The sequence below is a fragment of the Mesorhizobium sp. M0276 genome, assembly GCF_040321755.1.
In the GTDB taxonomy this organism is placed as follows: domain Bacteria; phylum Pseudomonadota; class Alphaproteobacteria; order Rhizobiales; family Rhizobiaceae; genus Mesorhizobium.
The window spans coordinates 1-56853 of sequence record NZ_JAMYSC010000032.1; the positions used below are offsets into that span (position 1 = coordinate 1).

Consider the following 56853-nt stretch of genomic DNA (forward strand, 5'->3'; position numbering starts at 1 on the left):
ATCCCGCTCAGCCACAAACGACTCAAGGCACGATGGGCCGATCAAAACCTGCTTAGCCTCTTTACTCATATGCGATAGCCCTGCCCTCAAGGGGGGAGATTTGCTGACGGCTTTGCTTTCGCCAATCCCCAACCGAGGCGGAAGAGCGAGACGTCGAAGCTGCCGATCTCCCCCCTTGCGGGGGAGATGTCCGGCAGGACAGAGGGGGGTGTTCAAGTGCCGACATGTCCCTCAAAACCTCGGAATGTCCGGGAACGGCAGCTTGCCGCCGGAAATGTGCATGCGGCCGAGTTCGGCGCAGCGGCGGAGCTGCGGGAAGACCTTGCCGGGGTTGAGCAGATGGTTGGGATCGAAGGCGCATTTGACACGCATCTGCTGGTCGAGGTCGACCTGGGTGAACATTTCCGGCATCAGGTCGCGTTTTTCCACCCCTACCCCGTGTTCGCCGGTCAAGACGCCGCCGACCTTGACGCAGAGCCGCAATATGTCGGCACCGAAGCTTTCCGCCTTGTCGAGTTCGCCCGGCACATTGGCATCGTAGAGGATCAGCGGATGCAGATTGCCGTCGCCGGCATGAAACACATTGGCGACGCCGAGACCGTATCTCTCCGACAGTTCGCGCATGCCGGCGAGCACGCGCGGCAGTTCCTTGCGCGGGATGGTGCCGTCCATGCAGTAATAATCGGGCGAGATGCGGCCGACCGCCGGGAAAGCCGCCTTGCGGCCGGCCCAGAAGCTCAGCCGCTCCTGCTCGGATTGCGAGATGCGGCAGGTGGTCGAGCCGTTCTTGTAGGCGATGGCCTCGACAAGGCCTATGAGATGATCGACCTCGACGCCCGGTCCGTCGAGCTCGACGATCAGCAGCGCCTCGACATCGAGGGGGTAGCCGGCGTGGACGAAATCCTCGGCCGCGTGAATCGCCGGTCGGTCCATCATCTCCATGCCGCCTGGAATGATGCCGGCGCCGATGATGTCGGCGACGCACTGGCCGCCCTGCTCGCTGGTCGGGAAACCAATCAGCAAAGCGCGCGCCGTCTCCGGCTTCTTGAGGATGCGCACGGTGACCTCGGTGACGACCCCGAGAAGCCCTTCCGAGCCGGTCATGATGCCAAGCAGGTCGTAGCCTTCCGCATCGAGGTGACTGCCGCCCAGCCGCACCACCTCGCCATTCATCAGCACCATCTCGATGCCGAGCACATTGTTGGCGGTGAGGCCATATTTCAGGCAGTGCACACCGCCGGAATTTTCGGCGACGTTGCCGCCGATCGAGCAGGCGATCTGGGAGGATGGATCGGGGGCGTAATAAAAGCCCTCCTGCTCGACGGCGGTGGTGATGCCGAGATTGGTGACGCCCGGCTGGGCGATGACGACACGATTGGGAAAATCGATCGCAAGGATGCGGTTGAAACGGCTCATGACCAGCAGCACCGCATCTTCCAGCGGCAGCGCGCCGCCCGACAGCGAGGTGCCGGAGCCGCGCGGCACGACGCGGATGTTGCGGTCGTTGCAATATTTCAGCACGCGGGAAACCTGCGCCACCGTTTGCGGCAAAACGACAACCAATGGCAGTTGCCGATAGGCTGTCAGGCCATCGCTCTCGAAAGCACGCATGGAATTTGCGGCGTCGACGACGCCCTCGCCCGGGACGATAATGCGCATGTCGGCGACGACCTCGTCGCGCCGGCGCATCGTGGCGTCGTCTGGTTTCGGCATGGCCAGGCCGGACATCAACAGCCTCGTTTCGCTTGACTGGTCAAAATCTTTTACCAATGAAGCGCGTTGGTTGCAAATCCTGCCTTGGTGCGAAGTCCAGCCTCACCGACGAGACAGGCTTCCGCAGCGGCAATCTGCCGCTGTCTCACCCTCCCCCTTGTGGGGAGGGTCGCGAACGAAGTGAGCGGGGTGGGGTGCAAGGCCAGCACCCTATGAGCACCCCCACCCCGTTTCGCAGGTTTCGCTTCGCTCAACCTGCTCACCGACCCTCCCCACAAGGGGCCACAAGGGGGAGGGTGAAGGTGCTACTCCCCCGCCAGCTTGCCGGGCTCGGAGTGCATTCGGCGCACACGGCGCACGCCCCACCAGACCAGCAGGATGGCGACGGGCACCGAAGCAGCCGTGATAACCTCCGGCGCGAAGGCATGGCCGAAGATCGAGGCGCCCTTGGCGACATAACCGATGAGGCCGACCACGTAATAGGAGACGGCGGCGACCGAGAGCCCTTCGACGGTCTGCTGCAGGCGCAGTTGCAAGCGGGCACGGTTGTTCATCGAGGCGAGCAGGTCGCGGTTCTGCTTCTCGACCTCGACATCGACCCAGGTGCGCAGCAGCGTCGTGGCGCGGGTCAGTTTTCGCGATAGATTGGCTTGCCGCTCCTCAACCGAACGGCAGGTGCGCATGGCCGGTGCGACGCGGCGCTGCAGGAACCCGCCCCAGGTGTCGTAGCCGGGCACTGCCTCTTCCTCGAGCGCTTCCAGCCGCTCGACGACGATGCCGTCATAGGCGCGGCTGGCGCCGAAACGGTAAAGGCTCGACGCGGCGTCGGCTTCCAGTTCCGCGGCGAGTTCGGTGAGATCGGCCAGCAAGGTCTGGCTGTCACGAGTCTGAGCGACCTTCATCTCCAGCGTGGTCTGCGCCAGCCGGTCCTCGATGCGGCGGGCGCGGCCGGACAGGTTCAGCGCCAACGGCAGGCCGAGCATGGCCAGCGTGCGATAGGTTTCGACGTCGATCAGCCGCTGCGACAGTGCGCCGGTGCGCGCCGGGGTCAGGCCGCGGTCGAGCACCAGCATGCGGGTCATGCCGTCGCCATCCTGGCGGAAATCGGTGACGATGGCGGCGTTGCCGCGCTCGACCAGCGAGTAGCACAGGCTGGTGGGATCAAAGCCTGCGATCAGCCTTTCGCTGACCTGCGTCCACTTGCGGATTTCGAGCCGAATACCCGAAATGACGGTTCCCGGCGGCGAAAACCCGTTGCCGAATGGCGAATCTTCCGGCGTCCTGCCGCTTTCGGAGAGCGGCCCTTCCCACAGATAGGTCGAGAATTCGGTGTGCCGCTCCCAGCGCAGCGAACCCTTGCCCCACTTCATGGCATGATGGCGGGCCTGCCGGTCGGGTGCAGCGATGCCGAGACGTCGCGACAGTTCCGAAAGCACCGCGTGGTCGACGCCGGAACCGCCCTCGGTCATGAAGGCGAGCTGCACCAGCACGCGCGGCTTCTCGATCAACGGATGCGGCCGGGCATGGACCTCGCCGAGCGCGCCGGGCCGGCCCTCATGCGCGGGAAACCCCATGACGCTGCCTTTGGCGCGCGGCTGGAACTCGAGATTGGACGGGTCGTCTGACACGGCGTGTTCCCCGGGGTTTCTTTGAACCCTCTTGCACTCGCGTCCCTCTAGAGCCAATAGCCCGGTGACGCAAACAACAAAGTTTAGCCGAAGATGACATGGTGCCCGGCGGCAAAATCGACATGCTTCGGCCAATTGGATAAATAATTTGACCAGTTGGCGACGCAGGCTTTATCCTGCGCGACAGCGGGTCACCTTCCAGGCATCGAGTTGAGCGACATTTTTTCCAGGATCGAGCATTCGCGCACCGCCGACGAGGTGGTGCAGCAGATCGAGAGCCTCATCCTCGAAGGCGTGCTGCGCACCGGCGACCGGTTGCCGGGCGAGCGCGAGCTCGCACGCCAGTTCGACGTGTCGCGGCCGATCCTGCGCGATGCACTGAAGGCGCTGGAAGGGCGCGGCCTTTTGACGACAAGGCCCGGCGGCGGCACGCATGTCGCCGATGTCATCGGCCAGCTGTTCACCAAGCCGGTGACGGACCTGATCTCGATGCACCGCAAGGCTGTGATCGACTATCTGGAATACCGCCGTGAGATCGAAGCGGTGGCGGCCGAATACGCGGCGCGGCGCGCCACTCCAGACGACATAGCCCTGCTCGACAAGATCATGGCACGCATGGACGACGCGCACAGGACCGGCGACTTCGACCACGAGGCTGACATCGACGTCGAGTTCCACCACGCGATCTGCGAATGCGCGCACAACATCATCCTTTTGCACACGCTGCGATCCTGCTACCGGCTGTTGTCGGAAGGTGTGTTCCAGAACCGGCTCCTGGTGTTCAGCGTGCCTGGCGCGCGCGAGGCGCTGCTTGCGCAGCACCGGGCGATCCATGCGGCGGTGAAGGCCGGCGACCCGGCCGCTGCCCGGCAAGCGGCGATGGACCACATCACCTATGTCGAACGGTCAATGGCGGAGGCCGAGCGCAGCGGCGACTGGCAGCGCGTCTCACGGCTGCGGCTGAAACAGCGTGTCATCACCACCGACACCGAACCTGCGCGCAAACGCTCCTAACTGTCGAAACGGGAAGCCCATGAGCCACATCCTGACCATCGCCGACCTCAAGGACCTAGCGCGCCGGCGCGTGCCGAAGATGTTCTTCGACTATGCCGATTCCGGTTCGTGGACCGAAAGCACGTATCGCGCCAACGAAGAGGACTTCCAGAAGATCAAGTTTCGCCAACGCGTTCTTGTCGACATGGACAACCGTTCGCTGGCATCGACAATGATCGGCGAAAAGGTTTCGATGCCGGTGGCTTTGGCGCCAACCGGCATGACCGGTATGCAGCACGCCAATGGCGAGATGCTGGCGGCGCAGGCGGCGGAGGAATTCGGCGTGCCGTTCACCCTGTCGACGATGAGCATCTGCTCGATCGAAGATGTTGCCTCCGTAACCACCAAACCGTTCTGGTTCCAGCTCTATGTGCTGCGCGACAAGGATTTCGTGCTCAACCTGATCGACAGGGCGAAGGCGGCGAAATGCTCGGCGCTGGTGCTGACGCTCGACCTGCAGATTCTCGGCCAGCGCCACAAGGACATCCGCAACGGGCTTTCGGCGCCGCCCAAGCTGACGCTGACGAACATCGTCGACATGGCCATCCGGCCGCGCTGGTGTGCCGCCATGGCCGGCACCAAGCGGCGGACCTTCCGCAACATTGTCGGCCACGCCAAGGGCGTCGGCAACATGTCCTCGCTGGCATCGTGGACGGCGGAGCAGTTCGATCCGCATCTGTCGTGGAAGGACGTCGCCTGGATCAAGGAACGCTGGGGCGGCAAGCTGATCCTCAAAGGCATTCTCGACAAGGAAGACGCGCTGATGGCGGCCAAGACCGGTGCCGACGCGATCATCGTTTCCAACCATGGCGGACGCCAGCTCGATGGCGCATCCTCATCGATCGGCGTGCTGGAAGAGATCGCAGATGCGGTCGGCGACACGATCGAGGTGCATATGGATGGCGGCATCCGCTCCGGCCAGGATGTGCTGAAGGCACTCTGTCTCGGCGCCAAGGGCACCTATATCGGCCGGCCATTTCTTTACGGCCTGGGTGCGCTCGGCAAGGGAGGGGTTACCAAGGCGTTGGAAATCATCCGCAAGGAGATGGACATCACGCTGGCGCTGTGCGGAAAGCGTCTGGTCACCGACATGGGCAAAGACCAGCTCCAGCGATAGAGCTGGCGTCGTTTCACGAAACGCAGAAACGCTCTATCTCTTTGTTTTGTCGCTGTTCCCAAGTGAAATCGCTATGCGCTTTTTCCGGGAAAAGCGTTTCACAATTTTCCTGGAACTGCTCTAGAGTTCCGTGACAGCTGATCACGGAGACAATGAGAAATTGGCGGAAACCGGTATCCACTTTCTCGACGCGCATGGGCCGGAGGGGGTGCGTGTTTATTCAATTGGCGACGTGCATGGCCGGCTCGACCTGCTGGCTGCCATGCATCAGCGCATCAAGACCGAGATCGAGACGCAGGCGCCCGCCGACTGGCGTGTCATCCATCTTGGCGACTATGTCGATCGCGGTCCGGATTCAAAGGGTGTCATCGACTTCCTGATCGAAGCGCGGGAGCGCGACCCGCGCCATCTGATGCTGGCCGGCAATCACGACATCGGCTTTCTCGATTTTCTCAATAGGCCCGACCCGGACGGACTTTTCATCCGGTTTGGCGGCATCCAGACGGCGCAGTCCTACGGCGTGGCGATCAGCGATAGCGCCAGCGCGTGGTTCGGCAAGGCCGAGGCGGCCGTGCGCAAAGGACATCAGGCTCTGGTCGAGGCCGTGCCGCAAAGCCACGTCGACTTCCTGCGGTCGCTGCCGTTTTCAGTGACGCTAGGCGATTTCTTCTTCTGCCATGCCGGCGTCCGGCCCGGCATCCCCCTGGAAAGGCAAAACCCGCAGGATCTGATCTGGATCCGCGACGTCTTCCACGATCACACCGGCCTCTATCCGAAGATCGTGGTGCACGGCCACACGCCGGTACCGGAGGCGGAAGTGATGGCCAACCGCGTCAATGTCGACACGCTTGCCTGGCAATCAGGCATGCTGACCGCGCTCGTCGTCGACGGCTCGGACAAACGCATCCTGACGATGACGATCAAGAAACCTGGGAAAATAGGGGAAGCTTGACCGCTGCGTGGCCGAGGACGCTCGGCTTTAGTGCAGCGAGGCGGTCACGCCGTAGCCGTCGACGGCGTTGTGGTTGTTGGCCGCGTCCGCGGCATAGATACCCAGACCGCAAAGCACGATGGCGGACAACATGGCAAAGGACAGAAGCGCTGCTTTCACGGAGGTCATCTCTTGTTGAGCTTTCTGCATCTGTGCACGAGGCGGTTACCAATGCGTTGAAACGGAGAATTCGTTTCAAAGTTTCGACGATTTTGCGCTTCTAGGCATGTTCTGTATCGATGGTGTGTCGCGCGGGTCACACCAAAGTTCATCGCGGTTGCACAAAAGATGCGGAGCGCGCGCCTTCTAGGATAGCGGGCGGACACAAGCCAAGGATGAAAGCGGTTTTCCCCAACGGTTTCGCCACCGCGTGCCAATTATGTCACGCGGCGAGGCCCTGAGGGACGGATGCTCAGATCGTCGCCACCCAGGCACGGGCGATGGCGAGGCCGGCAGCGTCCGCGTCGGGCCCGTTGCGGGCCATTTCGCCGTCGAGCGTGCCGGCCCAATCCGGGTGGCGCGCGGCGATGATCGGGGCAAAGGACGTGCTCCAGTCCTTGACCATGGGGCGGTCGGCCTCGAAATGGAACTGGAAGCCGTAGACCGCGCGGCCGACGCGAAACGCCTGGTTTTCGGCGATATCGTTGCCGGCTAGCCGCACGGCGTTCTCCGGCAGCACGAAGGTATCGTCATGCCACTGGAAGATCGGGAATTGTTCCGGCAGCGCGCCCAATACCGGATCGGCCTTGGCATCCAGCGTCAGCGACACGCCGCGCCAGCCGAACTCGTTGGCGACGCCGATGCGGTTCTCGCCGCCGAAGGCACGAGCAACGAGCTGGCCGCCGAGGCAGATGCCGAGCACGGCGCGATCCTTGTCGGCGAAATCGCGAGTCAGTTGGAGCAGTGCCGGGAAATAGGGGTACTCATCGTCGGCCAGCGCATTCTGGCCACCGCCGAGGACCACCATGGCATCATGCCCGGTCGCGTCGTCCGGAAGGGTGTCGCCCTTGTAGGGGAGACGCAGATCGAGATCGGCTCCCGCCTCCGCAAGCGCGGCGCCAACCTGACCAAGGCCGGTATTGTCGTAGTTCTGGACCACCAGCACCCGCATCGCAAAACCCTGCTGACATGAAAAAGATGCGACGAGCGATATCATGCCGTCTGTATTGCAGCCAAGATGGGTATTGCGGGAGAAAACTATGCCGCTGCAGAACCGGGTCGATCCGTTCGGTGTCATCCACGCCGTACCCGAGCGCGGACTGTTCACCGGCAATCGCGGCATCATCCACGATCCCGAGACGAAGACGCTGTTGAAGAAGCGCTGGGCGCTTCAGGCCTGGATCATCTGCGTCTGCCAATTCCGCAATGTGCGGCGCGAGCCGATGGGCCGCAACCGGGAGGGCGGTAGAGCGGGGTGGACCGAGCTGTTCTTCCTCGACGAGGTGACGGCATTGGCGGCCGGGCATCGCCCCTGCTTCTTTTGCCAGCGCGAACGGGCCAAGGATTTCGTCGGTCGCTTCGGCGAAGCTTTCGGCATTGCCGAGCCGCGCGCGCCGCAAGTCGACAAGCGGCTGCACAAGGAGCGGCTGGCGTCCGGCGGCAAGCCGGCGACGGTGGCCTTTGACGAGCTTGCCGGCCTGCCGGACGGTGTCCTGGTCGCGGATGGCGGCGACGCTTATGCCTTGCGCGGCGGCAAGGTACTGCGTTGGTCTTTTGGCGGATATGGCCCACCCGCCGATTTCGCCCTGCTCGAAGGCAAGACACTCTCGCTGCTGACACCGGCCACGACGCTGGCCGTGCTGCGGCAAGGCTTTCGACCCGTGTGGCATCCGTCGGCAGAGGCTTGACGCCAGCGGCCGGCTCGCTCATTCCTCGCCAATGCGCGCCAACTACAAGATGCAACGTCTCTTCGTGCCCGACGATCTGCGGCCGGACATCGAATTTGAGGCCGGTCAACAGCAAAGCCATTATCTCCTGCACGTGCTGCGGCTCGGCGAAGGTGCCGAAATCCTGGTATTCAACGGCCGCGACGGCGAATGGTCGGCGGCCATTGCGGCGAAGACAAAAAGGGCGGTGCGGCTGAAAGTGTCCGTGCTGCAACGGCCGCAGCCGCCGCTGCCCGACCTCGTCTACTGCTTTGCGCCGCTAAAGCAGGGCCGCCTCGACTATCTCGTACAAAAGGCGGTCGAGATGGGCGCCGGCGTCCTGCAACCAGTCATCACCCAGCACACGCAGGTCGCAAAGCCGTCGATCGATCGACTGCGTGCCAATGTCGTCGAAGCTTCCGAACAATGCGGCATCCTGGCGGTGCCGGAGGTGCGCGAAGCGGAAAAATTCGAGCGTTTGCTGACCGGTTGGGACAAGGAACGGCGGCTGATCTTCTGCGACGAGGATGCCTCGTCGCACAATCCGCTGCCCGCGCTGCAGGCGGTCAAGGAAAAGAAGCTTGGCCTGCTGGTCGGGCCGGAGGGCGGTTTTTCCGACGACGAGCGCAAGATGCTGCGCGCCCTGCCCTTCGTCACCGCCATTCCACTCGGACCGCGCATCCTGCGCGCCGATACGGCCGCGGTGGCCGCGCTCGCGGTGATGCAGGCGACGGTTGGAGACTGGTGAGACGTCATCTCTCGCAAGGGACGGAGAGTGCGGCACCGTTCAATTCCTGTTCACCTGTGGCTCAGGATTTTTCGCTTGCTCGTCTGCTGACATTTCGTCCATTTAGCGCCGGCGATCGTCCGATCGTCCTATAGCGCCACGCGTCCTTTCGGACACACAAAGGACGCTGTAGCATTTCATTGGGTTCATGATCCTTCCGAAAATCGAAAGCAGATTTTCGCGGTCATGTGCTGAGGGCTTACAAATGGCGCGCGATACAACCGATTTCCGCCCGATCGAAGGTGTCGACGAACTCGTCGAGCATCTGGCCGAAGGCAACAAGCCGCGCGACAAGTGGCGCATCGGCACCGAGCACGAGAAATTCCCCTTCTATGTCGACGGCAACGCGCCTGTGCCTTATGGCGGCGAGCGCGGCATCCGCGCCATCCTCGAAGGCATGCAGTCAAAACTCGGCTGGGATCCGATCATCGATGACGGCCGCATCATCGGCCTTGTCGAACCGACCGGCCAGGGTGCGATTTCGCTGGAACCCGGCGGCCAGTTCGAGCTGTCCGGCGCGCCGCTGGAGACGATCCATCAGACCTGCCGCGAGGGCAATGCCCATCTGGCGCAGGTGCGCGAGATCGCCGAGCCGATGGGCATCCGCTTTCTTGGCCTCGGCGGCAGCCCGAAATGGTCGCTGGCCGAGACGCCGAAAATGCCGAAATCGCGCTACGAGATCATGACGCGCTACATGCCCAAGGTCGGCACCAAGGGCCTCGACATGATGTACCGCACCTGCACGATCCAGGTGAATCTCGACTTCGAGAGCGAGGCAGACATGCGCCGCAAGATGCAGGTGTCGCTGAAGCTGCAGCCGCTGTCGACGGCATTGTTCGCCAACTCGCCTTTCACCGAAAGTCATCCGAATGGCTTGCAAAGCTGGCGCGGCGACATCTGGCGCGACACCGACAACCGGCGCTCGGGCCTGCTCGAATTCTGCTTCTCGCCCGATTTCGGTTTCGCCGACTATGTCGAATGGGCGCTCGACGTGCCGATGTATTTCGTCATCCGCGACGACCGCTATCACGACATGACGCACATCACCTTCCGCCAGTTCATGGCTGGGGCCGCGCGCAACGAAGTGCCGGACGGGCTGCCGACAATGGGCGACTGGGCGAACCATCTGTCGACGCTGTTCCCGGACGTGCGGCTGAAGCGCTTCCTCGAGATGCGCGGGGCCGACGGCGGGCCATGGCGGCGCATCTGCGCGCTGCCGGCCTTCTGGGTTGGGCTGCTCTACGATGAGGCAGCGTTGGACGCCGCCGAGACGCTGACCTCGAGCTGGACGTATGAAGAAACCCTGGCGATGCGAAACGCGGTGCCGGAACAAGGCATTTCCGCGCCGTTCCGCAACACCACGCTGCGGGAAATCGCGCGCGACGTGCTGGTCATCTCGCGCATGGGGCTGAAGAACCGCGGCAAGAAGAACCGCGACGGCTATGACGAGACCTCCTTCCTCAACACTTTGGACGAGGTCGTCGCCCGCGGCACAACCAGTGCCGAGGAGATGCTGTCAGCCTATCACACGCGCTGGGGCGGCTCTATCGAGCCGGTTTTCATGGAATACGCCTATTAGGCCTCGGATTTGACGCAGCCGATCGATCGGCAAAAGTCGCTTCAATCGGAAGTCGAAACAAACTAGGCTTCTTCGGCGAGGATTTCCGGAGGAGACGCCGATGCCTACCTTGTTCGACATGCTGACGCAGGCCCAGAACGGCAACGGCATGCAGGCCCTTGCCCAGCAATACGGACTTTCGATCCAGCAGACGCAAGCGGCGGTTGCCGCATTGCTGCCGGCCTTTTCGCAGGGGCTGCAACGCAACACCGCCGACCCCTATGGGCTCGGGGCTTTCATGACGGCGATGGCCAGCGGCCAGCACGCCAAGTATTTCGAGGACGCAACCAAGGCCTTCTCGCCGGAGGGCGTGGATGAAGGCAATGGCATTCTCGGACATTTGTTCGGCTCGAAGGATCTGTCGCGCGCCGTCGCCAGCCAGGCAGCCCAAGCGAGCGGCGTCAGTCAGCAGATCCTGCAGCAGATGCTGCCGGCAATCGCCTCGATGGTCATGGGCGGGCTGTTCAAGCAAACGACAAACCAGATGCAAGCCGCCGGCGGCTTTGGCGGTGGCGGCAACAATCCGCTCGGCGAGATCATCGAGCAGATGATGCGGCAAGGTGGTGGCATGCAGGCCCCGGCGCCGCAGCCACGTCAGACGCCGCAGCCCCAGAACCCGATGGACAACCCGCTCGGCAAGGTCTTGCAGGACATGTTCGGGGGCGGAACGCCCCAACCGCAAAGCCAGCCGCAGCCGGCACCCAATCCCTATGGCGACAACCCGCTTGGCAAGGTGCTGCAGGACATGTTCGGCGGCGGTACGCCTCAGCCGCAGTCGCAAGGCCGGGCGCAGCCACAGCAGAAGCAGAGCCCCTATGGCGATAATCCGTTGGGAAAGATCTTCGAGGAGATGTTGCGGCAAGGCGGCGGTGGCGGCTTCGGCGTCCCGGGCGGCCAGCCGGCGCCGCAACAGCCTCAAGCGCCCCCACAGCAACGTCAGGCATCTCGGCCACAGACCAATCCGAGCGGCAGGCCAAGGAATCCCTTCGACGACCTGTTCGGCAAGATGTTCGAAACCGGCGCCCAGCAGCGTGACGACTACCAGAAGGGCGTGGAAACGATCTTCGACCAGTTCAAGCGGGACATGGACCGGCGGTAGGTCGACAACAAGCGCCATCCCAAACCAAGAAAAGAAAAGCCCGGTCCTGGGAGGACCGGGCAGAGTGCAGGCGGGCCGGCGGGGATCCGGCAGGGAGTGGGGCCTGCATACTTTTCAGTCGCGCCGAACCTCTGAAAGGTTCAAAGCAACCTGAACAACAAGCAGCCGATCAAGCGACCTCGCGGGCGAAATCCTCGATCGTCTCGATGCGATCGCTGGCGATTTCGCGCAACATCGCCGTCGGGTCGCGGCCAAATGGCACGTCGATGGCGACATGCAGGTCGGCGCGCGTCAGGCCGATATCGGCGAGTTCGGCATCCGACATCTCGCCCAGGCGGTAGAAGGCGCGGCGGTTTTTCCAGGCGCGGTAGACGTTGGAAATGGTGTTTGCCACGCGCGTCACAACGGCCGGACGCGAGGTGACGCGCGAGGTCTCGGTGGCGAAATCAAACGTGGTCATGTCGGTCTCCTTCAGACTCGAACGAGCAAGGCCAGCAATCGGCGCTGACAACAGCGGCGGTTCCGGTCCCAATTCACATGCTTTCATGTGGACAATGCGAATTTGACATGATGCGATTGATTAATCCAACGAATGTTTCTAATCTTAGGCATCAACACTAGTGATGGATCATGTCGATGAAATCGCCTCTCGATCTCGATCAGTTGCAGACCTTCATCTCGATTGCCGACACCGGCAGCTTCACCAGAGCGGCCGAAGAGGTGCACCGGACGCAGTCGGCGGTGTCGATGCAGATGCGCCGGCTGGAAGAGCGGATCGGCAAGCCGCTGTTCGAGAAAGACGGGCGCACCAACAGACTGACCGAGGAAGGCGACAAGCTGCTGTCCTACGCGCGCCGGCTGCTCTATCTCAACCGCGAGACGCTCGCCGCTTTTGATGATCGGCGGCTCGAAGGCACGATCCGCATCGGCACGCCGGACGATTATGCCGACCGTTTCCTTCCGGAAATCATGGCGCGGTTCACGCGCTCCAATCCGCGCGTCGAACTGACTGTCATCTGCGAGCCGACACCGGGGCTTGTCGAGCATATCAAGCGCGGCAATCTCGACCTGGCGCTGGTGACGCACAACGACGTTCGCGGCCAGTCGGAGGTGGTGCGGCGCGAACCGCTGCTGTGGGTCACCTCGGCCAACCATGCAACGCATGAACAGGAGACGCTGCCGATGGCCTTTGGCCGGCCGAACTGCATCTGGCGGCGCGCTGCAGTCGATGTGCTCGACCAGCAGAACCGCGATTATCGCATCCTGTTCACCAGCTTCTCGGCCACCGTCATCACCGCCGCGGTGCTTTCAGGCCTGGCAATCTCGGTGCTGCCGGAATGCGCGCTGCGGCCCGGCATGCGAGTACTGGGTGAGGCCGACGGCTTCGGCGCCCTGCCCGATTGCCGCATCGGCATCATGCGCGGCCAGACGTCGCGACCCGAGATCGTCGACGCGCTCGCCCGCCATATTTCGGAAAGCCTCGACAATATTTCCGTGCCGCTCAGCGAGGACACCGGGACATTCGATTTCGCGGCGCTCGCCTTCACGAAGCTGCGGCGAAGCAAGCCGAACCAGATCCTGCCCGGCTGGTAGGCGGGTCAGGCATGCGGGTTATGAACGCCTGGCCGAGAGCGGCCACCTTGACGCGGGCGCCCAACCGTCCCCCAATCGGCCGATGAGCGACGCATCATCCGAATCACGCACAAACGCCACCGAATACACGGTGAGCGAGATTTCCGGCGCGCTGAAGCGCACGGTCGAGGACGTGTTCGGCAATGTGCGTGTGCGCGGCGAAATCTCGGGCTATCGCGGGCCGCATTCCTCCGGTCATGCCTATTTCGCGCTGAAGGACGACCGCGCCCGGCTCGACGCCGTGGTGTGGAAGGGCACGATGAGCCGGCTGAAGTTCCGCCCCGAAGAGGGGATGGAGGTGATCGCCACCGGCAAGCTCACCACCTATCCCGGCAAGTCCAATTACCAGATCGTCATCGACAATCTGGAGCCGGCCGGTGCGGGCGCGCTGATGGCGCTGCTGGAAGAGCGCAAACGGCGGCTGCAGGCCGAGGGCCTGTTCGACACCGGCCGCAAGCGGTTGCTGCCGTTCATGCCGCGCGTCATCGGCGTCGTCACCTCGCCGACAGGGTCCGTCATCCGCGATATCATTCACCGTATCAAGGACCGGTTTCCGCTGCATATCCTGGTCTGGCCGGTGCGCGTGCAGGGCGAAACGTCAGGCGCGGAAGTGACTGCGGCGGTCAACGGCTTCAACGCGCTGGCATGGGACGGCGCCATCCTGCGCCCCGATCTGCTGATCGTGGCGCGCGGCGGCGGCAGCCTCGAAGACCTCTGGGGCTTTAATGACGAGGCGCTCGCCCGTGCCGTTGCCGCCTCCGCGATACCGGTTATTTCGGCTGTCGGCCACGAGACCGACTGGACGCTGATCGACCTCGTCGCGGATGTGCGGGCACCGACCCCGACCGGTGCGGCCGAGATTGCAGTGCCGGTTAAGGCGGACCTTGAAGCCACGCTTGCCAGCCTCGGTGCGCGGCTCAAGGCTGCGGTCCTGCGCAATTTCGAACGCAAGCGGCAGGCCGCCCGTGCGGCCGCCCGTGCTCTCCCCTCGCCCGATCAATTGCTGGCGCTGCCGCGGCGGCGCCTCGATGATGCGACATCTAGGCTCGGCCGCGGCCTGATGGTCTCCACCGAACGAAAGCGGGCACGGTTCTTCGCTGTAAAGCTGACACCGGCGATGCTGTCCCAGCGCATTGCCGAGGTGCGGCGCTCCAATGAGCGCAATCTTTTGCGGGCACAAGTGGCGCTACGCGCGTTGGCAAGAGCCCGGCGGGCGGAATTAAATCGTGCGGCGGACCAGTTGCCGAAATGCGCCAGGGCATCGCTGCAGCGGCACAGGCAGCAATTGGCTTTGCTGCAAGGCCGCATCACGATCGAGCCCACAGCGCGGCGGCAACGCGTGCAGAGGGATTTGCTGACAGCTTTAACAAGACGCGGCAGGCAAGCCGTGGGGCTCAGGCTGGAGCGCCTGCGCGGCCGCATCGTACAAGCCGAAAGGCTGATGGCGACGCTGTCGCACAGGGCGGTTCTGGCGCGCGGCTTCGCCTTGGTGAAGGACGCCGACGGAGCGGTGATCAAGCAAGCATCTGAGGTAGCGTCGGGAATGGCGCTTTCGCTTGAGTTCGCGGACGGCACCGCCGATGCGATTGCAACCAGCGGCACGGCAAAACCGAAAGCGGTGGCCAAACCAGCAGCCAGGGCCAAAGTACCAGGCAATCAGGGATCGCTGTTCTGATGCCATGACCGACAATCCGAACCATCTGGCAACGCCTTCAGGCAAACCCCGCGCGCGAAGTTTTGGCATCGTCTTCGACGGGACGCCCGGGCCGTGCAACGCGATCACCGATGTGCCCGGAGTGGCGGTCGGTTACGCGACGCTGATTTCCGGCGACGGAGCGCTCGTCGTCGGCCAGGGTCCGGTGCGCACCGGCGTGACCGCGATCCTGCCCAGGCCGCGCGCCGATCTTGCCACGCCGGTCTTCGCCGGCATCTTCAGCCAGAACGGCAATGGCGAACTGACCGGCTCGCACATCGTCGAGGAAACCGGCGCTTTCAACTTCCCGATCACCATCACCAACACGCATTCCTGCGGTGTCTCACGCGACGGCACGCTGCGCTGGATGCAAAGCGTGCTGCCGGCGGCGCTCGACAGCGCCTGGGGCCTGCCGGTAGCGGCGGAGACCTATGACGGCTTCCTCAACGACATCAACGGCCACCATTTGACTTTTGAGCACGTCGCCCAGGCTCTTGACGGTGCGACCAGCGGACCGATCGAGGAAGGCAGCGTCGGCGGCGGCACCGGTATGATCACCTTCGGCTTCAAGGCAGGTTCAGGGACCGCGTCGCGCGTCGTCGAATGGCAAGGCCATGGCTACGCCGTCGGCGCCTTCGTGCAGTCGAATTTCGGCAAGCGACACAATTTTACCATTCGTGGTCTGCGTGCCGGGCTGGAACTCGTCGAACCGGCGATCCGCGAAGGGGCGCCGCGCGCCGAAAAGGGCTCGATCATAGCCGTCATCGCCACCGATGCGCCGTTCCTGCCGCACCAGATGAAGCGGCTGGCACGCCGGGTGCCGCTCGGCGTCTCCATGACCGGCGGCTTCGGCTACCACAGCTCCGGCGACATTTTTCTCGCCTTCTCGACCGCTAATCCCGCAGCGGCTCTGGTACCGTCAGGCACCATCGCCAGTGCCGAGTTCATCCCTGACACAGACATCGATCCGTTTTTCGACGCGGTGATCCAGGCCGTGGAGGAAGCGATCCTCAACGCGCTGGTCGCCAATGACGACATGAGCGGACGCGACGGCAATTTCGTGCCGGCGCTGCCGAAGGCGTGGCTGAAAGAAAAATTTGGCTGAAAACCATCGTTGAAACGAAAACGCGGGCCAGCAAGCCCGCGTGTTTCAGATGAGGTCCGCCCCCTATTCCGCGGCTTTGCTGGACGCCTGCTGCTGCTCGTCGGCCTCGGCCGCTTCCTCTAGCCTGGAGGCGATGAGTTCCTTGATATCGCCGACTTCCTCCTGGATATCCTCCAGGGGTATGCCGACTTCGGCTGCCTTGGCAGCGCACTCCTTGGCCAGTGTCTCGGCCTGCTTCTCGATCCGGGCCTCGGAAGGCTGGCAGTGGACCTTCTCACCGATCCATTCCTGCAAGAACTCGATCGCATGTTCACTCATACTGCTGTTCCCTTGCGGCAAAGCCGGTTGGCAATCATAAACGTCGGCACCCCGCAAAGGATGCATGTCCCCATTCCAGCCGAGTCGCGGTCACTCGGCAAGCCGATGCCGTCCAACGTCCACAGAGCCATAGGAAATCGAGGGGTCAAGAGCATTTTCTGATTCTGGAGGGTCGGTACCGTAGGCTGGGTTACGCCCAGCGTCGCGCCACTGTTTCTATTTGCTTTTTTCCGGTTTCCGAGCCGATTTTCGTCACAATAGATGGCGCAACACACAACACATTTACAGTCGCTTCGAGGTCGCTGCCCTCAGGCACGCGGGGTCGAAGCCGCCGCTATATAGTGGCATCCTCATGCAATGTCGACTCCGCTCGCCATCCTGCTTCTTTCCGCCGCGCCGAGGGGCGGAAACAAGCCAAGGATGGACAAGCTTGCCGCAGCTTCAAGCTTCAGACGTGCACAGCCACGACCGCCGCGCAGTCGCCGGCCTTGACCAGGCCGGGGAAATGCCGCGCCGCCAGCATGCCCGACATTTTTGCCCGGATTTCCTGGGGGGCCATGCCGGTGCGACCGGTGGAATGGATGCGGGCAAGCACCGCGCCTTCTTCGACCGGCTCGCCAAGATCGACCATGGTTTCGATCATGCCGTCTTCCTCGGCGAACGAAAAACAATCGCCAGACGGCATGTCGAGCCACTGCGTCGGACTTTTCTCGACCGCTCCGGCAACGATGCCCGCATGACGCAGCACATTGAGAATACCGCGCCGCGCGATCCGTACGGTTTGCGCACGCGAGGTCCCGCCGCCACCAAGTTCGGTGCTGACAAAAACCTTGCCCATCTCTTCGGCTGCCGTGTCGTACATGCCGACTGAATCAATCTCGATCATGCGCATCGAAAACGGCGCGGAAAATGCCGCAACCGCCTCGAAGGCTTTCTGCTCCAGTGCCTTGTCCGGCAAAGTATGCGCGGCGCAGAACGGCACGAAGTCCAGCGTCCTGCCGCCGGAATGGAAATCGAACACGATGTCGGCGCGAGGCAGCAACTCACGTTGAAAATAGTCGGCGATCTTCTCGGTCACCGTGCCGTCCGGCCGGCCGGGGAAACTGCGGTTCATATTGCCCTTGTCGATCGGCGAGGTACGCGTGCCGGCGCGGAAGGCCGGATAATTCATCGCCGGCACGATGATCACGGTGCCGCTGACATGCTTGGGATCGAGCGTGCGGGCGAGGTCGTAAAGCGCCAGCGGCCCCTCATACTCATCGCCATGGTTGCCGCCGGTCAGCAGTGCCGCCGGCCCCTTGCCGTTGCGGATGACGCAGATCGGGATCATCACCGAGCCCCAGGCCGAGTCGTCTCGACTGTAGGGCAGGCGCAGGAAACCGTGCTGGACGCCGTCACGGTCAAAATCCACCGTCGGCGCGATCGGTGATGGGCGTAGACTCGACATCGGGTTCAATCCTTCACCACGAGTTTGCGCGGCACGTTGGCCAGGCACTCTACACCGGTTTCGGTGATCAGGATGGACTCGGTGATCTCCAGTCCCATCGTTTCCAACCACAGGCCGGTCATGAAATGGAAGGTCATGCCGGGCTTGAGCTCGGTGCGGTCGCCGGGACGCAGACTCATCGTGCGTTCGCCCCAGTCCGGCGGATAGGACAGACCGATTGGGTAGCCGGTGCGGTTGTCCTTGACGATGCCGTATTTCTTCAGCACGCCGAAGAAGCCATTGGCGATATCCTCGCAGGTGTTGCCGGGTTTCGCTGCGGCCAGGCCCGCTTCCATGCCCTCCAGCGTCGCCTTCTCGGCATCGAGGAATTCCTGCGTCGGCTTGCCGAGGAAGACGGTGCGCGACAGCGGACAGTGATACCTGTTGTAGCAGCCGGCTATCTCGAAGAAGGTGCCCTCGCCGCGCCGCATCGGCTTGTCATCCCAGGTCAGGTGCGGCGCCGAAGCGTCGGCGCCCGACGGCAGCAATGGGACGATCGCCGGATAGTCCCCGCCGATACCATCGACGCCGCGCGTGCCGGCATCATAGATCTCGGCAACGAGATCGCATTTGCGCATGCCGACCTCGATCTTGTCGAAGATGCGCTGGTGCATCGCTTCGACGATGCGGGCAGCCTTGCGCATATAGTCGATCTCGGTCGGGCTCTTGACCGCGCGCTGCCAGTTGACCAGCGCGGTTGCGTCGACGAAGCGGGCGTTAGGCAGATGTTTCTGCAGCGATGCGAAGGCGGCGGCCGAAAACCAGTAATTGTCCATCTCGACGCCGATGGTGAGCTTGCCCCAGCCGCGATCGGCAAGCACGCTGGACAGAAAATCCATCGGGTGGCGCTCTGTCGACTGCACATAGTGATCGGCATAGCCGACGATGTTGTCATGCGCGAGATAGGCGGTGCGCTTGGCGCCGTTGGCGTCCTGGCCGCGGCCGTACCACACGGGCTCTCCCGAGGGCGGCACGATGACGGCCTGGTGTACATAAAACGACCAGCCATCATAGCCGGTCAGCCAGGCCATGTTGGAGGGATCGCTGACGATCAGGAGATCGACGCCCTTCGCTTCCATGGCTTTCCGCGTCTTGGCCAGGCGATCCGCGTATTCGCCTCGCGAGAATTTCAGGTTCGGCTGCATTGTTCTTGGTCCTCGTTTGTTGGGCCTCGCGGCCAGCATCAGCTTTCGAAAATGGTTCCGGAATTTGCCGCCCGCGCGCGGTCGCGGGCGAGCGTGGCGATCGCCGTGTCCTGCACCCCGGTGCCGGTCAGATCGGCAATGGTGATGTCGCTGGCCGAGCGCCGGCCATGCCGTTCGCCGGCGATGACCTGGCCGAGTTCGGTCACCTCTTCCTCGGCGGCCATTACACCCGCCGCAATGGCATGATGCAGTTCACCCAGCCGCCTTGTCTGGATGGCGCTGTCGGCGACATAGAGATCGGCCATGCGCAGGATTGCCGGCGCAATCTCGTTCTTGTGCTCGGCATCGGAGCCCATCGCGGTGACGTGCTGGCCCGCGGAAACAAACCCCGCCTTGAGCAGCGGCTCGGTCGACGGCGTGGTGGTGACGATTATATCGGCGCCGGCAACCGCGTTTGCGGGATCGGGTTCGACGCGCACGGCGATGCCGAGCTTTTCGCGCAATGCGCCAGCAGTCGTCTCAGCCTTGACGGCATCACGCGCCCAGATGCGTGCCTCGGCGATCGGCCGCACCAGCATGAGTGCTTCGAGCTGCAAGCCCGCCTGCACACCGGCGCCGAAGATCGCTGCCACTGAGGAGTCCGACCGCGACAGATGTTTGGCCGCGACCGCGCCGGCGGCAGCCGTGCGGACATCGGTGAGATAGCCATTGTCGAGCAGCAGCGCTTCGACCAAACCGGTTTTCGACGACAGCAGCACCATCATGCCGTTGACGCTGGGCAGGCCAAGCTTGGGGTTGTCGAAGAAGCCGGGGCTGATCTTGATGGCGAAGCCGTCAATGCCTGGCACATAGGCGGTCTTCACGTCGACCTCGCCACGATGCTCGGGAATGTCGAGCCGCAGGATCGGCGGCATCGCCACCGGCAGAGTGGCGAGCGCGAGGAAGGCATTTTCGACGCAGGCGACCGCATCGAGATCCAGCGTCACGATCGAGCGCAATTCGGCTTCGGTAAGGATCGTCATCCGGCTCATATGGCATCCTCCTTCAACGATGGCGCCTCGCAAACGATCCTGCGGTGCGCATTCATGTCGATGTTGCGGCCGGAGAGAAGCACGACCACCGGCCCATTCGCCCCGACCTTGCCGGCGAGCAGCGCGGCGATCCCGACCGCGCCGGCGCCCTCGACGATCTCGCGCTCCTGCGCATAGGCGTGGCGGATGCCGGCGGCGATCTCGTCCTCGCTTAGCAGGATGACATCGTCGAGCAGGTCGCGGCACATGGCGAAGGTCAGCCGGTTGTCGAGGCCGATGCCGCCGCCGAGCGAATCCGCCAGCGTTGGCAATTCTTCCACCAGCACCGGGTGGCCGGCATCGAGACTGGCCTTCATCGCCGCACCACGCGCCATCGAGACACCGATGATTTTTGTCCCGGGGCTGACGCCTTTGATGGCTGCGGCAACGCCGGAGGCGAGCCCGCCGCCAGAGAGCTGGACCAGAACGAGAGCAGCATCCGGAACCTGCTCGATCATCTCCAGCCCGAGCGTGCCTTGCCCGGCGATGATGGAAGGATGATCGAAGGGCGGCAGCATCACCAGCCCTTCCTGCGCGACCAGTCGCTCGACCTCCTGCTGGGCATCGTCCTGGCTGTTGCCGACGATGCGGACCTCCGCGCCAAGCCGGCGGATTTCGTCGAGCTTATTTCCCGGCACCAGCCGCGACATGCAGATCACGGCGCGCAGGCCTTCGAGCTTTGCCGCATGGGCAAGCGCCCGACCATGATTGCCGGTCGAGGCCGCGACCACGCCCCGCGCCTTCTCATTAGTGCTCAGCGAAGCGACCGCATTGGAGGCGCCACGCAGCTTGAAGCTGCCGGTGATTTGGCGATGTTCGAGCTTGAGGTAAATTTGCGCGCCCAGCCGTTCGGAAAGACTCGGGGATAGCACGGTCGGGGTACGCTCGACCTTGCCTGCAATACGCTCACGCGCGGCGCGAATGTGCTCAAGGGTTACCCGTGTCATGATCATCAATCACGCGGCAGTGGCAGTGTCATCAGACGGCCGAATTCAGGACGCTGCGCGTCATCTCCACAAAGCCGCAAACAATTCCAGGCTGTCGCCTGGTTGCTGGTCACTACGGGGCGGCCAATCGCCTTTTCGATGCCCGTGACCGCGATTGCAGCGCGCAGCGCCGTGCAGGACACGAACAGGGCATCGGCGCTGGCTTCTGTCGCCTCACGCGCGAGATCGACAAGCTTTGCCGGGGCAATGCGCGCCATCTCGCGATCATCCTCGAACCCGAGACAGGTGAAGCTGGCGATGTCGAACCCTTGCGACGCGAAATAGGCGGCCATCGGCCTGGATGTCTCGACCGTGTAAGGCGTGAGAATGCTGATCTTGCGTGCGCCCAGCGCACGCAGCCCTCGTACGCCGGCCATGGGCGGCGTGACGACTGGTACGCCGGGTTTGGCGGCTTGGATCGCGGCCTCGATCTCGGCATCGCCGATCACCACCGAGGCCGACGTGCAGGAATAGCAGATCGCATCGAGCGGTTCGTCGGGCAGGATCAGGGCCGCGCCCGCCGTCAGCACCGGCTGCATCTTGCGCAGATTTTCCGGTGTCGTCGGGTTGGCGTAGGGAATGCGCGCGACATAGACGCCGATCCGCTCGCTCGCCACCATGCGGCGAAAATCCGGCTCGCTGGTGTGATCGGTGGCCAGGATAATCAGGCCGACGCGCCGCTCAAGCGGGCGGGCATCCAGCGCTGGCCGCTTCTGATGGACCTTGATCTCGGGCAAGAGTTTCACGAACTACCTCTCGATTTTGCCGTAGCGGCGTTCCAGCCAGCGCAGCAGCACCACCGAAAACAGACTGATGACGAGGAAGAAAGCGCCGACCAGCGTGATCGGCTCGATATAGCGATAATAGGTGTTGGCGACGCTTTTCGCCTGGTTCATCAGCTCAAGCACGGTGATCGCCGACAGCAGCGGCGTTTCCTTGAACATGGCGATGAAATAATTGGCCAGCGCCGGGATCATCGGCGGAATGGCCTGCGGAATGATGATATGGGTCCAGGTTTGCCCGGCGCTCAGATTGCACGCCTTGGCGGCCTCCCATTGGCCGCGCGGCACATTGTCGATGCCGGCGCGGTAGACTTCCGCCGTGTAGGTGCCGTAGTGGAGCCCGAGCCCGATGACGCCGGCCACCAACGGCGGCAGCAGGATGCCGATATCGGGCAGCACGTAGAAGATGAAATAGAGCTGCACCAGCAACGGCGTGCCGCGAATGAACTCGGCCACGAAGCCGACCGTGCGTGACAACGCCTTGTTGGGCGAGCGGCGCGCCAGCGCGATGCCCAGCCCGACGATCGCCGCCAGCACCGAGCCGAGCAGCGTCGCAAGGATGGTGATCTTCACCCCCTGGATCAGCGTCGGCATGATTTGCCAGACGAAATTCCAATCCCATTCCATCAGCAGGCCCAATTTATCAGAAGGGCATTGGCCATCAGACGCGCACCCCATCGAGGCCGCGCGCCATGCGGCGCTCCAGCGAGCGCATGCCCCATGAGATGAGCAGCGCCAGAATGAAATAGATGAACAGGATGGTGGTGAACGGCACCATGGTGTTACCGGTCTGCGAGCGTACCACCTGCGCCTGGAAGGTCAGGTCGGCAAGCGAGATCAGCGACACAACGGCGGTCGCCTTGAGCAATTCGATGGCGTTGTTGCCGAAGGTCGGCAGCATCACCAGCAGCGCCTGCGGCAGGATGACGTGACGCATACCTTGCCAGCGGCCAAGGTTGAGCGCGGTACAGGCCTCGTACTGTTCGCTGCCGATCGACTGGATGGCGCCACGCACCACTTCGGCGGCGTAGGCACCGACATTGAGGCCAAGCGCCAGCACGCCGGCCTGTAGCGGTGTCAACGAAATACCGATGAAGGGCAGCACGAAATAGGCCCAGAACAACTGCACGAAAATCGAGGTGCCGCGGAAGAATTCGATATAGGCGGTGGCCAGCGCGCGCAGAATGAAGAAGCGCGACAGCCGTCCCATTCCGGCGAGAAAGGCCATGAACAAGGCAAGCACCGATCCCATCAGCGTCAGCTCGATGGTGACAAGCGCTCCCTGCAATATCAGGCCGAAATAGCCGGACCACTGAGTCATGAAATTCGATGTTTCCTACGTTTGGTCTTAGCGTCCTTCCCCCCGTTCACGAGGAGAAGAGGCCGGCGGGCAGATGAGGAGCGACGCTAAACTCTCAGAAGTAGGCGCCGTCCCTCATCCGTCACTTCGTGACACCTCCTCCCCGCAAACGGGGAGAAGGGCAAAAAGGCGCGCCTACTTCGCCGCGCAGAGCTTGTCGCGTGTCGTCGACATCGCGGCCGCCGCCGAGAAACCGTAGGGCTCGATGATCTTGGCGAACTCGCCCGATGTCTTCAGCTTGGCCAGTTCGACGTCGAAGGCATCGCGCAGCGCCTCGTCGCCCTTCTTGAAGGCGGCGCCGTCGCAATAGACCGGCGCGCCCTGCACCGGCGCGATGACTTGGAGGTTTGGATCATTGGCCTTCTTGACCAGGTCGTTGATCGACAGAACAGGCAGCGAGTAGACGTCGATACGGCCATCCTGCAGCATCTTCACGCCGCTCTGGCCATCCGGCACGACGATGACACGCTCGCGCGGCACGCCGGCATTGAGCGCCAGCTTCTCTTCGGTGCCGCCGCCGGGCGCGCCGATGGTGGCGGTCGCGTCCTTGGCAACATCCTCGTAGCTCTTGAAACCCTTCGGATTGCCCTTCTTCACCAGCATCGCCTCGGCGTCGCACAGCACCGGTTCCGAATAGGCAACGGCGGCGCAGCGCTCCGGTTTCATGAACAGGCCGGCGGTGACGACGTCGAAGCGCCCGGCCTGCAAGCCGGGGATCATGGCGCCATACTCCGAGATCGAGGCGACGATGTCGGCGACGCCGAGGCGCTTGAAGATCTCGCGCGCCACATCGGGCGCCGCGCCCGAGACCTTGCCGTCGGCGGCGACGGCCGTATAGGGCGGCTCGTTGGCGATAGCGACGCGGGCAAAACCTTGCGTCTTGAGTTGCTCGAGCTTGCTGTCGTCGGCCGAACCGGCGGTCGACACAGCCAGCACCGCCGTCAGTGCAAGACCGGCGACGCCGGCCAGAATGCCAAATTTCTTCATTGTTCCCAACTCCTTGTTCCTTGTCCTGCTTTTGTACGGGCGGCGTTGCCGCCTGAGGGACGGCTTCGCCGCCCTTGGCATTGCGGTCAGACGCGATGTCCGGCCGCGATGATCTTCTTCAGGAAGCCTTGCGTACGCTCCTGCTTGGGATTGCGGAAAATCTCGTCGGGCTTGCCTTCCTCAACAATCTTGCCGCGATCGAAGAACAGCACCCGGTCGGCGAAATCATGGGCAAAACCCATCTCGTGGGTGACGAGCAGCATGGTCATGTCGGTCTCGGCGGCGAGCTTGCGCATGACGTTCATCACCTCCTCGACCAGCTCCGGATCGAGCGCCGACGTCACCTCGTCGAACAGCATAATCTTCGGCGACAGCGCGAGTGCCCGGGCGATCGCGACGCGTTGCTTCTGTCCGCCGGACAACTGCGCCGGCATGTTCTTGGCTTTGTCGGCCATGCCGACCATTTCGAGCAGTTCCATCGCCCGCTTTTCGGCGGCGGCGCGCGGCGTGCCCTTGGTCAGCATCGGCGCCAACGTGACATTGTCCATGACGCATTTGTGCGGAAACAGGTTGAACAGCTGAAAGACCATGCCGATTTTCTGGCGCATCCTCGTCAAATGCCGCTCATCGGCGGGCAGCAACTGGCCGTTGCGCTCCACGTGGTAGAGCTGCTCGCCGTCGATCTGGATATGACCGCCATCGATGCGCTCCAACGTCATCAGGATGCGCAGGATCGTCGTCTTGCCCGAGCCTGACGGGCCGATCAGCGCCAGCTTCTCGCCAGGCATGACCTGCATCGACAGGCCGTCCAGCACCTTGAAAGTGCCGAAGCTTTTGGAAATGGCGTCGATGTTGATGATGGGCGTGGGCAATGCGGTTCCCCGTCCTGGAGAGGTCTAGGCTCTTAACGATGCGGAACGCGCCAAATCATGTCAATTGGGAAAATAATACCATGACAATTATTCTAATTCCGCACAATTTCCGAGCACTTGCGGCCTAGATGGCGAGCAACAGATGTTCCGGATCGCCAAGCAAAAGCTTGGTGACAACGCCCAAGCCGGCGCGCAGTTCCCCTTCAGTGGTCGAGCCCAGCGAGATGCGCACGGCCGGCTGCCAGGGCGCATCCGAGATGCGGAAGGATGTGCCCGGTGCAATCGCCACGCCCTGCAGCCGGGCTTGGGCGACAAAGCTCTCCTCAGCGCGGTCGGCCGGCAGTTGCAGCCAGACATGCAGCCCGTCGCGCCGGGCGCGATAGTCGACCCCGGCCAGCACCTCCGCCGCTATATCCAGCCGCCGCCGCAGCGCCGCGCGCTGCCAGTGGACAAGCTCGATCGCGGTGCCGTCGGTGACCCATTTGGTGGCGATCTCGGCGACCAGCGGCGTCGCCATCCAGTTCGAGACCAGATGCCGGTTGGCGACGGCGGCGACATAGCGGTCCGGCGCGGCGAGATAGCCGATGCGCAAGCCAGGCACCACGATCTTGGTAAAGGAGGTGACGTAGAGCGTGCGCTCTGGCGCAAACGCAGCGACCGGCGGCGGCCGGTCTTCTACCAGGGGACCGAGCACATCGTTCTCGATGATGGCGATGTCGTGCTTGCGCGCGACGGCGGCGATTTCTTCGCGCCGCCGCACGTCCATCAGGGTTGCCGTCGGATTGATCACCGAGGGCTGCACGAAGACGGCCCGAATGTCGGAAAGCCGGCACGCCTCGTCAAGCGCCTCCGGAATAAGGCCATTGTCGTCGATCGGCAGGCCTTCGAGGTTGAAGCCGAGATAACGGGCGAGCGGCACCAGCGTATGGTGGCCGATCGCCTCCGTGGCGACCGTCGAGCCGGGCGGCGCCACACTCATCAGCGCCACGGTCATGCCGGCGGTGGCGCCGTTGGTCAGGCTGATGTTCTGCGCGGAGCTGTCGAGCCCGCACAGTTTCAGCCATTCGACCGCCACCGCGCGGTGACGTGGAAACACCATATTGGGCCGGAACGAAAGTGCTGAACTCGACGGCAGATTCTCGGCCAGCCAGCCCAAGGCCTGCCTCAACCGCTCCAGATGCATCGGCTCGCAGACAGGCTTCAGGATCGACAGATCGATGACTTCGCCGAGCCGCTCCGGCAGATAGGGCGGTTCCGGCTCGCGGCGCTGCGTCTGGACGAAGCTGCCGCGGCCGATCTCGCCCGAAATCAACCCGCGCCGGATCAGTTCCTCATAGGCGCGGCTGACGGTCTGCACCGAAAGCTTGAGGTCGTCGGCCAGCCGGCGGTGGGTCGGCAGCCGCGCGCCATTGGCCAGGCGCCCGTCATGAATGGCGCGCGCGAACTGGTCGGCAAGCGACTGATACGCTGGCCGCCGGATGAGCTTGGGATCGGGATGCCACAATGTCATGACATATTAGAGATCGAAATCAGTGCAATTGACAATCGAAATAATGCGCCGTCATGGTGCAGTCGACGAAAAGTGGATGCTGATGACTGCCGCGAAACTCGACCCGATCGACCTGAAAATCCTCGACGCCATCCAGCGCGACGGACGCATCACCAAGCTGGCACTGGCCGAGCAGGTCGGCCTGTCGCCGACGCCGTGCTGGATGCGGCTGCGCAAGCTGGAAAAGGCCGGCATCGTCTCGGGCTACCACGCCAGGATCGCCATGCGCGTCGTCGCACCCGTCGCAACCGTGCTGATGGAGGTGACGCTGGCCAACCACCGCCAGGCCGATTTCGACCGCTTCGAGCGCGTCATCCGCGACATTCCCGAGATCGTCGCTTGCTGGTCCGTCGGCGGCGGCGTCGACTATGTGCTGAAAGTGATGGCACGCGACATCGACGCGTACCAGCGCCTGGTGGATGGCTTGCTCGACCGCGAGATCGGCATCGATCGCTACTTCACCTACATCGTCATCAAGACAGTCAAGGACGAGATTGCGCTGCCTGTAGCGGACCTGTTGCCGGTCTCGCCATAGGGATCGGAGAGATCGTCTCGCCCAAGGACGCAATAGAGAGAAACTCTCTACATCAGGGCATCCAAACAGCCCCTCTGTCTGCATAGGACGAATAGTCTTCCCGCATCAGTCCGAACCGGGAGGCCTCGACCATGTCCGCGCATTTTGCCCGCTCGCATCGCCATGAAGCGCTCGATCGCCTAGCCGACCGCCGGCTGCTTCGTGAGCTCGCCTATATCGATGGGCACTGGACGGCAAGCGAGGCTGCTGAAAGCTTCGAGGTCACCGATCCGGCCACCGGCACGACTGTCGCTTTCGTCGCCGCGCTAGATGCACGGCAGACGACAAAGGCGATCGATGCCGCCGCGCGCACCTTTCCGGCCTGGCGGTCGCTGTTGCCGCAGGAGCGTTCTAGAATCCTGCGAAAATGGTTCGAGCTGATCATCGACGCAAAGCCAGACCTCGCTTTGCTGATGACGCTGGAACAGGGCAAGCCGATGCAGGAGTCGCTCGGCGAGATCGACTATGCCGCGTCCTTCGTCGAGTGGTATGCCGAAGAAGCAAAACGCTTGAACGCCGAGAGCGTCACCAGCCATCTGCCGAACGCCGAAATGGTGGTTCGGCGCGAACCGCTCGGTGTCGTCGGCGTCGTCACGCCGTGGAATTTTCCATCGGCGATGCTGACCCGCAAGGCAGCGGCAGCACTTGCCGCCGGCTGCACCATCGTTGCGCATCCGTCCTCGGAAACGCCGCTGTCGGCGCTGGCCTTGGCCGAACTTGGCGAGCGCGCCGGCCTGCCGGCAGGCGTCTTCAACATCGTCACCGGCAAGGCTTCGATCATCGTTGGCCGGATGTGCGAGGACCCACGCGTTCGCGCCATGAGCTTCACCGGCTCGACCGAAATCGGCCGGCTGATCGCCGCGCAGAGTGCGCCGACGATGAAGCGGCTGGTGATGGAGCTCGGCGGCCACGCGCCGCTGATCGTCTTTGCCGACGCCGATATCGACAGAGCGGTGAACATCGCCATCGACGCCAAATTCGCCACATCGGGCCAAGACTGCCTCGCCGCCAACCGCATCTATGTCCAGCGTCCGATCTATGATCGCTTCTGCGCCGCCTTCGCCAGGCGCATCGAGACGTTGCGGACCGGCAATGGCCTTGCCCAGGGAATCGACATCGGGCCATTGATGCATGAGCGCGCCGTCAAGAAGGTCGAGGAACAGGTCGCCGACGCGCTCACCCATGGCGCGCGCTGCCTCGCCGGCGGCGCGCGGCATCAAGCCGGGCCGTTGTTCTACCAGCCGACGCTGCTGGCCGATGTTTCCGACGAAGCGCTGATCATGCGCGAGGAGACGTTTGGTCCGGTCGCCGCGGTGACGGCCTTCGATAGCGAGGATGAGGTAGTCGCCCGCGCCAACGCCACCGAATATGGCCTCGTCGCTTATGTCGTGACCGAGAACGGCGCCCGCCAGCAGCGCATGGGCCGAGCGCTCGACTACGGCATGGTTGCCATCAACCGCGTCAAGATCACCGGCGCGCCGATACCCTTCGGCGGCGTCAAGCAATCCGGCATCGGCCGCGAAGGCTCGCGCCACGGGCTCGAAGCCTTCACCGATCTGAAGTATCTCTGCCTGGACATCTCGTAAATCGTCCGGCCATCCCTCAAGGAGTCAAAAAATGCTCGACCAGTCCAACGAACTCGCCGCCTGGGATCGCGATCACTTGTTCCATCCCTCGACCCATATGGGCACGCATGCGCGCGGCGAGAGCCCGACGCGCATCATGGCCGGCGGTGAAGGCGTCACCGTCTGGGACGACAATGGCAAGAAGAGCCTCGACGCATTCGCCGGCCTCTATTGCGTCAATGTCGGCTACGGCCGGCAGAAGATCGCCGACGCCATCGCCGCCCAGGCGAAGAACCTCGCCTACTACCACGCCTATGTCGGCCACGGCACCGAGGCCTCGATCACGCTCGCCAAGATGATCATCGACCGCGCGCCGAAGGGCATGTCGAGGGTGTATTTCGGCCTCTCGGGCTCGGATGCGAATGAGACCAACATCAAGCTGATCTGGTACTACAACAACGTGCTCGGACGGCCTGAGAAGAAGAAGATCATCTCACGCTGGCGCGGCTATCACGGCTCGGGCGTGATGACGGGGTCGCTGACCGGGCTCGACCTGTTCCACAACGCCTTCGACCTGCCGCGCGCGCCGATCCTGCACACCGAGGCGCCGTATTATTTCCGCCGCGCCGACCGTTCGATGAGCGAGGAGCAGTTTTCGCAGCATTGCGCCGACAAGCTCGAGGAGATGATCCTGGCCGAGGGGCCGGAAACGGTCGCCGCCTTCATCGGCGAGCCGATCCTCGGCACCGGCGGCATCGTGCCGCCGCCGGCGGGCTACTGGGAAAAGATCCAGTCGGTGCTGAAGAAGTATGACGTGCTGCTCGTCGCCGACGAGGTGGTGACGGGCTTTGGCCGGCTGGGCACCATGTTCGGCTCCGACCATTACGGCATCAAGCCGGACCTGATCACCATCGCCAAGGGCCTGACTTCGGCCTATGCGCCGCTGTCAGGCGTCATCGTCGCCGACAAGATGTGGCAGGTGCTGGTGCAAGGCTCCGACAAGCTCGGCTCGCTCGGTCATGGCTGGACCTATTCGGCGCATCCGATCTGCGTTGCCGCCGGCGTCGCCAATCTCGAACTGATCGACGAGATGGATCTTGTGACCAATGCCCGCGAGACCTGCGCCTATTTCCGCGCCGAGCTGGCCAAGGCGGTCGGCGGTCACAAACATGTCGGCGACGTGCGCGGCGACGGCATGCTGGCGGCGGTCGAGTTCGTTGTCGACAAGGACGACAGGGTGTTCTTCGACGCTTCGCTCAAGATCGGACCGCAGGTGGCGACGGCGCTTGCCGCAAGCGGGGTCATCGGCCGCGCCATGCCGCAGGGCGACATTCTCGGCTTCGCGCCGCCGCTCTGCCTGACCCGCGAAGAAGCCGACATCGTCGTTTCGAAGACCGCCGACGCGGTCAAGAGCGTGTTTGCCAATCTCTGAGATCGACCATGAATGCCATGACCAAAACCCTTCCTGCCACCATGGCCGCCGTGCTGCTTACCGGGCACGGCGGTCCGGAAAAACTCGTCTACCGCAGCGATGTCAAAGTGCCCTCGCCTGCTCCTGGTGAGGTGCTGGTGAAAGTCAGCGCCTGCGGGATGAACAATACGGATGTCTGGGTGCGCCAGGGCGCCTATGGCACGGAAGAGGACGCGGCTGCGGTGTCGACCTGGCGGCGCCAGGGCAACACGCTGAGCTTCCCGCGTATCCAGGGCACCGACACTGTCGGCACCATCGCCGCCGTTGGCGAAGGCGTTTCGTTTGACCGCATCGGCGAACGGGTGATGGTCGATTTCTCGATCTACAACCGAGACGACGATTCGCTCGCCGACATCGACTATATGGGCCACGGCCGCGACGGTGGTTATGCCGAATACCAGGCCGTGCCGGCCGAGAATGCTCATCTCGTCGATACGAACATGACAGACGTCGAGCTCGCCACCTTCTGCTGCGCCTATTTGACCGGCGAACAGATGCTGGAACGGGCCGCGCTCAAGGCTGGCGAGCGCGTGCTGGTCACCGGCGCCTCTGGCGGTGTCGGTTCCGGCATCGTGCAATTGGCGCGAGCGCGCGGCGCCATTCCCTACGCCATCGTCGGTAAGGGCAAGGAACAGGCGGTGCGCGACATCGGCGCAGAGGCTGTCATCACCCGTGGCGTTGCCGACCTGCCGCATGCCGTGAACGAGGCGACCGGCGGCCAGCCGATCGACGTGGTCGCAGACCTCGTTGGCGGCGCCATCTTCAACGATCTGTTGCGCATCCTGCGGCCCGAAGGCCGCTACACCACCGCCGGCGCAATCGCCGGCCCGGTCGTCCAGCTCGATCTCAGGACCATGTACCTGAAGCAATTGCAGTTGCATGGCTCGAGCCAGGGCACGCGCGCCGATTTCCGCCGCATCGTTGAATACATCGAAGCGAAGAAAATCCGGCCACTGGTCGGCGGCGTCTACAAGCTCTCCGATTTCCACCATGCGCAGGCGGATTTTGTCGCCAAGGATTTCGTCGGCAAGCTGGTTGTGGTGCCGGATGCCATGTGGGGCTCGGCTGGCTGATAACCGATGCCTCAACCCTGCCTCGACGCGGAAATGAGCACGTGTTTGAGGGGCTTTTGCAGCATTTCCGCATTGCGCCGTCCGAAGCCACGACGAAAAATGGCCGGGGCGCGAAGGCGGCCCGGCCAAAAGAAGGTCAAACCTTCAGAGGGGAACACCGTCCAGCGGAATGGGAGGAAACCGCCGAACGATTTTGCCAGTCTGGGCTTATTTCCTGGCTTCGGCCACGAATGGAATTCCAAAAAATGTGCAAATTGGCAAAAATTCGTGCTCGGCACCATAAACCCCTCACGAGCCTGCGGCTCCGGTCTCGAGCAGATCGGCATAGTGGCGGCGCGCCACGTCGGGGTGTGAACGCAGCCGGCTTTTGAGCACATTGGTCCCGACATCGCGGAACAAGGGGTTGTCGGGATCGCTTGCCGGTCCGCGCGCCTGCGCCGCCAGTTCCTCGGAGAGGCTGAGGAGCGGGATGGTGGCATCCAGCCGCGCGCTGAAGAAGAAGGGGACGGAAATCCGCTCGACGCCGGCAGGCGGCGTCACGACGCGGTGCACGGTGGCGCGCAGATAGCCATTCGATGCCAGTTCGAGCAGTTCACCGATGTTGACAACCAGCGTTCCGGGGAGCGGGTCGACATTCACCCAGCTCCCATCATAGTCGACCTGCAGTCCCTTGTTGTCGTCCTGCAGCAGCAAGGTCAGGAAACCGCCATCCTTGTGCGCGCCGACGCCCTGGTCGGTGCCGGTCGCCTGACGGCCGGGATAGCGCACGATCTTCATGCGATGGTTGGGCGAATCCCTGTAGATCGCGTCGAAGGCATCCTCGGGCTGATCGAGCGACAGCGCGAAGGCCTTCAGCAAGCGGATCGCCACCGCCGTCGCCTTGGTCTGCCATGCCAGCAGCGCCGGCTTGAGCTCCGGCAACGCCGGGGGCCACTGGTTCGGCCCTTGCAGCCGCGTCCAGGGCGCAGTTCCAGGTCCTTGCGGTATGGGCTGGCGCTCGACGCCGATGTCGAGCTGCTCGCGCCAGTCGGCCGTCCCCCTGGTCAGTTCGCCGCCGGCGCGGGTGTAGCCGCGAAACTGCGGGGACTTGACCATTTCGATGGCCAGCTTGTCGGCTTCGGGCAATGCGAAGAACCGGCGCGAGGCATCGAGCACGTCGTCGATCTCCGCGGCGGAAATTCCGTGGCCGCTGAGATAGAAAAAGCCGACGTCCCGGGCCGCCGTGCGCAGGTCCAGGAGAAAGGTGCGATGCTCGGACGCACCTTGTTCGAGACGGCTCAGATCGAGCACCGGCACAATTCTGGGCATGGTCAGGTTCCTTCCATTCTCTGCCTTGCCTGGGAGAAGTAGAAGCGACCACAGGCAGGAGATCCGGGCACGGATCGCGCCTCCAAAAGTGGCACGCGGCGGCTGCCGATCAAAGCAACGGGCACTCCAATCTGGTCCGAATGGAAGAACGCCAGCGCTGCATATGATGGCCTGTCGGCAAATAATGTTCCAAGCTGGTCTTTTGCCCGCAATGCATCGCGTGGACCGTCTTTCGAGCGCGACATCGTCCAATGGCGGTTAGCGGAACAGAAATTTCGACACTTCCGGGTTGCCGCGACGCCACATCACATTGTCCAGGAAGTAGTGGTGCACGTTGATGAATATCCACGCAATGAAGAGGAAAAGCGACGAGCCGAGCACCTGCTTGTCATAGGGAACCAGGGCGGTCAGCGCCATCGGCACGAGCCAGAAACCAAGCGCGCCAAGAATTGTGCCGGCGACGATGAATATCAGCACCCGCAGCCTGTACAGCGGCCCGAGAATGGACAGGACCTTTAACCCCGGATCCCTGGCGGCATCCGCGCGGTCGCGCTCGACATTGGTCTGGTAACGCCAGACCACCGCCAGGTACTGCAACGAATGGAGCGCCGGCACCACAAGCAGCCAGAGCGGATTTATCGTCACGAACAGGATCCAGGCATAAAGCGTGACGACATAGGCGACGACGCCGTTATAGGGCAGCGCGCCACCGTGCTTGCGCCAGCGATTGGCAAACATCACGATGGTGGCCGCCGAGGAGGCAGCGGCAACCGCGACAGCGATGTTGATGAGCCATGGCGGGACGGCGAATGTGTAGTAATCCAGGCCCCAGAACTGCCGTTCGGTGATCACCGCGTTTGTCTGAAGCCAGGCGAACAGCCACACGGCATAGCCGTTGAACAGCAGCACTTTCTTGTCTTGGTCGCTGAAGAATTTGCGCTTCAGGACGGCGTCCACCATCAGCATGCCGTAGCCTTGCTTGACATAGTGCCAGCCGACGAAAAAGCCCATCGCATTGGTGGCATATCCCAGCAGGCGAGCGTTCCCGGTTACGGAGCCATAGGCGAAGAAGGCGCCCATGATCAGCGGGACGACAATGCCCGCGAAAATGTAGCGAAGCTGGAGATTCCTGTCGTACCCTTCACCGCGCACCTTGCGCGCGTAGTTGCGATAGAAAATCTGGTATGAATGGGCAAAGTGTGGCTGGTTGATGAGATGGGACAGCAGGAACGCCGTCAGCGCCACCAGACCTTCGTATTTGAGCGGCACAAAATAAAGCACCGGCAGGATCACGAGCGCGCTCCCGCCAAGCATGAAAAAGTCGATGAACGGACCAAACAGATATTTCTGCGGGGCGACTGAGACCGAGGCATCCGCCGAAAGGTGAAGTGCCATGCTGCCTTCTCCCTGTGATCGTTTATTTAGCCATCGACCTGATTGCCCGGCAAGGTCCCCGGGCTCCGAACTCAGGCTGACAAAAGACCCGACGACAACCGGCGGTGTCGGCGGCGCCGTTCATGATAGGAATTTTTTCTTGACTTCGTGACCGCAGCTATGGTACATATTTGGCTATGGTGCTGATTTGCGCCAGTGACCCGCCGTCCAGGCGGGTTTTTCGTCAGCCAACGCGCGGCGAAGGCTCTGGCGGAACCCGTTACTTCGTAGCCTGGTCCCGAACAGGCGGCGTGGCGAGAAAGGCTCGCACGGCTGGGTCGGTCCTGGTACGCGGCGAATCCAGCCAAGCGGCTGCGAGGTTCAGTTGAGCTGGTTCAGGATTCCAGAACTGTTCGCCAGCACCAAACTTTTGTAGATCAGGAACGCTATCGTACAGATCGCGGCTATCGAGATCGGCACTCCGAACGGCACCACGCCCTTGCGATCCAAATGCTGAACGATGAGCCGAAAAGCACCGGCAGGCAGCATGAACGGGTTTTTCACGATTGCGGCGGTGGCGAGGGCGAAAACCAACAGCAGCACCGAAAATATAACCAGATCGCTGCCACCGATCAAAAAAGGCACCACAGCGATCAGCTTGACGTCGCCCGCGCCGATCTTGCGCAAGGCCCAGAACGGGAAGAGCGCGACGAACAGCAAAAGCCCGGCCATGGCACTCAGCCCCGTGTCCCACCAGGATCCGGATTGGAGCGACAGCAGCAGCATGCCCCCCGCCCCCAGGCAAAGCAGCAGCAGCACGTCGCGATTCGATATCTTCTGGGTGGTGAAGTCCAGCCAGGCAATCCTTGCCAGCAGAGGGATGGCGAGGACCTTCAGCAGCAGCGCTTCGACGAGCAGCATGCTAGCGCTCGATGTTCTGCACGCTTGATGACAGCAGCTTCAGATTGTTGGCGACGGTCGGATCGTTGGGCGCCAGCTCATAAGCCTTGAGGAAATTGCTGCGTGCGTTTTGCAGCTTGCCGCGCAGCAGGTAGGAATAGCCGACATTGTTGTAATATTCGGGTGTCGCGCCGACCAGCTTGGATGCACGGGCATAGGCCCGGTCGGACAGATCGAAGCGGTGGATCCGGTCGGTGCAGGCGGCCAGCCCCATCCAGGCGTTGCCATCATTGGGCGCCAGTTGCGTCGCCTTGAAGAACAGCGCGCCGGCATTGCCGTAATTCTCGGCACGGAACTGGTTCTTGGCTTCGGCAACAGCCTGGTCCGAGGCGTAATATTCGACGTCGCTGACCGTCTTCAGCCCGTCGAAAGCATCGCCAAAGGACGTCACGTCGCCCTTCGATGGTTCATTGGTGCGAACGACACCGTCGGTTGTGTCCGCCGTCTGGCAGCCGGCAAGCACCATTATCAACAGACAGGCCGCAGCCGCGAAAACCCTCTTCATATTGTATCCCCAAAGGGCCCCGATTTGTATCCCCAAAGGGCCCCGACTCTATTTTTAGGACCAAAGCATATAAGCGTTCAGAAGAAAATGCCCCTCATGCGGATGATCACCGGTAGCATAATGACCATCATAACCACAGGGAAAATACAAAGCCCCAACGGAATCATCATTTTGACCGGCAGCGAATTGGCGCGTTCCTCTGCGCTCAGAATTCTCTGACCGCGCATCTCGGCGCTATAAACACGCAAGGCGTCGGTGAGGCTGGTGCCCAGTTCCTCCGATTGACGGAACAGGACAGCCAGTGCCCGCGCTTCGTCAAGCCCGATGCGATCTGAGAGTTCGCGTAGCGCCTCTCGCAATGGTTTGCCGGCGCGCAATTGCAGGTTCATGATCGACAGCTGTATTCCCAGCCATTTATGGGTGGCGGCCATTTCTTGACTGACGCGTTCGACCGCCGCCTCCAGGCTCATGCCGGCATCGGCGCAGGTGATCATCATGTCCATGAAGTCGGGAAAGGCACGGCGATAGATCTGCTGTTGGCCATTCTCGAAGCGATCGAGCAGAATGGCGGGAAGCACGATGCAGGCCAGGCCGAACAGGGCAGAACCAGCAAGGGTGATGAAACCTGGCAGGTGTGGCGGCAGAACCCGCGACAGGAGTGCATACATTGCCAGAAAACCAACGCAGACCGCGACAAGGCGGGACAGCGTATAAATCAGCGGTGCGCTTGATTGATAAAAGCCGGCGCGAAACAGCTTCGCTTCCAAGGCGTTTGGCTCTTCCCGCTCCTTCTCGATCGACTTGAAGTAGGCATCGACCGGCCGCTGCGCTGCAAGCTTGGCAAGCTGGTCTTGTCCGAGCATCGACCGGCGGTCTGTAATTCCTTCACCCATCAGGCTCTGCGCGACGAGCTTTCGTGTCTGCAGAGCCGGCAAGAAGACAAGCGCACCGAACAGGAAAAGGGACACCGCCGCCGCAAAGACGACGATAGACACCAAGTAACCCAGGTCCTGAATGTTCGAAAACAAGTTTGTTCGTCGCTCCAGTTAAAAATCGAAAGTAACCATCCTGTACATGATGAAGTCGCCAAGCAGCGCCCACAGCCCAAAAATCAGAAATACCGGGAAGATGAGCGGGTTGCCCCAGACGGTGCCGTAATAGGCTGGGGCAAGGATTTGAAGTGCGAAAAACATCACAACAGGAAACAAGGAGATGATCCACGCGGAGACGCGACCTTCGGCCGAAAGCGCCCTGATTTTCATTCGCAATTTCTGCCGTTCACGCAGAACCGAGGAAAGATTGGCCAAAATTTCGGTAAGATTGCCGCCTGTCTTAGCCTGGATCGACAGCGACACCGACAGCAGCTGGAGGCCCTCGAAGCCGACACGCTGCGAAAGCTTTCGCACGGCCTGCTCGATGCTGAGACCAAAGGTGATTTCATCGGAGACGATGCCAAACTCGGTGCCGAGCGGATCGGGCATTTCGCGCCCGACCAGACCGATCGCGACCGAAGCGGGGTGCCCGGCGCGCAGCGAACGAACGATCATGTCGAGCGCATCCGGCAGCTGTTTGGCAAACTTCTGGATTCGCTTGTTGCGGGCGCGTCGGAGGACGAGAAGCGGCAAGACGAGCCCTATGGCCAGAAAGATAATGAGCGATGCCAAGGTGGAGAAATTGAGGAGGATCGCCAGCACCAATGCCACCGCTAGTCCGATGAGCAGGAACGTTGCTGCGAATGTCAAAGGATTTCCGGTAATTCCGGATTGGGTATAGAGCCTGTTCAACCAGACCAGTCCAAAAAGAAAGTCGCCGGAGTCCGTGAGGCCACGTTCTCGCAGCAACCCTTGCAACGTTTGTTCGGCCGGAACCTCGCCGGCGAGCCGCTTCAGCCGGCGATTGATTGCCATAAATCGGGAGCGACGTCCGGCAAATGAAAGATAAAGGGCTTCTCCGGCGAGAATGACAGAAGCCGCGGCCAGCATGTAGATGAAGTACAACAGAGCTTGACCCGTCGGCATCAGAGGGCAACCTGCGGGTTGAAGGCGTCCTTGGCGAAATGATGGCCAAGCGTCGCGGCCTCCGGAGCGAAGCGCGGACGGACACCGGTTGCGCGAAAGTCTCCGATGACCTTGCCCTCGGCTGTGACCTCACGGCGGACGAAATGATAGATTTCCTGAAGCTGGACGACATTGCCCTCCATGCCAGTCAGTTCCGATATGGAGGTGACACGCCGGCCGCCGTCCGAAAGACGCTGTGTCTGGACAATAATGTCGATGGCGGAGGCGATCTGCGCCCGGATCGAGTCGTGCGTCATCGGCATGCCGGCCATGCCGACCATCTGTTCGAGCCGCGAGATCGCATCGCGCGGCGTGTTGGCATGGATGGTGGTCATCGAGCCTTCATGGCCGGTGTTCATCGCCTGCAGCATGTCGAAAGCTTCCTCGCCGCGCACCTCGCCGACAATGATGCGATCGGGCCGCATGCGCAACGCGTTCTTCAGCAATTCGCGCTGGCGAACTTCGCCCTTGCCCTCGACGTTAGGCGGACGCGTCTCCAGCCGCCCGACATGTGGCTGCTGCAATTGCAGTTCGGCCGCATCCTCGATGGTGATCAGCCGCTCCCTGGAGGGGATGTAGCTCGACAATGCATTGAGCAAGGTCGTCTTGCCGCTGCCGGTGCCGCCCGAAACCAGAATCGATTTGCGCGCCTGGACTGCGATCCGCAGCAGTTCGATCATTGGCGGCCGGATGGAGTTGAATGCCATCAAACGTTCGAGGGAATAGGGATTCTTGGAGAACTTGCGAATCGACACCAACGGGCCGTCGACCGAAATCGGCCGGACCGCGATGTTGACGCGCGAACCGTCTTCCAGCCGCGCATCCACCATCGGCGACGATTCATCGACGCGGCGGCCGATGGCGGAGACGATCTTGTTGATGACGCGCAGCAGATGCGCCTCATCCCGAAACCGGATTGGCGTTTCTTCGACGATGCCGCGCCGCTCAATGAAAACGCGCTTGTGCGTGTTGATCAGGATATCCGTAATGGAATCGTCCTTGAGCAGCGGTTCGATCGGCCCGAGACCCAGCATCTCGTCGGCGGTGTCGCCGGTCAATTGATCGAGTTCGCGAGCATTCAGCGGCACGTTTCGATTTCGAACGAACTCGCGAACGATCGGACGGATCTCGTTCAGGATCTCATCCTTGGAAGCACTTTCAAGCGCGGTCAGGTTGAAGCGATCGATAAGGTGGCGATGAATCTCGACCTTGAGCGTCAGAAAATCGTCGCCATGTGTTTCAACGTCGGCCACCGGCGAAATGGGCTGAGCAACAGGCGGCGCCGCCAGCGGCTCGGCTTTTGCCATTGCCTGCTGTTCGCCTGGCCCCTTGATGAACCGCCCCAGCATAATTGCTTATACTCCCCTCGGACACGCATTAGCGGAAACTAAACGTTAACCACCCAGGGCACAAGCGCCTCGCTACCCTGCGTACAGCCAATACTTTCTACATAGTTAACATCAGGACCCTGAAATAACGTGTTTATTTAATACGGCTGCCCGTTCGCGGTCTGGACGTCGGCCCCACTTTTCGTGTCTCTCTGTTTTTCGGCGCCAAACCGCTCGAGAACTACCGCTAACTCCTTAGATATAAAGGAATATGCATTATAGCTAATGCTTCCCTAATTTCGCCACACCCACGGCGAAATTGTGAACGAATGGTTAAGGACGATCGAAAAATGAAAAGAATCAACCTCTTGGTAAGATCTCGGTTTGCAATATTCTTGCCGAATCACGTATATGAAAGTTAAGGAACTCTTAATCCGTTTGACTCTGCATTTTCTCGGGACCTAGGATCGAGATGACGGGGGATGCTTGGGTATGGATTTCATCCTTTGCTCTGTCTCGTCGGGTTGCAACCTCCAAAGGGAGAAATTGACATGAAGAAGCTCATGACGATGACCCGGCAGTTCCGCGACGATGAAAACGGCGCTGCCATGGTCGAATATTCCATCCTTATCGGCATCATCGCAACGGCGTCTATTCTGGTCGTCATCGCCATCGGTGGCTGGGTGACCGGCCGATTCACCGACCTCTGCGCTGACCTGCAGGCCGCGAGTGTTGTCACCGGTAAAGGTGGCTGCGCGGCTACTGGCGTGGGCTCCTGATTAGTTAACGGAGTTCAGGCCCGGATCAGATCCGGGCCTGAAATCACTCAGGTCACTCGGCCGTTCTGCTGCTTTTTCGGGGTTTGGGCTAATGCGCGCCAACACACTTATCATGATCGTGCTCGCCGGCGTGTTCGGCGTCCTGGCCGTGGTTCTGGTCAATATCTGGCTCGCAGGCCAGCGAAGCGCCATGGCGCAAACGGGCGTCGTCCAAGGCAGCACGGTCGTGGTTGCGGCAATGCCACTGAAATTCGGCGACACGCTGAGCGCAGACAAACTGCGCGAAGTCGCATGGCCGGCGGGCGCGGTTCCAACTGGCGCCTTCAAGACAACGAAGGAGGCTCTGGCCGGCGAAGGCACAAGACAGGCGCTGCAGACCATTAGCGCTAACGAGCCTGTACTCGCCAGCAAGATCACTGGGCCCGGCCAGCGCGCCACGCTTTCGGCGGTGCTTGGCGAAGGCATGAAGGCCGTTTCCATCCGGGTCAACGATGTGCTCGGAGTCGCCGGTTTCGTCTTCCCGGGCGACCGGGTCGATGTCTTGCTGACACGAACCGTGCACGGCGACGATGGCGCGGACAAGAGTTTCGTCGACGTGCTGCTGCAGAGCATGAAGGTACTCGCGATCGACCAGGTGGCTGATGTGAGTAAGGAGAGCCCGACAGTTGTGAAGTCGGTAACGCTAGAGGCCAGCACCAAGGATGCGCAGAAACTGACCCTTGCAGCGGGCGCCGGCCAATTGTCGCTGGCGCTACGCCAAGCCGCAGCCAACAAGGGCGAGACGACCGAGCGAGTAACACTTTCGGACCTGATCGGCGAAACGCCGGCCGATGTCGCCGCCAGGCAGGCAGAACTCGACAAGAAGGCAGCAGCGGAAGCGGAGGCTGCAGCCGAGCGCAAGCGCGCCGAGGACAAGATTGCCGGGTTGACTCAGGCCGTGGAGCGGGTGGGAAGTCGCCTCGACGAACTGGGCAAGGTAAAGCCGGCTCCAGCTGTGGCATCTGCGCCGCAGGTGAAAGAAGTTGTCAAGGAAGTGGTCAAATATGTGCAGCCGGAACCACCGGCGCGGGCGACAGTCGGTGTCTTTCGAGGTATAAAGCTCGAAACATATGATGTGCCGCGACAAAATTAACACCGGCATAGTAGGATATGTGGAGTCCGAATCAGCCGGCGAGGGGGTAGCGTAAATGCGCGTGTTCTGGGGATCACCGGTCGCTGTTCTGGCCTGTTTCTGTGCGTTGCTGTCGTCGAGCCTTGCGGCCTATGCCGCTGACCGCTTCATCGATGTATCGACCCCAAGCGTCCATCGGATTTTCCTGCCGATGTCGCAATCGGTAACGGTCCAGGTGAGTGCCAATCTGGGCGATATCGTCGTCGGCGACGAAAAGATCGCCGATGCCCAGCCGATGACCGACCGCACGCTCTATGTCATCGGCAAGGGCGCCGGCACCACCACTGTCAATCTGTTCTCGACGGACAAGCGATCGCTCGGCGCCCTCCAGATCGAGGTCGGCGTCGATGTCAGCGACATGGCGGCGGCAATCCGCCAGGTGGCACCCAGGTCGCGCATCGAAATCGGCTCGATCAACGGCAAAGTCAGGCTCGGCGGCCATGTCAAGGACGGCGCCACGCTGGCGTCCATCATGGAGGTGGCGCAGCAGTATGGTCCCGACGCCATCATCAACTCCGTTACCGTCGATGACAGCCAGCAGGTCAATCTCGAAGTGCGTGTTCTGGAAGCCAAGCGCAACGCCGGTCGCGATCTCGGCGTTTCGATCCGGACCAAGAACAACAGCGGCACGACTCGTAGTGGAACGGGCATTGCCGCAGTCGACGAAGATAATGTGGTGGCCGGAGCGGGCAATATTGTCAGCGGCCTCCTTTCGAACAGCAATCCCTTCGCGGCACTGATCACCCGCGTCATCGACAGCAACATCAAGGTGGATCTGATCATCGAGGCGCTCGAAGCCAAGGGCATCGTGCGAACGCTGGCTGAGCCGAACCTCACTACGCTTTCCGGAGAACCGGCCAGCTTCAATGCCGGCGGCCAGGTCCCGATCCGCAGCGTCACCGCCGATGGCCTGATCCAGATCGAGTACAAGCAGTTCGGCGTCAATCTTCAGTTCACTCCAGTCGTGCTCGCCGACGACAAGATCCATATGAAGCTTGCGCCGGAGGTCAGCGACCTGACCGGCTTCACCACCGCCGGCGACCCAATCTTCACCAACCGCAAGCTCGACACCGTTGTCGAACTGCGCGATGGCCAGAGCTTCGCTGTTGGCGGGCTCCTGTCAAGCAAGACCACCAAGCTTCAGAACCAGGTGCCGTGGCTCGGCCAGGTGCCTGTCATCGGGACGCTGTTCCGGAATTCGAGCAACCAGAAGGAAGAGACCGAGCTGGTGGTCATCGTCACGCCGCATATCGTGCGGCCGGTGAAGCCCGGCGAGCAGTTGGCGACGCCTTTCGACAAGACGCGGCCCGCCAACGATCCGGAATTCTTCGTGCTCGGCCAGCTCGAGGTTAACAAGGACATGATCCGAAAATACGAAACGGGCGATGGCGTCACCGGCCCTTATGGCCACATGCTCGACTTCAAATCGAAGGACAAGATGCTTTATGTCAAGAAATAGCGCCTTGATCCTCATTCTGTGCGCCGCTGCGCTGTCGGGCTGCGCCGCGGACTATCTGAATCACTACGACTCGGTGACGCTGGCCGCCGGCGACACGCAAAAATTCAATTCGATGCTGCAGACGGTCGACCCGCTCAATCCGGCCTCCCGGAACACACACATCGAAGGCGATGGCACGCGTGCCGCACTTGTTGCGCACAACTACAAATTTCCACCGCCACCGCCGCCGCCGCCGGCGATCACGGTCAATGTCGGTACACCTACGAACTAAGGCATCGAACAGAAGGATGCGGTTTCAGCGCGCCAGGCAATACGAGGAATCCTGGCGTCAGGGGAGCAGAAAGTAAGGCCATGCTGCGGACCATTCGCGCGTTCTGGCACGACCAGAGGGGAATAGCGCTGATCCTCGTCAGTGTCATGCTGCCAGCAATCATCGGTTTTTCACTGCTGGTCATCGATATGTCTCGCGCTAACAGTCTCCACAACGACCTCCAAAAGGGCGCCGATGCGTTCGCATTGGCGGCTGCCGCTGAGCTCGATGGCGGAACTGATGCGATTATTCGCGCAGATCGCGCCCTCGCAAGCCTTGTTGACAACACATATCGCTTCTCCGATCAGGGCAGTCAGCAGATATTGGCTACCGGCGGCATTACCCGGCGCTATCTGAATAGCCTGCCTGCAGACGACAGCAGCCCGATCGTCGCGGCCAACCTGATTACAGACGAAATCAACGACGCAGCCGACGCCCGTTTTGTCGAGGTGACTGTGACGCCGACCGGCTTCGCCGCGATATTTCCGGCATCGTTCATAACCGGAAATAGCGCCAACAACAGCTTCACAGTCGGAGCCAAGGCGGTTGCAGGCTTTAACAGCGCGGTGTGCGATTTCACGCCAGTCTTCATATGCAACCCCTATGAGATGGTGAACGGCACCAACGATGCCGGCGGCATTACGCTGCAGCAGGCAGTAGCAGAAAGGAAATACCGTCGGCGACTCATCCAGCTTCGAACCGTTGGTAACAACGCCGGATATTTCCCCGGCAATTTTGGCTTCCTGGAAACCGACGGCAAAGGAGCAAAGAGCTTGGCGACTGCCTTGGCGTCGGCCAAGCCTGGTGCCTGTTACAGCAAGAACAACATTACAACCGCCACGGGTCAAAAGGCGGGTAAAGTCAAGGGTGCGATCAATCTGCGCTTCGGAATGCAGGAGCCCGGAAGCAACTTTAACGGAGCTGAGTTTGGACCGGCAGAGAACGTCAGAAAGGGCGGCAAGAAAACCTCTGGCGGAGCCAATAGTTGCCCGTCCTCAAACAATCTGACGTTTGACGTGGCTGGACAGACCCAGAGTCTTGGGCTCGATTCGTGCTTCAAGACCGGCACCTGTACAATGATGGGCGGCCGCATGGGCGGAGGCGATTGGGACCTAAATACTAGTGCCAATGCGTATTGGAAAATCAACCACGTACCAGATGGTGTCGCCCTCCCAGCTGACTTGCAAGGAACAGGCGATAACCTCCCTACCCGCTATGAGGTTTACAAGTACGAGAACAATCACATACCCAAACTCATTCCCGACAAATCCAAGGCTCCTGGAAACGAAACTGGCACGCCGGCGAAAAATTGCGAAGCGCCAATTACCTACGTCGATCGGCGCCTTCTCTACGGGGCAGTCATAGACTGTCAAAAACTCGAAGCTGACCCAAATGTAAATCTGGGTGGACATACTGAAAATTTGCCGGTGGAAGCGTTCGCCAGTTTCTTCATTACACAAGCGGTAAGAACCGACCGCTGTACCGGCAAGGGAACGACCTGCTTCGACTATGACGCTGATATTTTTGTCGAACTGGTCGACGTGACCGGTCACGCCGGCCAAGGCACACTCAACAATTTCCTCCGCGACGAACCGCAGCTTTACCGGTGATGTGATGCTGACGGCGTTAAGGTCGATTTTACACAAGTTTGGTCGCGAGGAGCGAGGCGCGGTTCTCGTCGAAATGACATTGATTACACCACTGATGATCAGCCTTTCGGCCGGCGTGTTCGAGTTTGGCAATCTTCTCCACCAGAAGCAGCTGATCGAAGCTGGTCTCAATGACGGGGCTCGCTATGCAGCACGCTGCAATCAGACGTTTAACACGGCGCTCAACTGCGTCACCTATGCAAAAAACATCGCTGCCACAGGATCATACAACTGCGGCGGAAATTGCGCCGTTGCAAGTAGAGTTACAGGTTGGCTGCCGGCGGCCGTCACTGTCGATCTCAATCACCTCGTCATACCGGTGACCGTCGACGCCAATGGCTTGGCTAACTACCACAGTGTGACAGCCAACGTCCGGGTGGTCCGGCTTGAAACCTCTTTCACATATGCCGGCGCCTCATTGCTCACTTATCTTGGTCTAGGGCCCATCACCTTTGCCGCCGCCCACGAAGAACGTTACGTCGGGTGGTAAGATGCGCACGCTAGCCCGGTTCAGGAAAGAGGAAGATGGCGCGACGATGGTGGAAGCCGCCATCAGCATGACCCTGCTGCTGATACTGACTCTCGGCTTTGTGGATTTTGGATACGCCTGGTATCAATGGAACGCCGCGACCAAAGCCGTCGAAATCGGGGCACGCATGGCTTCGATTTCGACGCCGATCGCATCCGAAATTGCGGCAGCTGGAATCGCGACAATACCAGGTGACCCGATACCTGTGGGCAACTACGACTACACGTGCAACGGTGCCACGAACACGTGCAGTTGTGTGGGCACTGGGTGCGTAGCGATTGTCACCGTCCCTAATTTTAGCAAGATCTTTCGCGGGGACGCGACGGGCATTGGGACTTGCCCGCCGCTTGCCTCGGGACAACGTCCGGGCATGTGCCATTTCTTCCCCATGCTTCAGCTCGCAAATGTGGTCGTCCGATATGCGGCCACGGGGTTGGGTTATCAAACCCGCCCGGGCGGACCAGTGCCGACGATAACGGTCAGCTTGCAGGGCGTGACATTCCAATTCTTCTTCCTGGGCGGACTTCTCGGATTCGGAAACATCACCATGCCCTCCATGATGAGCACGGTCACGGGCGAAGACCTAAAGAGTACCTGGCCATGAACGCCATCAACACCAAGGTTACACCGACCAAGCGAAAGCAGGTTGCGCTGTTCTCGTCGGATGCGAATTTCAAGCGCGATGTGGCGACGCGGCTGGATGCGCTGGCGATCTACGATGTCAAGGTTTCCGAGACGGGCGATTTTCTCAAGGGGCCGCCCGCCGATACGCGCCCGGGCATCGTCATCCTCGATCTCGGCAATGGCGAGTTGCTCGGCAGGCCCGGCATCGTCGAGGCGCGCGCGCTGTGGGCTACCGTGCCGCTGATCGCCGTTTCCGACGAGCTGACGTCGGAGCGGACGCGCGTGCTGGTGCGCATGAACGCCTCGGACTGGCTGCATAAGCCGCTCGACGGCAAGGAACTGCTCAACGCGGTGACCTTCCACGATACCGGCAACCAGGGAGCCAAAAGCCGCATCATCACCTTCATCGGCGCCAGCGGCGGCGCGGGCGCGACGACGATGGCGCTGTCGGCGGCCGAATTCCTGGCCTCCAAATCGGCCGAGCGCGCGGCATCCACCTGCCTGGTCGATCTCGATTTCCAGAGCGCCAATTGCGGCGCCTATCTCAATCTGTTCAACCAGTTCGACCTTGCCGGCATCATCGGCCAGCCGGAACGGCTCGATGTCGAGCTGATGGATGTCATCAAGCTGTCGCGCCCGTCCGGCCTCACCCTCTACGCGTTCGAGCGGCCGCAACTGCCGTTCGAGCCGCATGGCAGCGATTTCGTCTTCCGGCTGCTTGATCTCGTCGCCTACCGCTTCGACGACATCGTCATCGACCTGCCCAATCTCGAAACGCCCTGGCACGATTCCGTGCTGTCGACGAGCGACGAGATCTTCATCGTCTTCGAACTCAATGTCGCCTCGCTGCGGCAAGGCAAGCGGCTCTACAAGAAGATCCGCGAGCTGCGCGGCAACGCGGTCAACATCACGCTGGTCGCCAACAAGCACAAGCGCAAATGGTTCGGGAACCATTTTTCGCGCAGCGAACTCGAAAAGATATTCAAGGCGCCGCACATCAAGTCGGTGGCGCTGGACAACGCGCTTCTGACCGACGCGCTGAACAGGGCCATCCCGCCATCGGAAGTGGATGGACGGGCGCGCTTCAACAAGGACCTGAAGCGGATGTTCAAAGAGCGGCTCGATGACGCTGCCCGATAGATACCGTATCGCGAGATACCGGATCGCTGGGCGGCTGGCCGGTGCCTGCGTGCTCGGCGTGGCGCTGGCGCTGTCCGTCCAGGACTTCGCCGAGGCGCGGTCGGTCGAACCGCCGCCGCTGCCGGCGATGGGGCCCAGCCTGCGCAAGGCCGTCGCCTTCGCAACCGCCGAGCAGCCGGGGACGATCATCATCCGCAAGGACGAGAAGGCGCTTTACCTGGTGATCCGCCAGGGCCAGGCGCTGCGCTACCAGATCAGCGTCGGGCGCGACGGGTTCGGCTGGACGGGCGTCGTCAAGGTGGGGGCCAAGACCGAATGGCCGGAATGGCGCCCGCCACAGGACATGCGGGCCCGCCAGCCGGAGCTGCCGAAAATGGTGCCGGCCGGTCCCTACAATCCGCTCGGCGCAAGGGCGCTCTATCTGTCCCGGGACGGGCGCGACACGCTCTACCGCATCCACGGCACCAACGATCCGTCGGGGGTCGGCTTCGACGGGACATCGGGCTGTTTTCGTCTTACAAACACGGATGTGATCGATCTTTTCAAGCGCGTCGCGGTCGGCGCAAAGGTGGTGGTTCAATGACGACGATCAGCGAACCGGACATGCCGGCGATCGACGTCGGAAACCATGAACGGCGCGAACAGGACGCCATCGAGAGACCCAGCAAGACAAAGGCGATCGGCATTCTCATCGCCAGCGGTGCCTTGCTGATCACCGCGGTCAACATGGCCGCCGCGATCTATCTCTATCGGGGCATCAGCGACTTGCGTTTCGTCGAGGCGCGGCTGGCGCAGCTCGGAGCGTTCGAGCAGCGGATCGCGGCACGGCTCGACACCGTCAACAACGGCTTCCAGAGCCGGTTCGAGAAACTGGACAGCCAGTTGCAAGGCAGCTTCAACGAGATCAACGGCAACATTGCCCGGTTGGCCAAGAGTATACCGGTCGCCGGCGGCGAGGCCGTGTCGAGTGCGGCGGAACCGCCCGAGATCACCACCAGCACGCTGGCGGAAGCGCCCGAAGCGCTCGAAGGCGACAGCGCGAGCGAACCCAACGTCATCGAAGCGCCGCCTGCGCCCAGGAAGAGGACCGCACCGGCGGCGCCCCCTCCCCCAAGCTCCAACTACCAGCGCGTGGAGCAGCCCGACGGCAAGGTCTATTACCGCAGGATCAACTAGATTTAGAGATCGCGCTGCAGGGCCAGGCTGCGGATGGACCGGGCTTCGGCCCGCGCCCGCGCTTCGCCGAGGAAGGCGATGTGGCAGTATGCACAGGCCGTGACGCCCAGAAGCAGCACCAGGCTGTTCTTCAAGGTGAAATCAACCGCCAGCGAGAATGGAAGGCCGCTGGGCGACGTGAACGCGGCGATCGTGCTCGCCGTTTCCGAGTGGCTGCCGGTCGCGATCATCAGCCCGGCGAAAATCAGCGCGATGTGGTTGGCGAGGAAGAAGAAAGCCGACCTTCTCGTGTTGCACGCCATCCAGCAGACGATCGATGCCGCGGCAAGGATGGCTGCGTCGAGAGCCATCGAGCCCCCGAGATTGAAATCGACCTGCTGCCAAAGCATCGTCGCCAACGGACGCAGTTCAAGCCATATCCACCATGCGGTGGGGCTGGCCGGATAGGCGCCCAGCAAGAACGTCGCCATGCGCTCCCCTGCCAGGATCGCAAGAATTAGAAACGGGAAGGCAAAAAGCAGAAGCGGCTTGCGTTTCATGTTCCCTCGCCAATCTGCCAGCCAGAATAGACTGCATAGATTGTGCAAGGATTAACGGTTCCATCAAAAATGTCCTGATGGCTGTGGAGGTTGGCCGCGATTGCTTGCCGTCATGGAACAACCGGGCCCGTCCACCGTTCGAAGAGCCTCGGGGTCTTTTGAACTGGGCGGCAAGCCTCAGACATTGCTCATCGTGGACGGGATATCCAGGGACGTCAGCACACTGGACGCATGCGCGAACCGCCTCTGCGGCTAGTGCCCGCGCGCAAGCAGCCAAACAGCTACTAGCCGGGTAAGTGGGCCGGTGATCACGCTAGCCCAGGTAGTACTGGCGCGCGCTCGGCGGTCTTTGCGTTCTTGACCGATCATGTTTTGGACTTCAGAGCAACCAAGTGGCGTCAATACCCAGCTGTTGAGCTGAGACGATCTTCTCCACATTGGGCTGTTGTCGTCCGCGTAACCAAGCGACATATTGAGATAATCCGCCTTCCGGATCAGCCGCCGGGTCTTTATCTCCGCAATCTGTTCATAGTATATCAATGTTTCCCAATAGTGTCGGTACTCTAACTTTTCCCGTTGCGCAGGTGTGCAAGCATTTGCCAGGTCGATGTCATAGGCGTGGTCGAGCTTCCTGATGGTTCGCCGGTACGCCGCAATTTCTAACAAGTCATTGATTTCTAATTGTATCGTCATATGACCTCCCCGCGCCGAAATAAAACGCTACGACGTCATGTGACGTTCGGTCCATTCCACTACTTGGTTAAGCTCACAAGTCAAAAGAACTAGACGGCGAGTAGCATAGCATCGGACGATCTGGTTCTGAAAAGCTTCGCCTAGCTCCGTCTTGGGCGGCATGGCTACCGGTCCGTTGGGCGCGAAACCGTGCCGCACCGATCTGCCTGATTTGGGAATGGCGCTGCGTTGAGCCCCGTTAACGCCGATGCGGATTCTTACGCTCGATTTAGACGCCTTGCATTGTTGACGTTTTAAGCTTTGGCCATTTCCGTTTTACCTTTATTGGCCAAAGACGGTATTGCTTGGCACCACCAATAGGATTAATTGCGTCGCTGCAAAGAGGCCCTGTAAAATTGGCCGGTGCGGGTGCGTAACCTAAGCCCGCCGCAATGGCCGGTGCGGTCCTCACGTCCCCGGAGGGCTGCCCCCCGCACCGGCCATTTCCGTTACGCTCTGGTAGCGGCGACGGTTGGAGATCGATCTAAAGACTGATGCGCGACGAGGCCCAGTTGATGTCGCCAACGGCGTGGAATCAACGAGGCACCCCCCAGGGAGAGAGCTGGCCGCGGTTGAGATCAGAATGATGTCAGTTCGAAATGTAAGACCGATCAAATCCGGCCGTTTTGATCAGTCCCGCATGGTCATGCAACTCGACCACACCATTGCGGAATGAAGCCAGTCCGCTTTCTCGCAAATCCTTCAACACGCGACTTACATGTACAGCCGAAAGCCCCAACGCATCGGCCAACTCGGCCTGGGTCAGCGGGCATTCAAAGCGGTCCGGATAACTCGTTGCCGATCGATGTGCTCGGCAGCCCAGTTCGAGAAGAAGATGGGCCGTGCGTTCCACAGGTCCCCGTCTACTGACTCCTGCCAGATGTTCCGCAACCCTTGAGTGCCGCCTTGCCTCAGCCAGCAGGATAGCCTCGCAAACGGACTGCGGATAACGCGAAAAACAAGTATGGACAGGACCGGTCAACTCGATCGCGGTCACATCGGAGAGAGCCGTTACCGTCTCGCCCCCTTCCCCGCAGAACTCGACCAGGGAAATTTCGCGAGGAAGCGCAAAATCGACGATGAGACGTGAGCCATTCCGCAACGTTTTGCCGAATGCAGCCCACCCCGCAGTCACAACCAGGATGAAGGATTTAGCCCGATGCTCGCGCGCGATCACCGTGTTCGCCGGATAGAAGCGACGCACAGCTCCCGGCAATACGGAAATCCCCCTTTCCCAACTCGCGTCGGCGAGCGTAGGTCCCCGTCCCAAATCAAGAGCCTGCTTTGATAAGCTCATTTTGTCTTGATCACCCCAGCCGTCGATTGCCCCTTCAATCAACCTGAAGCTACTAACCATCAACTACACAAAAAGTTCCGCTTATATTTTCATCCGAATGGCGTTCCGGTCTACCTCCCCAGGGCACAACCTTACCACATTGGGTGTAAGTTCACCATCCAGCAGTCTCTCAATCTACCCACCGGATAGGCCTCGGCAAGTTGCCCCTGGGCTGCCAGCAGCCAACACCCGCGGACGAACTTGTCCTTTGGGCTGCGCCCGGCGGACCATCACCGCTGCGACACCTCACTGGTTGAAACCGTCGCCAAGCGGCGGCTGTTCAACTTGAGAACAGCCCGGTTAGACGCTTTTCCGAAAGCAAGTCGGGTCCTGCTGGTCGAGTTGAAGCCGGAACCGCGGGCTCAATGGGCGGATCGGGCCGTTGTAGCTCTTGCCATGGCGGGCCAGGGATCACCTGCGTCTCACTTTCGGGACGATCCATAGGGCTGGTTGCCGGTTTTCGGCGCAGGTGAAGCCGCGAGATCGAGGGACGCTTGGCGTTGTAAGTCTGCCGTCTTTCTTCGGCAACTTCGAGGTCATCGAGTGCCGAAATGACCAATGCAAGGCGATCCTCGATTTGGCTAAGACGCTTCCGGGTGGAAAGCAGTGCAACTGAAACCAGCAAAGCGTAGGCAAGTACGACAATGACCGCTCCTACAGAGCTTTCGATGCCGAACACAATCAAGGTGCCGGCCCCAATAGAAACGGCAAGGACCCCATAGCCCAGCAACCTGCCTTTCTCCAGAAGAAGCATCAACGGCCAGGTAGCCGACAGAATCAGAATGGCTGCCGGTCTGTTGGCAATCCAATCTAAAAGGCCCGGAACGATTTCGCTGTAAGTTTCCATATCAACCTCAGACTAGACGAGCTCAGACTAGACGAGGCCGGCCGCTTTCTTGTCGTCAGGGGTGCAGACGCTCCCGCGCGCCCTGTACGCCGCAGCGCGGGAGAGAGATGTATGGTCCGGCGACTTCCTAAGGTCTGGAAGGCCTGCCGGGTAGACCAGATCGACCTTTAGCCGATTTACTACTCAATAATGGTAATGGCGGGGATGTCCGCGAAGCTGTTATGTTTCCGGCTGACGGGCGATGCCGTCGGTCGGTAGGCGGAAGAGAGCGATCCGGACATGTCGTAAGGGGGGCGCGAACCCCTACATCTCATGCGCTGTGAGCGCTTAACAGGCAACTGCCCGAACTATTTTGAAGTGAAGCACATCCAGCCAACGCTGGAGGGGCGGAATTTGTGCTGCTGTTTGCGCTGGTGTTTGCAAGGATTCGGAAATGGCAAGTCCAACTGACAATCCTATCATGACCCGAGAGTTACTTCCGCTCGACGTGAGAGAGATCCTTGATTTCTTTCTCCGCCGGTGGAAGCTGGTATGTTGCATTGCAGCGCTGACCTTCGGCATATTTGTTGTCGCCGCCTATGTCCTTCCTCCATCCTACACGGGGTCTGCACAAGTCTTACTCGATGCCCCGATCGACTATATGACTCCGCAGGATTATTCGAATTCTGATTTTGCCGACAATTCAACATTTATTGAAAGTCAGATCGCAGTTCTGAGATCCACCTCGCTCCTTCAAAAGGTCGTCGACAGTGAAAAGCTCACAGAGGACCCAAGGATCGGGTTGGGGGCACTGGAATGGCTGAAAGGTTCACTGGGAGTCTCACGCGTCGGAATGGCGGACGTTATTGAGATTTCAGTGACCGCTTACGATCCGGAAAAAGCAGCATCCCTGGCCAACGCGATTTCCCAGACCTACCTCGCTGATCGAGTAAGGTCGCGTTACGAAGGAGCCAGAAAAGCATCCACATGGCTTACTGAGCGGGCCGCATCTTTGCGCGAGGAGCTGAGCCGCTCGGAACAAACTGTCCAGAAGTTTCGGATCGATCACAATTTATTGGCGACTCCAGCAGGCAGTCTGACTGATCAGCAGCTGTCCGAGTTGAATATCGCCTTGATTAACGCAAGCGCCGAATTGTCCGAGAAGCGGGCCCAATTTTCTCAAGTCGACAAATTGCTGGCTAGCGGAGGCGACATCCAGTCGATACCGGATGTATTGCAGTCTGTGGTGATCAGCGCGCTTCGGGCTCAGCTCTCTGGAGTGACACGGCGGGAAGCCGACCTAAAGTTGAAATATGGCGAACGGCATCCGGACGTCATGACCGCCCAAGCCGAGCGCCGCGACATCGAAGGGCAGATTGCCGCTGAAGTCCAGCGTCTCATCGGCAACCTAAAGAATGAAGTCGACGCCGCAGAAGCCAGGGAGGCTTCACTGAAGCGAGCCTTGGATTCGGTATCCAACCGATCCGAGGTCGAAGGTCAGGTTGGCGTCCAGCTGCGCGATCTGGAGAGGATTGCGGCCGCGAACAAGGAGCTCTTTGAGACATTCCTTTCACGCGCCAAGCTCACCGAGGAGAAGTCCACCCTGCTCAACAGCGGCGTACGCGTGATAACCGACGCAGGTGTTCCGGGTTCGCCAAGCTTCCCGAACAGGCCTCTTTTTGCGGCCTTGGGACTCGTCCTAGGCCTCTTCGTCGGAGGCGCAGGTGCCGTACTTCGTGAGCTTTTCGCCTCGGGCTTCATGGCAAAGAAGCAGATAGAGGACGAGCTGGCGGTTCCGGTTCTCGCGTCCATGCCAAGAATGTCGGGCTGGTCGAGGGACGCCCAGTCGCTTGCCCAGCCTGTGGCCTATCTCGAACGCAGACCCCTCTCCAGATATAGCGAAGCCGTGCGGCGACTCCGCCTGGGCATTGACGGGACACCCGAACAGGCACGTTTGCCGCGCGTCATGCTGGTGACATCTGCGATGCCCGGCGAAGGAAAGACAACCCTGGTGTTGAGCCTGGCCTGTTCCGCCGCTGCCGATGGCGAACGGGTCTTGGTTATCGATGCGGACTTGCGGCTTTCGGCTGCCACGGCCTTCTTCGGGATGGCGGACAGGATCGGGCTGGTTGACCTTCTGACTTTGCCGGTGAAGGCCGCAAACGCAATTCATCTGGACGAACGTTCGGGGATTTCCCTGCTCCCTGCCGGCGCAAGGACCCGGAACCCGCCTGCCCTTCTTGCTTCGGTGCGAATGCGCTCGGTCCTCGATGAGCTTCGCGGAAAATTCGACACGGTGATCATTGACGCACCGCCTGTTGGACCTGCTGCCGATGCCTCGATCCTGGCGAGGTATGTCGACAAAGTTCTCTTTGTGGTGAGATGGCGTGAGACCTCGCGCGAGGCCGTCGCCGAAGGAATTCGGCATCTTGGCGGCCGGTCCAAGATTGCCGGCATCGCCCTGACGATGGTGGATGAGCCAAAGCTACCGAGATATGGCCGTTACACTTCACTCGAAAGTAGTGTCTTGGACAGTTACTATCTAAACTAGAGAGAGCAGATATTCCGCCATGCAGCACGCTGACTTATATCATCGGTTCCCAGAGCCGGTGCAGAAAGCCCCCGACGGGGAACCTGCGCGCTGGTGCGTGGTCCAGACGCACCTGCATTCCGAGGGCTTGGCGGAGCGACACCTGCTATCGCAAAACTTCCGAACCTATCTGCCCAAGCGGAGGCGAACTGTCCGGCACGCTCGCATAGTTAGAACCGTTTCCAGTGCGTATTTCGACTGCTATCTGTTCGTCTCGCTTGTTCAGCAGCAGAGTTGGTACCCGATCAACTCAACCGTCGGCGTGCGGAAAATTGTCATGAGCAAAGGAATGCCGATACCGGCTCCTTACGGTGTAGTTGAGTCTTTGATATCAGCAACCGACGATGACGGAATTTTGCATCCGGACATTCTATTGAGGCCAGGTCAAAGAATTAGGATATTAGATGGGCCGTTCTCGGACCAGCTTGGCATTCTTGATCATGTCGGTAGCGCTGGAGCTGTCAGAATTCTTCTTGATATCATGAACCGATCAATTCCGATTACCATCGACCGGGATAAAATCTCGGTAGTTTCTTGAAGTCTATGCGTTAGCTGTCAATTAATACAACTGTTCGCTCGCAAGATGCTGGAACCACCCAGCAATGAGGAAATGAGTTGGCACCCAATTCACCCTCTCTGCGGCAGCTTGCAAGGTGACATCCGAGCCTGCGGGTCGACAGTGAGAACATTGGTGCTGCGTCCCAACGAAGCAATCGGCGTGGATATAGCTCCGCCAGGTCGAGGCCTTTTGAGGCGACGATGAGCGAATAACCCTCGACGCGATCAACTAGGGGATTCCCCTTGCAACCTTCACGCAGATCCAACCCCGGAAAGCAACGTCCCGCGGCCCCTGGTGAGCCTTGGGATGGCCTGCGGCCACAACAGTATCGTCGCTGGACTCCAGAGCCCAAGGCAAACATGGCGGCCGAAGCGTTGACGGAGGGGTTGAATGTTCCGGTGCCAGCCAAGTTGGTTGGGGCGGGCCTGTCGGGTACCAAAGCAGATGCAGGTCTCTCTCAAACTGACCGAAATGCCCCCTCCCTGCCCCTCGAAGCGTTACCGGCCCTGCCGATCGCCAGCGAAATGTTTCGAGCATTCAACGAATGCGGCCTGAGGTACGGGATAATCCAGGATCTCGCATCCCTGCAAGACGGACTTGCGGGCCGGGACGATCTGGACGTCCTCCTGGACAAACACGACTACGCGGCCTTCTGCTCGATCGTGAGCAAGCTGCACGGCTGTCGAGGCGTCAGCCTGTCTTGCTACGATAATGTCTGCGCCGGCCGCGAGGACTGGTTCCTGCCTGACTTTTCGCATGGTCGCTATCTCCATCTCGACATGCATATCGGGCTCCGCGTCGGCTGGGAGTTCCGTAAGCGATATCCGGTATTCGACTATGCGACGATTACACGATGGGAGCCGATTTGTGTGGACGGTGTATCGATTCCGGTCGTCTCTCCCGAAGACGAGATTCGAATAGCAATTGCCCGCTTCGCCTTTCGGGCCTGGGCATTGCCTTGGAGACAATGGATCACCGTCGGTTATGCTTGGAGGGACCAATTTGCACGCCTGCCATTTCCGTCAAGCGAGCAAAGCGTGGATGTCGTGGAATACATGTTTGCCGGCGGGAAAGCGGTGAGCTGCAGGTTTGTGCAAGACGCCGACGGCTTGGTCGTCCACCGCGGAGATCTTGCCAGGTTACGGCGCGCAATCCGAGAAGTATGCGGTTTCACGGGTCGTTACGAAATCGCCGATGCCGGCATCCATCTGGCCCGCAAGACCACGTATCTCGCCTTGAGGTCCCTTCAGCACTTGATGCCCGGCAGATTTCCACCAAAGAGACGGCCTGCGGCTGGTGGCTTTGTAGTCGCGCTCATAGGTCCCGATGGCATGGGGAAGAGCACTCAGGCTGAGCGGCTGACACAGATATTTCGATGGAAGTTCGGGTGTGCGCAAGCCTATGTCGGAACCGGAGACGGAAATGGATGGTGGCTTCGCAAGGCGTTGCAGACGCTGGTTTTTCCCCATAGACGCCGCCTTAAGTCCTTGGTTCAGCACAATAACGACAATTCCCTCAGTCGAAATTGGTCGAAGGGAGGATTTGTCGCTGCCGCGCTGGCATTGTGGGCGGTTTTGATCGCGTTCGAGCGATACGCTGTCGTGAAACGTGCACATCGATGGGCGACGCGCGGCCTGATCGTCATTTGTGACAGGTGGCCCCAGGCGATCTGCAGAGGGTATCTGGACGGGCCAACGATTCCACCGCACCTGTTCTCCATCCCGGGCTTGTCGGCACTCGCCCGGCTGGAGCAAAGACTCTATCAGAAGATGACAGAATGCCGGCCACACCTTACCCTGCACCTCGTCTCAGATTTTGCAGTCTCCGAGCAGCGAAAGCCCGGTGAGATTAGGAAAGAAGCGTTCGATGCCCGGCTATCGCTGATGGCGGAGCTGCGATCCAAGGACAAGAACATCCTAACCATTGACGCGAGCGCAGGCATAGAGGCGGTCGGTCAGGAACTGTTCAGGCATATCTGGTTGTCACTGTAGAGACAGAGCTGTCTCTGTAGAGACAGAGCTGGCGGCTCAACCGCCGACATCCACCACCATAGCCAACGCAAACGGGCAGCCCTGCCACATCCCGACCATGCTCGGGAAGGCCGCCGGAAGAATTGTCAAACGCTGCCGCTCGATGCGCTCGATCTTCCGGGATGTACCAACCCCGGATGCCCAGAGGTGCAAGCAAATGAAGATCGTCCATGTGCTCACCCGACTGCTTCGGGGAGGTTCGGAAGAGAACACATTGGCCTGCTGTCTCGCTCAGGCGCGGCACGGCCATGAAGTGCTTTTGGTTCACGGCGAGGAGTACGATCCGATTTTGCGGGCGTCCGTTGCCGAAGCCGTTCGGGTCATGACTCTGGA

55 protein-coding genes (1 of these 55 only partly in view) are annotated in these 56853 nt (G+C 61.3%); 28 read left to right on the forward strand and 27 right to left on the reverse strand.

Annotated elements, in window-relative coordinates:
• Window positions 1-231: 231 nt before the first annotated feature.
• Complete coding sequence (locus tag NKJ01_RS23345; protein ID WP_352731333.1) at window positions 232-1728, reverse strand: FAD-linked oxidase C-terminal domain-containing protein; 1497 nt, start codon at window positions 1726-1728, stop codon at window positions 232-234.
• A gap of 290 nt (window positions 1729-2018) precedes the next feature.
• Window positions 2019-3341, reverse strand: coding sequence for a DUF3422 family protein (locus NKJ01_RS23350; protein ID WP_352731336.1), 1323 nt, complete (start codon window positions 3339-3341; stop codon window positions 2019-2021).
• A gap of 210 nt (window positions 3342-3551) precedes the next feature.
• Between NKJ01_RS23350 and NKJ01_RS23355 the strand changes: the two genes are divergently transcribed.
• The 3 genes from NKJ01_RS23355 to NKJ01_RS23365 all read left to right on the forward strand — a co-directional run bounded on the left by NKJ01_RS23355 (window position 3552) and on the right by NKJ01_RS23365 (window position 6463).
• Window positions 3552-4355 (forward strand): FadR/GntR family transcriptional regulator, encoded by an 804-nt coding sequence (locus tag NKJ01_RS23355; protein WP_352606615.1) that lies wholly within the window; start codon window positions 3552-3554, stop codon window positions 4353-4355.
• Window positions 4356-4374: 19 nt separating this feature from the next.
• Window positions 4375-5511, forward strand: coding sequence for an alpha-hydroxy acid oxidase (locus NKJ01_RS23360; protein WP_352731338.1), 1137 nt, complete (start codon window positions 4375-4377; stop codon window positions 5509-5511).
• A gap of 160 nt (window positions 5512-5671) precedes the next feature.
• Window positions 5672-6463, forward strand: coding sequence for a metallophosphoesterase (locus NKJ01_RS23365; protein WP_352731340.1), 792 nt, complete (start codon window positions 5672-5674; stop codon window positions 6461-6463).
• 27 nt (window positions 6464-6490) lie between these two features.
• On the opposite strand, the gene NKJ01_RS23370 is transcribed toward NKJ01_RS23365, so the two are convergent.
• Window positions 6491-6622 (reverse strand): hypothetical protein, encoded by a 132-nt coding sequence (locus tag NKJ01_RS23370; RefSeq protein WP_280948931.1) that lies wholly within the window; start codon window positions 6620-6622, stop codon window positions 6491-6493.
• Between the two features lie 292 nt (window positions 6623-6914).
• A complete protein-coding gene (locus tag NKJ01_RS23375) occupies window positions 6915-7613 on the reverse strand; it encodes a type 1 glutamine amidotransferase (protein ID WP_352731343.1) in 699 nt (232 codons plus the stop codon).
• Between the two features lie 88 nt (window positions 7614-7701).
• Between NKJ01_RS23375 and NKJ01_RS23380 the strand changes: the two genes are divergently transcribed.
• The 4 genes from NKJ01_RS23380 (at window position 7702) to NKJ01_RS23395 (ending at window position 11871) form a co-directional block, all read left to right on the forward strand.
• Window positions 7702-8349: a hypothetical protein gene (locus NKJ01_RS23380; protein ID WP_352731346.1), complete on the forward strand. Its 648-nt coding sequence runs from the start codon at window positions 7702-7704 to the stop codon at window positions 8347-8349.
• Between the two features lie 31 nt (window positions 8350-8380).
• Window positions 8381-9115: a 16S rRNA (uracil(1498)-N(3))-methyltransferase gene (locus NKJ01_RS23385; protein ID WP_352606607.1), complete on the forward strand. Its 735-nt coding sequence runs from the start codon at window positions 8381-8383 to the stop codon at window positions 9113-9115.
• Between the two features lie 244 nt (window positions 9116-9359).
• The gene (locus NKJ01_RS23390) at window positions 9360-10733 is read left to right on the forward strand and encodes a glutamate--cysteine ligase (protein WP_352731348.1); all 1374 of its coding nucleotides are present in this window, start codon (window positions 9360-9362) and stop codon (window positions 10731-10733) included.
• A 100-nt stretch (window positions 10734-10833) separates the two neighbouring features.
• Window positions 10834-11871 (forward strand): DUF937 domain-containing protein, encoded by a 1038-nt coding sequence (locus NKJ01_RS23395; RefSeq protein ID WP_352731350.1) that lies wholly within the window; start codon window positions 10834-10836, stop codon window positions 11869-11871.
• Window positions 11872-12040: 169 nt separating this feature from the next.
• Here the strand turns inward: NKJ01_RS23395 and NKJ01_RS23400 are convergent, their stop codons facing one another.
• Window positions 12041-12331 (reverse strand): DUF1127 domain-containing protein, encoded by a 291-nt coding sequence (locus NKJ01_RS23400; protein WP_352731353.1) that lies wholly within the window; start codon window positions 12329-12331, stop codon window positions 12041-12043.
• 176 nt (window positions 12332-12507) lie between these two features.
• Here NKJ01_RS23400 and NKJ01_RS23405 point away from each other — a divergent pair, with 176 nt between their 5' ends.
• From NKJ01_RS23405 to NKJ01_RS23415, 3 genes are all read left to right on the forward strand, one after another.
• Entirely contained in the window at window positions 12508-13464 is a 957-nt protein-coding gene (locus NKJ01_RS23405) for a LysR substrate-binding domain-containing protein (RefSeq protein WP_023756837.1), read from the forward strand.
• Between the two features lie 82 nt (window positions 13465-13546).
• Entirely contained in the window at window positions 13547-15178 is a 1632-nt protein-coding gene (xseA, locus tag NKJ01_RS23410; protein ID WP_352731356.1) for an exodeoxyribonuclease VII large subunit, read from the forward strand.
• Between the two features lie 4 nt (window positions 15179-15182).
• Window positions 15183-16301, forward strand: a complete 1119-nt coding sequence (locus NKJ01_RS23415) for a DmpA family aminopeptidase (protein ID WP_352731358.1) — start codon at window positions 15183-15185, stop codon at window positions 16299-16301.
• A gap of 63 nt (window positions 16302-16364) precedes the next feature.
• Here the strand turns inward: NKJ01_RS23415 and NKJ01_RS23420 are convergent, their stop codons facing one another.
• The 11 genes from NKJ01_RS23420 to ehuR all read right to left on the reverse strand — a co-directional run bounded on the left by NKJ01_RS23420 (window position 16365) and on the right by ehuR (window position 26817).
• Window positions 16365-16619, reverse strand: a complete 255-nt coding sequence (locus NKJ01_RS23420; protein ID WP_352731361.1) for a hypothetical protein — start codon at window positions 16617-16619, stop codon at window positions 16365-16367.
• A 448-nt stretch (window positions 16620-17067) separates the two neighbouring features.
• Window positions 17068-18066, reverse strand: a complete 999-nt coding sequence (gene doeB, locus NKJ01_RS23425; protein WP_352731364.1) for a N(2)-acetyl-L-2,4-diaminobutanoate deacetylase DoeB — start codon at window positions 18064-18066, stop codon at window positions 17068-17070.
• 5 nt (window positions 18067-18071) lie between these two features.
• A complete protein-coding gene (gene doeA / locus NKJ01_RS23430) occupies window positions 18072-19250 on the reverse strand; it encodes an ectoine hydrolase DoeA (protein ID WP_352731366.1) in 1179 nt (392 codons plus the stop codon).
• A gap of 38 nt (window positions 19251-19288) precedes the next feature.
• Window positions 19289-20281, reverse strand: a complete 993-nt coding sequence (gene eutC, locus NKJ01_RS23435; RefSeq protein ID WP_023756843.1) for an ectoine utilization protein EutC — start codon at window positions 20279-20281, stop codon at window positions 19289-19291.
• Window positions 20278-21267, reverse strand: a complete 990-nt coding sequence (eutB, locus tag NKJ01_RS23440; RefSeq protein WP_352486821.1) for a hydroxyectoine utilization dehydratase EutB — start codon at window positions 21265-21267, stop codon at window positions 20278-20280. Before eutB ends, eutC begins: the two co-directional genes overlap by 4 nt.
• Before the next feature lie 5 nt (window positions 21268-21272).
• The gene (gene eutA, locus NKJ01_RS23445) at window positions 21273-22052 is read right to left on the reverse strand and encodes an ectoine utilization protein EutA (protein ID WP_352731368.1); all 780 of its coding nucleotides are present in this window, start codon (window positions 22050-22052) and stop codon (window positions 21273-21275) included.
• 3 nt (window positions 22053-22055) lie between these two features.
• A complete protein-coding gene (gene ehuD / locus NKJ01_RS23450; RefSeq protein ID WP_352731370.1) occupies window positions 22056-22715 on the reverse strand; it encodes an ectoine/hydroxyectoine ABC transporter permease subunit EhuD in 660 nt (219 codons plus the stop codon).
• A gap of 34 nt (window positions 22716-22749) precedes the next feature.
• Window positions 22750-23409 carry an ectoine/hydroxyectoine ABC transporter permease subunit EhuC gene (ehuC, locus tag NKJ01_RS23455; RefSeq protein WP_352731372.1) on the reverse strand — a complete coding sequence of 220 codons (660 nt, stop codon included), beginning with the start codon at window positions 23407-23409 and terminating at the stop codon, window positions 22750-22752.
• A 174-nt stretch (window positions 23410-23583) separates the two neighbouring features.
• Window positions 23584-24435, reverse strand: coding sequence for an ectoine/hydroxyectoine ABC transporter substrate-binding protein EhuB (gene ehuB / locus NKJ01_RS23460; RefSeq protein WP_352731374.1), 852 nt, complete (start codon window positions 24433-24435; stop codon window positions 23584-23586).
• 86 nt (window positions 24436-24521) lie between these two features.
• Window positions 24522-25307: an ectoine/hydroxyectoine ABC transporter ATP-binding protein EhuA gene (ehuA, locus tag NKJ01_RS23465; RefSeq protein ID WP_352606580.1), complete on the reverse strand. Its 786-nt coding sequence runs from the start codon at window positions 25305-25307 to the stop codon at window positions 24522-24524.
• A gap of 124 nt (window positions 25308-25431) precedes the next feature.
• Entirely contained in the window at window positions 25432-26817 is a 1386-nt protein-coding gene (gene ehuR / locus NKJ01_RS23470) for a MocR-like ectoine utilization transcription factor EhuR (protein ID WP_352731377.1), read from the reverse strand.
• Window positions 26818-26899: 82 nt separating this feature from the next.
• Between ehuR and NKJ01_RS23475 the strand changes: the two genes are divergently transcribed.
• The 4 genes from NKJ01_RS23475 (at window position 26900) to NKJ01_RS23490 (ending at window position 31539) form a co-directional block, all read left to right on the forward strand.
• A complete protein-coding gene (locus NKJ01_RS23475) occupies window positions 26900-27391 on the forward strand; it encodes an Lrp/AsnC family transcriptional regulator (RefSeq protein WP_023756851.1) in 492 nt (163 codons plus the stop codon).
• 131 nt (window positions 27392-27522) lie between these two features.
• Window positions 27523-29016: an NAD-dependent succinate-semialdehyde dehydrogenase gene (locus NKJ01_RS23480; protein WP_352731379.1), complete on the forward strand. Its 1494-nt coding sequence runs from the start codon at window positions 27523-27525 to the stop codon at window positions 29014-29016.
• 31 nt (window positions 29017-29047) lie between these two features.
• Window positions 29048-30427, forward strand: coding sequence for an aspartate aminotransferase family protein (locus tag NKJ01_RS23485; protein WP_352731381.1), 1380 nt, complete (start codon window positions 29048-29050; stop codon window positions 30425-30427).
• An 8-nt stretch (window positions 30428-30435) separates the two neighbouring features.
• Window positions 30436-31539 (forward strand): alcohol dehydrogenase family protein, encoded by a 1104-nt coding sequence (locus NKJ01_RS23490; protein WP_352731383.1) that lies wholly within the window; start codon window positions 30436-30438, stop codon window positions 31537-31539.
• A 288-nt stretch (window positions 31540-31827) separates the two neighbouring features.
• On the opposite strand, the gene NKJ01_RS23495 is transcribed toward NKJ01_RS23490, so the two are convergent.
• The 7 genes from NKJ01_RS23495 to NKJ01_RS23525 form a co-directional block, all read right to left on the reverse strand.
• Window positions 31828-32847, reverse strand: coding sequence for an isopenicillin N synthase family dioxygenase (locus NKJ01_RS23495; RefSeq protein ID WP_352731386.1), 1020 nt, complete (start codon window positions 32845-32847; stop codon window positions 31828-31830).
• A 258-nt stretch (window positions 32848-33105) separates the two neighbouring features.
• The gene (locus NKJ01_RS23500; protein ID WP_352731389.1) at window positions 33106-34242 is read right to left on the reverse strand and encodes a hypothetical protein; all 1137 of its coding nucleotides are present in this window, start codon (window positions 34240-34242) and stop codon (window positions 33106-33108) included.
• A 360-nt stretch (window positions 34243-34602) separates the two neighbouring features.
• Window positions 34603-35142 (reverse strand): prepilin peptidase, encoded by a 540-nt coding sequence (locus NKJ01_RS23505; RefSeq protein WP_352731392.1) that lies wholly within the window; start codon window positions 35140-35142, stop codon window positions 34603-34605.
• Between the two features lies 1 nt (window position 35143).
• On the reverse strand, window positions 35144-35686 hold the full coding sequence (locus NKJ01_RS23510) for a tetratricopeptide repeat protein (RefSeq protein WP_352731394.1): 543 nt from the start codon (window positions 35684-35686) through the stop codon (window positions 35144-35146).
• A gap of 77 nt (window positions 35687-35763) precedes the next feature.
• The gene (locus tag NKJ01_RS23515; protein WP_352731397.1) at window positions 35764-36714 is read right to left on the reverse strand and encodes a type II secretion system F family protein; all 951 of its coding nucleotides are present in this window, start codon (window positions 36712-36714) and stop codon (window positions 35764-35766) included.
• 18 nt (window positions 36715-36732) lie between these two features.
• Window positions 36733-37683: a type II secretion system F family protein gene (locus NKJ01_RS23520; RefSeq protein WP_352731399.1), complete on the reverse strand. Its 951-nt coding sequence runs from the start codon at window positions 37681-37683 to the stop codon at window positions 36733-36735.
• Between the two features lie 20 nt (window positions 37684-37703).
• A complete protein-coding gene (locus NKJ01_RS23525; RefSeq protein ID WP_352731401.1) occupies window positions 37704-39092 on the reverse strand; it encodes a TadA family conjugal transfer-associated ATPase in 1389 nt (462 codons plus the stop codon).
• 530 nt (window positions 39093-39622) lie between these two features.
• Between NKJ01_RS23525 and NKJ01_RS23530 the strand changes: the two genes are divergently transcribed.
• The 10 genes from NKJ01_RS23530 (at window position 39623) to NKJ01_RS23575 (ending at window position 47908) form a co-directional block, all read left to right on the forward strand.
• A complete protein-coding gene (locus NKJ01_RS23530) occupies window positions 39623-39850 on the forward strand; it encodes a Flp family type IVb pilin (protein ID WP_352731404.1) in 228 nt (75 codons plus the stop codon).
• 91 nt (window positions 39851-39941) lie between these two features.
• Complete coding sequence (gene cpaB, locus NKJ01_RS23535) at window positions 39942-40982, forward strand: Flp pilus assembly protein CpaB (protein WP_352731406.1); 1041 nt, start codon at window positions 39942-39944, stop codon at window positions 40980-40982.
• Between the two features lie 55 nt (window positions 40983-41037).
• Entirely contained in the window at window positions 41038-42480 is a 1443-nt protein-coding gene (locus NKJ01_RS23540) for a type II and III secretion system protein family protein (RefSeq protein WP_352731409.1), read from the forward strand.
• Window positions 42467-42751: a hypothetical protein gene (locus NKJ01_RS23545; protein ID WP_352731411.1), complete on the forward strand. Its 285-nt coding sequence runs from the start codon at window positions 42467-42469 to the stop codon at window positions 42749-42751. The genes NKJ01_RS23540 and NKJ01_RS23545 overlap by 14 nt, the downstream gene beginning before the upstream one ends.
• A gap of 80 nt (window positions 42752-42831) precedes the next feature.
• The gene (locus tag NKJ01_RS23550) at window positions 42832-44400 is read left to right on the forward strand and encodes a TadE/TadG family type IV pilus assembly protein (RefSeq protein ID WP_352731414.1); all 1569 of its coding nucleotides are present in this window, start codon (window positions 42832-42834) and stop codon (window positions 44398-44400) included.
• 4 nt (window positions 44401-44404) lie between these two features.
• Window positions 44405-44929, forward strand: a complete 525-nt coding sequence (locus NKJ01_RS23555) for a TadE/TadG family type IV pilus assembly protein (protein WP_352731417.1) — start codon at window positions 44405-44407, stop codon at window positions 44927-44929.
• A 1-nt stretch (window position 44930) separates the two neighbouring features.
• Window positions 44931-45572 (forward strand): TadE/TadG family type IV pilus assembly protein, encoded by a 642-nt coding sequence (locus NKJ01_RS23560; protein ID WP_352731420.1) that lies wholly within the window; start codon window positions 44931-44933, stop codon window positions 45570-45572.
• Entirely contained in the window at window positions 45569-46732 is a 1164-nt protein-coding gene (locus NKJ01_RS23565) for a CpaE/TadZ family protein (RefSeq protein ID WP_352731423.1), read from the forward strand. The genes NKJ01_RS23560 and NKJ01_RS23565 overlap by 4 nt, the downstream gene beginning before the upstream one ends.
• Window positions 46716-47315 (forward strand): L,D-transpeptidase, encoded by a 600-nt coding sequence (locus NKJ01_RS23570; RefSeq protein WP_352731426.1) that lies wholly within the window; start codon window positions 46716-46718, stop codon window positions 47313-47315. Before NKJ01_RS23565 ends, NKJ01_RS23570 begins: the two co-directional genes overlap by 17 nt.
• The gene (locus tag NKJ01_RS23575; RefSeq protein WP_352731429.1) at window positions 47312-47908 is read left to right on the forward strand and encodes a hypothetical protein; all 597 of its coding nucleotides are present in this window, start codon (window positions 47312-47314) and stop codon (window positions 47906-47908) included. The genes NKJ01_RS23570 and NKJ01_RS23575 overlap by 4 nt, the downstream gene beginning before the upstream one ends.
• A gap of 2 nt (window positions 47909-47910) precedes the next feature.
• Here NKJ01_RS23575 and NKJ01_RS23580 read toward each other — a convergent pair whose 3' ends face one another.
• The 4 genes from NKJ01_RS23580 to NKJ01_RS23595 all read right to left on the reverse strand — a co-directional run bounded on the left by NKJ01_RS23580 (window position 47911) and on the right by NKJ01_RS23595 (window position 51362).
• Entirely contained in the window at window positions 47911-48447 is a 537-nt protein-coding gene (locus NKJ01_RS23580; RefSeq protein ID WP_352731432.1) for a hypothetical protein, read from the reverse strand.
• 252 nt (window positions 48448-48699) lie between these two features.
• Complete coding sequence (locus NKJ01_RS23585) at window positions 48700-49140, reverse strand: hypothetical protein (protein WP_352731434.1); 441 nt, start codon at window positions 49138-49140, stop codon at window positions 48700-48702.
• A gap of 628 nt (window positions 49141-49768) precedes the next feature.
• On the reverse strand, window positions 49769-50536 hold the full coding sequence (locus NKJ01_RS23590; RefSeq protein ID WP_352731473.1) for a Crp/Fnr family transcriptional regulator: 768 nt from the start codon (window positions 50534-50536) through the stop codon (window positions 49769-49771).
• A 259-nt stretch (window positions 50537-50795) separates the two neighbouring features.
• The gene (locus tag NKJ01_RS23595) at window positions 50796-51362 is read right to left on the reverse strand and encodes a hypothetical protein (protein WP_352731436.1); all 567 of its coding nucleotides are present in this window, start codon (window positions 51360-51362) and stop codon (window positions 50796-50798) included.
• A 433-nt stretch (window positions 51363-51795) separates the two neighbouring features.
• On the opposite strand from NKJ01_RS23595, the gene NKJ01_RS23600 reads away from it, so the two are divergent.
• The 4 genes from NKJ01_RS23600 to NKJ01_RS23615 all read left to right on the forward strand — a co-directional run.
• Window positions 51796-53892, forward strand: coding sequence for a GumC family protein (locus NKJ01_RS23600; RefSeq protein WP_352606529.1), 2097 nt, complete (start codon window positions 51796-51798; stop codon window positions 53890-53892).
• Window positions 53893-53911: 19 nt separating this feature from the next.
• Window positions 53912-54469, forward strand: coding sequence for a transcription termination/antitermination protein NusG (gene nusG / locus NKJ01_RS23605; protein WP_352731438.1), 558 nt, complete (start codon window positions 53912-53914; stop codon window positions 54467-54469).
• A 380-nt stretch (window positions 54470-54849) separates the two neighbouring features.
• Entirely contained in the window at window positions 54850-56481 is a 1632-nt protein-coding gene (locus NKJ01_RS23610; protein ID WP_352731441.1) for a nucleoside/nucleotide kinase family protein, read from the forward strand.
• A gap of 196 nt (window positions 56482-56677) precedes the next feature.
• On the forward strand, window positions 56678-56853 hold the start of the coding sequence (locus NKJ01_RS23615) for a glycosyltransferase (protein WP_352486854.1). Its footprint extends 1045 nt past the window's final position; only the first 176 of its 1221 coding nucleotides appear in the window; the start codon lies at window positions 56678-56680; its stop codon lies off the right edge, out of view.

Excerpts from the sequence above, each read along its gene's own strand:
- NKJ01_RS23345 (WP_352731333.1), bottom strand. The coding sequence starts at position 1,728 with ATGTCCGGCCTGGCCATGCCGAAACCAGACGACGCCACGATGCGCCGG.
- NKJ01_RS23360 (WP_352731338.1), top strand. The coding sequence starts at position 4,375 with ATGAGCCACATCCTGACCATCGCCGACCTCAAGGACCTAGCGCGCCGG.
- NKJ01_RS23375 (WP_352731343.1), bottom strand. The coding sequence starts at position 7,613 with ATGCGGGTGCTGGTGGTCCAGAACTACGACAATACCGGCCTTGGTCAG.
- NKJ01_RS23380 (WP_352731346.1), top strand. The coding sequence starts at position 7,702 with ATGCCGCTGCAGAACCGGGTCGATCCGTTCGGTGTCATCCACGCCGTA.
- NKJ01_RS23385 (WP_352606607.1), top strand. The coding sequence starts at position 8,381 with ATGCGCGCCAACTACAAGATGCAACGTCTCTTCGTGCCCGACGATCTG.
- NKJ01_RS23390 (WP_352731348.1), top strand. The coding sequence starts at position 9,360 with ATGGCGCGCGATACAACCGATTTCCGCCCGATCGAAGGTGTCGACGAA.
- NKJ01_RS23395 (WP_352731350.1), top strand. The coding sequence starts at position 10,834 with ATGCCTACCTTGTTCGACATGCTGACGCAGGCCCAGAACGGCAACGGC.
- NKJ01_RS23400 (WP_352731353.1), bottom strand. The coding sequence starts at position 12,331 with ATGACCACGTTTGATTTCGCCACCGAGACCTCGCGCGTCACCTCGCGT.
- NKJ01_RS23405 (WP_023756837.1), top strand. The coding sequence starts at position 12,508 with ATGAAATCGCCTCTCGATCTCGATCAGTTGCAGACCTTCATCTCGATT.
- xseA (WP_352731356.1), top strand. The coding sequence starts at position 13,547 with ATGAGCGACGCATCATCCGAATCACGCACAAACGCCACCGAATACACG.
- NKJ01_RS23415 (WP_352731358.1), top strand. The coding sequence starts at position 15,183 with ATGACCGACAATCCGAACCATCTGGCAACGCCTTCAGGCAAACCCCGC.
- NKJ01_RS23420 (WP_352731361.1), bottom strand. The coding sequence starts at position 16,619 with ATGAGTGAACATGCGATCGAGTTCTTGCAGGAATGGATCGGTGAGAAG.
- doeB (WP_352731364.1), bottom strand. The coding sequence starts at position 18,066 with ATGTCGAGTCTACGCCCATCACCGATCGCGCCGACGGTGGATTTTGAC.
- doeA (WP_352731366.1), bottom strand. The coding sequence starts at position 19,250 with ATGCAGCCGAACCTGAAATTCTCGCGAGGCGAATACGCGGATCGCCTG.
- eutC (WP_023756843.1), bottom strand. The coding sequence starts at position 20,281 with ATGAGCCGGATGACGATCCTTACCGAAGCCGAATTGCGCTCGATCGTG.
- eutB (WP_352486821.1), bottom strand. The coding sequence starts at position 21,267 with ATGACACGGGTAACCCTTGAGCACATTCGCGCCGCGCGTGAGCGTATT.
- ehuD (WP_352731370.1), bottom strand. The coding sequence starts at position 22,715 with ATGGAATGGGATTGGAATTTCGTCTGGCAAATCATGCCGACGCTGATC.
- ehuC (WP_352731372.1), bottom strand. The coding sequence starts at position 23,409 with ATGACTCAGTGGTCCGGCTATTTCGGCCTGATATTGCAGGGAGCGCTT.
- ehuB (WP_352731374.1), bottom strand. The coding sequence starts at position 24,435 with ATGAAGAAATTTGGCATTCTGGCCGGCGTCGCCGGTCTTGCACTGACG.
- ehuR (WP_352731377.1), bottom strand. The coding sequence starts at position 26,817 with ATGACATTGTGGCATCCCGATCCCAAGCTCATCCGGCGGCCAGCGTAT.
- NKJ01_RS23475 (WP_023756851.1), top strand. The coding sequence starts at position 26,900 with ATGACTGCCGCGAAACTCGACCCGATCGACCTGAAAATCCTCGACGCC.
- NKJ01_RS23480 (WP_352731379.1), top strand. The coding sequence starts at position 27,523 with ATGTCCGCGCATTTTGCCCGCTCGCATCGCCATGAAGCGCTCGATCGC.
- NKJ01_RS23485 (WP_352731381.1), top strand. The coding sequence starts at position 29,048 with ATGCTCGACCAGTCCAACGAACTCGCCGCCTGGGATCGCGATCACTTG.
- NKJ01_RS23490 (WP_352731383.1), top strand. The coding sequence starts at position 30,436 with ATGAATGCCATGACCAAAACCCTTCCTGCCACCATGGCCGCCGTGCTG.
- NKJ01_RS23495 (WP_352731386.1), bottom strand. The coding sequence starts at position 32,847 with ATGCCCAGAATTGTGCCGGTGCTCGATCTGAGCCGTCTCGAACAAGGT.
- NKJ01_RS23500 (WP_352731389.1), bottom strand. The coding sequence starts at position 34,242 with ATGGCACTTCACCTTTCGGCGGATGCCTCGGTCTCAGTCGCCCCGCAG.
- NKJ01_RS23505 (WP_352731392.1), bottom strand. The coding sequence starts at position 35,142 with ATGCTGCTCGTCGAAGCGCTGCTGCTGAAGGTCCTCGCCATCCCTCTG.
- NKJ01_RS23510 (WP_352731394.1), bottom strand. The coding sequence starts at position 35,686 with ATGAAGAGGGTTTTCGCGGCTGCGGCCTGTCTGTTGATAATGGTGCTT.
- NKJ01_RS23525 (WP_352731401.1), bottom strand. The coding sequence starts at position 39,092 with ATGCTGGGGCGGTTCATCAAGGGGCCAGGCGAACAGCAGGCAATGGCA.
- NKJ01_RS23530 (WP_352731404.1), top strand. The coding sequence starts at position 39,623 with ATGAAGAAGCTCATGACGATGACCCGGCAGTTCCGCGACGATGAAAAC.
- cpaB (WP_352731406.1), top strand. The coding sequence starts at position 39,942 with ATGCGCGCCAACACACTTATCATGATCGTGCTCGCCGGCGTGTTCGGC.
- NKJ01_RS23540 (WP_352731409.1), top strand. The coding sequence starts at position 41,038 with ATGCGCGTGTTCTGGGGATCACCGGTCGCTGTTCTGGCCTGTTTCTGT.
- NKJ01_RS23545 (WP_352731411.1), top strand. The coding sequence starts at position 42,467 with ATGTCAAGAAATAGCGCCTTGATCCTCATTCTGTGCGCCGCTGCGCTG.
- NKJ01_RS23550 (WP_352731414.1), top strand. The coding sequence starts at position 42,832 with ATGCTGCGGACCATTCGCGCGTTCTGGCACGACCAGAGGGGAATAGCG.
- NKJ01_RS23555 (WP_352731417.1), top strand. The coding sequence starts at position 44,405 with ATGCTGACGGCGTTAAGGTCGATTTTACACAAGTTTGGTCGCGAGGAG.
- NKJ01_RS23560 (WP_352731420.1), top strand. The coding sequence starts at position 44,931 with ATGCGCACGCTAGCCCGGTTCAGGAAAGAGGAAGATGGCGCGACGATG.
- NKJ01_RS23565 (WP_352731423.1), top strand. The coding sequence starts at position 45,569 with ATGAACGCCATCAACACCAAGGTTACACCGACCAAGCGAAAGCAGGTT.
- NKJ01_RS23570 (WP_352731426.1), top strand. The coding sequence starts at position 46,716 with ATGACGCTGCCCGATAGATACCGTATCGCGAGATACCGGATCGCTGGG.
- NKJ01_RS23575 (WP_352731429.1), top strand. The coding sequence starts at position 47,312 with ATGACGACGATCAGCGAACCGGACATGCCGGCGATCGACGTCGGAAAC.
- NKJ01_RS23580 (WP_352731432.1), bottom strand. The coding sequence starts at position 48,447 with ATGAAACGCAAGCCGCTTCTGCTTTTTGCCTTCCCGTTTCTAATTCTT.
- NKJ01_RS23585 (WP_352731434.1), bottom strand. The coding sequence starts at position 49,140 with ATGACGATACAATTAGAAATCAATGACTTGTTAGAAATTGCGGCGTAC.
- NKJ01_RS23590 (WP_352731473.1), bottom strand. The coding sequence starts at position 50,536 with ATGGTTAGTAGCTTCAGGTTGATTGAAGGGGCAATCGACGGCTGGGGT.
- NKJ01_RS23595 (WP_352731436.1), bottom strand. The coding sequence starts at position 51,362 with ATGGAAACTTACAGCGAAATCGTTCCGGGCCTTTTAGATTGGATTGCC.
- NKJ01_RS23600 (WP_352606529.1), top strand. The coding sequence starts at position 51,796 with ATGGCAAGTCCAACTGACAATCCTATCATGACCCGAGAGTTACTTCCG.
- nusG (WP_352731438.1), top strand. The coding sequence starts at position 53,912 with ATGCAGCACGCTGACTTATATCATCGGTTCCCAGAGCCGGTGCAGAAA.
- NKJ01_RS23610 (WP_352731441.1), top strand. The coding sequence starts at position 54,850 with ATGGCGGCCGAAGCGTTGACGGAGGGGTTGAATGTTCCGGTGCCAGCC.